The organism is Vibrio sp. 704, assembly GCF_033339295.1.
This window is the reverse complement of record NZ_JAWOUH010000006.1, coordinates 57,672-113,095: the sequence shown is the minus strand read 5'-3', so window position 1 is coordinate 113,095 and position 55,424 is coordinate 57,672. Positions and strand designations below refer to the sequence as shown.

Here is a 55,424-nt window from a genome sequence, read left to right as displayed (position 1 = left end):
TTAAACGTTTGCTAGCTGAGATCTTGTGGTTCTATGTCTAAATTCCAGCGTACTTTCTTAGCGTTTGGCAACAACTCAATAGCAGGTTTGGCACTGGTTAATAACTTTTGCATCAATGAACGATGCTGAGTTTGCAGTAATAGTTGCCAACGGTATTTACCAGCCCGCTTGGCCAAAGGTGAAGGAGTAGGGCCTAACACCATGCAGGAATCATCGAACAGAGGGTGTGACTCTAACGTAAAGCGAACTTGACGCAGGAAGTCTTCAACTATCTCACTTTGGTTCGCCTCTGCTTTAAACAGAGTCAAGAAACTATAAGGCGGAAGCTGAGCCAGTTTGCGTTCTTCCAGAGCTGTCATAGCAAAGTGGCGATAGTCTTTTTGAAGCAGGGCCTGCAGCAAGCTGTGCTCAGGATGGTGGGTTTGTAGGATAACCTCGCCAGGTTTACTTGCGCGGCCGGCACGACCTGCGACTTGAATAAACAACTGCGCTAGTCGCTCGGAAGCGCGGAAGTCACTACTATAAAGAGAGCCATCAACATCCAAAAGAGCAACGAGCGTTACATTTGGAAAATGGTGCCCCTTAGCCAGCATTTGGGTGCCAATCAGAATTTGATGTTCACCTTTACGAATCGATTCAAGGGCATCTTCCAAACTACCTTTGCGACGTGTGCTGTCTCTGTCGATGCGAATGGCTTTGTATTCTGGAAATAACTGAGCCAATTGTTGTTCGAGTTGTTCCGTTCCTACGCCGACGGTAACCAATTGAGTTGAACCACACCCCTGACATTGATGAATTACCGGTTGTTGTGAGCCGCAGTGATGGCAGCGTATTTCGTTGCTGTAATGGTGGAACGTATAGTACGCATCACAGCGTTTACATTCTGCAATCCAACCGCATTCATGGCACATCAAAGCGGGCGAAAAGCCTCGGCGGTTAAGAAACAACATTACTTGATTGCCAGCTTTTAAATGCTTGCGCATTTCGGCAATCAGTTGGGCAGATAAGCCACTTTCTAAATACTGACCTTTTACATCTAACACTTTATTGGTGGTTGGTACGGCAGAGCCAGCTCGTTGGGTTAGTGTTAAATGGTGATACTTGCCTGACAAGGCATTGTGCAATGTCTCCAGTGCAGGTGTGGCTGAGCCCAGAACAATCGGAACTTGTTCTTTATGAGCGCGCATTACAGCAACATCGCGTGCATGATAACGCAAGCTATCTTGCTGTTTGTAAGAGGTGTCATGTTCCTCGTCCACAATGATAATCCCGAGATCAGCAAAAGGCGCGAGTAGGGCTGAGCGTGTGCCGATAATGATTCCGGCCGCTTTGTCGCGTGCAGAAAGCCACGCATTCAGACGCTCCGTCTCGTTTAACCCGGAGTGGATGACGTCAACTGGCACATTAAAACGGCGTTTAAAGCGGTTGATGGTTTGGGGCGTTAAGCCAATCTCTGGTACTAAAACCAAGGCTTGTTTCCCTTGCTCTAAAACTGGCTTGATAAGGTTGAGGTACACTTCTGTCTTACCTGAGCCCGTGACGCCTTCTAATAAATAGGAGGCAAAACCTGTTTGGCTATTTACACTCGCAATAGCCAGCGCTTGTTCGTGGTTGAGCTTTGGCTTTTCGACGTCGCATTCAACGTGCTGTCCCCACGGGGTGATTACAGGCTTCTTCTCGATACGTTCAATCCAGCCTTTCTCTTCTAAAGACTTTAGTACTGTTGAGGCTATCTCTTGGTCGACAAATTCCTGGTGAGGCAAAGCGCCGTTAACCAACATTTGCAAGACCTTCTGTTGTTTGACCGCTCGACGATCAAGCCCTTGCATCAGCTTGTCTTTACCGGATTCGGTAATTTGCCACTCTTGTAGCGTCGCAAAATCTGCAGGCTTTCCTTTACGTAGAGCTGCTGGCATCGCATTGTGTAGCGTATCTCCAAGTGGGTATTGGTAGAACTGGCTGCACCAAGTCAGCAACGAATAAAGCTTTTCAGACCATATCGGCTGAGAATCAAGAACTGCTTTGATTGGCTTGAGTTGATCTTTGGGAAAGTCCGAGTGATTAACCATTGCGGTGACGATGCCGACTAAGGTTTGGCGTCCAAAAGGCACGGAAACGCGTCCACCAATGATCGGAAACAGGTGCCCCGGAATGGCGTAATCAAATTGTTTGTCGAGCGGAACGGGTAATGCCACTCTAGCAATGGTTGGACGCATAAATTCTTAGCTATTAAAAAGAGGGAAAGGAAATGAGAGTCTATTAAAATCGGTATGGAAATTCGAGTAAAGCTATGCGATTCAGCGTGAATCGTGCCTCTATGATTAGTCTGGCTAAAAAAGTGGCGAAAAAGTTGCCAAATGTGTTGATCCGAGCAATGTGATTCTTTACTATATCGCGCCTTGAGATATGGCTTCGGCAATTAGTTGATGCGGTATCCCATTTTATTATTAATTGCGTGTGGTGTGCGGCTTAGATTCGTATAGCGACACGGCCTACTATTGAGGTTATCCCATGAAAGCTGGTATCCACCCAGAATACAAAGCAGTAAAAGCGACTTGTTCTTGCGGCAACTCTTTTGAGTTCAACTCTACTCTAGGTAAAGAGTCTATCCACCTAGACGTATGTGACAAGTGTCACCCATTCTACACTGGTAAGCAACGTATCGTTGATACAGGCGGCCGTGTTGATCGCTTCAACAAGCGTTTCGGTGCACTATCAAGCGGTAAGAAATAATAGCAGCCGCTATTACGATTACAGTTTAGAAAAGGACGCTTCGGCGTCCTTTTTGTTTTAATGGCTACCAAGCGAAGAGGAATGTATGGGGTTTGGAATATTCCCGATTATTTTTCACTCAGCGCTTGCAACCTAAAGTGTGATCTGTATAATGCAGCGCACTGGTTAAGCCAGTTGTGAACCAATGAGCAGTGAGGAGCGAGCAAATCTAAGGATTTGCGAGGTAATGTATACTCAGCTTATGTTCGCGGTTAATACAATTAGCTATCTTTTCTTCGGAAAAACTATCCTCAAAGGTGACTTTGGCATATAGGGATAGTTAATCGAAAATTAACTGACAATGCGTCCTAATCTTGGATGCTACGGTTTCACATAAATCAATCGGCATTCTCTCGTCTTGACGAGTTTGGGTGGCGATATTGTTTGTGTAATTTATTAAATTTGGAGCTCTGTCTCATGCAGAACCAACGTATCCGTATCCGCCTAAAAGCTTTCGATTACAAACTAATCGATGCTTCTACAGCGGAAATCGTTGAAACAGCTAAGCGCACTGGCGCACAGGTTCGTGGTCCAATCCCACTGCCAACTCGTAAAGAGCGTTTCACAGTTCTTATCTCTCCACACGTTAACAAGAAAGCACGTGACCAGTACGAAATCCGTACTCACAAGCGTCTAATCGACATCGTTGAGCCAACAGACAAGACTGTTGATGCTCTAATGCGTCTAGACCTTGCTGCGGGCGTTGACGTTCAAATTAGCCTAGGTTAAGGGAGATTAGAAGTATGATTGGTCTAATCGGTCGTAAAGTGGGCATGACCCGCGTATTTACTGAAGAAGGCGTTTCTATCCCAGTAACAGTTGTTGAGGTTGAAGCTAACCGTGTTTCTCAAGTGAAAACTCTTGAAACTGACGGCTACGCAGCAATCCAGGTTACAGCTGGTTCTAAGAAAGCTAACCGTGTAAACAAAGCTGAAGCAGGTCACTTTGCTAAAGCTGGCGTTGAAGCTGGTCGCGGTCTTTGGGAATTCCGTTTAGAAAACGGCGAAGAGTTCGAAGTTGGTTCAGAACTAACTGTTGAACTATTCAACGAAACTAAGAAAGTAGACGTTACTGGTACATCTAAGGGTAAAGGTTTCCAAGGCGCTGTTAAGCGTTGGAACTTCCGTACTCAAGATATGACTCACGGTAACTCATTGTCTCACCGTGCTCCTGGTTCTATCGGTCAATGTCAGACTCCAGGTCGCGTATTTAAAGGCAAGAAAATGGCAGGTCACATGGGTGCTGAGCGTGTAACGACTCAAAACCTAGAGATCGTACGTGTTGACGCTGAGCGCAACCTGCTTCTTATTAAAGGTGCAGTCCCAGGCGCAACTGGCGGCAACGTGATCGTTAAACCAGCTGTTAAAGCATAACGTCTCAGGAGTAAGTAATGGAACTAATGGTTAAAGGTGCCGATGCACTAACTGTTTCCGAAACTACTTTCGGACGTGAGTTTAACGAAGCTCTTGTACACCAAGTAGTTGTTGCGTACGCAGCAGGTGCTCGTCAAGGTACTCGTGCTCAAAAAACACGTTCAGAAGTTTCTGGCGGTGGCGCTAAGCCATGGCGTCAAAAAGGTACTGGCCGTGCGCGTGCTGGTACAATCCGTAGCCCAATCTGGCGTACAGGTGGTGTTACTTTTGCTGCGAAACCACAAGATCACAGCCAAAAAGTAAACAAAAAAATGTACCGTGGTGCTATGAAGAGCATTCTTTCTGAGCTTGTTCGTCAAGAGCGTCTAATCGTTGTTGATAACTTCTCAGTTGAAGCACCAAAGACTAAAGAGCTAGTTGCTAAGCTCAAAGAGCTTGAGCTAACTGACGCTCTAATCGTGACTAGCGAAGTAGATGAGAATCTATTCCTAGCTGCTCGTAACCTATACAAAGTTGACGCACGTGATGTTGCTGGTATCGATCCAGTATCTCTAATCGCGTTTGACAAAGTTGTAATGACTGCAGAAGCAGTTAAGCAAGTAGAGGAAATGCTAGCATGATCACTGAAGAGCGTATCCTAAAAGTTCTACGTGCACCGCACATCTCTGAAAAAGCAACTATGGCAGCTGAGAAAGCGAACACTATCGTTTTCAAAGTAGCTAAAGATGCGACTAAAAAAGAGATCAAAGCAGCTGTAGAAAAGCTATTTGAAGTTGAAGTTAAGTCTGTAAATACTCTTATCACTAAGGGTAAGACCAAACGTCAAGGTCTACGCCAAGGTCGCCGCAGCGACGTTAAGAAAGCGTACGTTACTTTGAAAGAAGGTCAAGATCTTGACTTCGTTGGCGGCGCGGAATAACAGGAGTAGTTAAAAATGGCTATTGTTAAATGTAAGCCGACTTCCCCTGGTCGTCGTCACGTTGTTAAAGTTGTTAACGCTGACCTACACAAGGGCAAGCCATACGCACCTCTTCTAGAGAAAAACTCTAAGAACGGTGGTCGTAACAACAAGGGTCGTATCACAGTACGTCACATCGGCGGTGGTCACAAGCACCACTACCGTGTAGTTGACTTCAAACGTACTAAAGATGGTATTCCAGCGACAGTTGAGCGTCTTGAATACGATCCAAACCGTAGCGCAAACATTGCTCTAGTTCTTTACAAAGACGGTGAGCGTCGCTACATCCTAGCACCTAAAGGTGTTGTAGCTGGTGATGTTATTCAGTCTGGTGTTGATGCACCAATCAAAGCTGGTAACACTCTACCAATGCGTAATATCCCAGTAGGTTCAACAGTACATAACGTTGAACTTAAGCCTGGTAAAGGTGGTCAGCTAGCTCGTTCGGCTGGTGCTTACGCTCAAATCGTTGCTCGCGACGGTGCGTACGTAACTATCCGTCTACGTTCTGGCGAGATGCGCAAAGTTCTTTCTGAAGGCCGTGCAACAATCGGTGAAGTTGGTAACTCTGAGCACATGCTACGTGAACTTGGTAAAGCAGGTGCATCACGTCATCGCGGTATCCGTCCAACGGTTCGTGGTGTTGTAATGAACCCGATTGACCACCCACATGGTGGTGGTGAAGGTCGTACTTCTGGTGGTCGTCACCCAGTATCTCCTTGGGGTATGCCTACTAAAGGCTTCAAGACTCGTAAGAACAAACGCACTGACAAGTACATCGTACGTCGTCGTAACAAGTAATCTATATAAAGAGGAATCGCCATGCCACGTTCTCTCAAGAAAGGTCCTTTTATTGACCTACACTTGCTGAAGAAGGTAGAGAAAGCGGTGGAAAGCGGAGACAAAAAGCCTATTAAGACTTGGTCCCGTCGTTCAATGATCATCCCTACGATGATCGGTTTGACCATCGCTGTCCATAATGGTCGTCAGCACGTACCAGTATTTGTAACTGATGAAATGATCGGTCACAAACTGGGTGAATTCGCACCAACACGTACTTACCGCGGTCACGCTGCGGATAAGAAAGCTAAGAAGCGCTAAGGAGTAGATAATGGAAGCAATTGCTAAACATAACTTTGCTCGCATTTCGCCTCAGAAAGCTCGCTTAGTTGCGGATCTAATCCGTGGTAAATCTGTTGACCAAGCTCTAGAAATCCTAACGTTCAGCAACAAAAAAGCTGCTGCACTAGTTAAGAAAGTTCTAGAGTCTGCTATCGCTAACGCGGAGCACAACGAAGGTGCAGATATTGACGATCTGAATGTCGCAAAAATCTTTGTAGATGAAGGCCCAACCATGAAGCGTATTATGCCTCGTGCTAAAGGTCGTGCGGATCGTATCTTGAAGCGTTCAAGCCACATCACTGTTGTTGTAGCAGATCGCTAGAGACTAGGAGAGTAAGCAATGGGTCAAAAAGTACATCCAAATGGTATTCGTCTAGGCATCGTTAAGCCTTGGAATGCTACATGGTTTGCTAACACCAAAGATTTCGCTGACAACCTAGACGGCGACTTCAAGGTACGTCAGTTCCTTACAAGTGAACTGAAAAAAGCGTCTCTATCACGTATCGTTATCGAGCGTCCTGCTAAGAGCATCCGTGTGACTATTCACACTGCTCGTCCAGGCGTTGTTATCGGTAAGAAAGGTGAAGACGTTGAGAAGCTACGCGCAGCTGTAGCTAAAATTGCAGGTGTACCAGCGCAAATTAACATCGCTGAAGTACGTAAGCCTGAACTAGATGCGCAACTTGTTGGTGACAGCATCGCGTCTCAGCTAGAGCGTCGTGTTATGTTCCGTCGTGCTATGAAGCGCGCAGTACAAAACGCTATGCGCCTAGGCGCTAAAGGTATCAAAGTGGAAGTAAGCGGTCGTCTAGGCGGCGCTGAAATCGCACGTTCAGAGTGGTACCGTGAAGGCCGTGTGCCTCTACACACTCTACGTGCTGACATTGATTACGCAACTTCTTCGGCTCACACTCAATACGGTGTGATCGGCATTAAAACTTGGATCTTCAAAGGTGAAATCCTAGGTGGTATGCCAGCAGCTAACGCTGTAGAGCCTAAAGGCGACAAGCCTAAGAAGCAGCGTAAAGGCCGTAAGTAAGGAGTCGACAGATGCTACAACCTAAACGTACTAAGTTCCGTAAGGTTCAGACTGGTCGTAACCGTGGTCTAGCTAAAGGTACTGATGTAAGCTTCGGCGAATTCGGTCTTAAAGCTGTTGGCCGTGGTCGTCTAACTGCTCGTCAAATCGAAGCGGCACGTCGTGCAATGACACGTCACGTTAAGCGTCAAGGTAAAATCTGGATCCGTGTGTTCCCAGACAAACCAATCACAGAAAAACCACTTGAAGTTCGTCAAGGTAAGGGTAAAGGTAACGTTGAGTACTGGGTAGCCCAAATCCAACCTGGTAAGGTTATGTACGAAATGGGTGGTGTACCTGAAGAATTGGCACGTGAAGCGTTCCGTCTTGCGGCACGTAAACTGCCTTTCAAAACTACATTTGTAACTAAGCAGGTGATGTGATGAAAGCACAAGATCTACGCGAGAAAAGCGTTGAAGAGCTTAACGCTGAGCTAATGAATTTGCTACGCGAACAGTTCAACTTGCGCATGCAAGCTGCGACTGGTCAACTACAGCAAACTCATACTCTGAAAGCTGTACGCCGTGATATCGCACGTGTGAAAACTGTTTTGACTGAGAAGGCAGGCGCATAATGAGCGAAGTAAAACGTACTCAACAAGGTCGTGTTGTTAGCGACAAGATGGACAAGTCTATCACTGTTGCTATCGAACGTTTCGTAAAACACCCAATCTACGGTAAATACGTAAAACGTACGACTAAAGTACACGCACATGACGAGAACAACGAGTGTGGCCTAGGCGACACAGTTGAAATCGCAGAGTGTCGTCCACTGTCTAAGACTAAGTCTTGGACTTTGGTAAAAGTTCTAGAAAAGGCGAAGATTTAATCTCGTTAATTCTATGAAACTAAAGCGGCTCCAAAATATTTTTGGAGCCGTTTATTTTTTGACTACCCAATCACAAAAAAGGGTGGTACAATTCGCGTCCCTTTTAAAGAGGCAGCCCGACCCGTGATGGGTCTAGTTATTAATATTTAGCGGAGCACTAACATGATCCAAATGCAAAGTATGCTGGACGCAGCTGATAACTCAGGCGCACGCAGCGTAATGTGTATTAAGGTTCTGGGTGGCTCTCACCGCCGTTATGCACATATCGGTGACGTCATCAAAGTTACTGTGAAGGAAGCAATCCCTCGCGGTAAAGTTAAAAAAGGTGATGTTCTGAAGGCGGTGGTAGTGCGCACCCGTAAAGGCGTACGTCGTCCTGACGGTTCTGTCATTCGCTTCGACCGAAATGCTTGCGTATTGCTAAACGACAATACTGAGCAACCAATCGGTACACGTATCTTTGGTCCTGTGACACGCGAACTTCGTGGCGATAAGTTCATGAAGATCGTTTCACTGGCTCCAGAAGTTCTGTAAGGAGCACGTAGAAATGGCAGCTAAAATCCGTCGTAATGACGAAGTAATCGTTCTTGCTGGTAAAGACAAAGGCAAGAAAGGTAAAGTAACTAAGGTTCTAGCAACTGGTAAAGTTATCGTTGAAGGTATCAACCTAGTTAAGAAACATCAGAAACCTGTTCCAGCTATGGGTATCCAAGGCGGTATCGTAGAGCAAGAAGCAGCTATCGACGTTTCTAACGTGGCTATCTTTAACGCAGCTACTGGTAAAGCTGACCGTATCGGTTTCCGTTTTGAAGACGGCAAAAAAGTTCGTTTCTTCAAGTCTAACGGCGAAACCGTTTCTAACTAATAGAAGTAATTTGGAGTTCTACTATGGCGAAACTGCATGATTACTACAAGTCGTCTGTAGTCGCTGAACTGACCAAACAGTTCGGTTACACAAGCGTCATGCAAGTCCCTAGAATCGAGAAAATCACCCTAAACATGGGTGTTGGTGAAGCAATCAACGATAAGAAACTGCTAGAAAATGCAGCGTCTGATATGGCAACGATCTCTGGTCAAAAGCCACTTATCACAAAAGCGCGCAAATCTGTTGCAGGTTTCAAAATCCGTGAAGGCTACCCTATCGGTTGTAAAGTAACCTTGCGTGGCGAACGTATGTGGGATTTTCTTGAGCGTTTAATTAACATCGCTCTTCCACGTGTACGTGACTTCCGTGGTGTTAGCGCTAAGTCTTTTGACGGTCGCGGTAACTACAGCATGGGCGTTCGCGAGCAAATCATCTTCCCGGAAATCGACTTTGATAAAGTTGATCGAGTACGCGGTCTAGACATCACTATTACGACGTCTGCTGGTACTGATGAGGAAGGCCGTGCTCTGCTGGCTGCCTTTAACTTCCCATTCCGTAAGTAAGGTGAAGGGTTACTGTTATGGCTAAAAATTCAATGAAAGCACGTGAAGCAAAACGTGCGAAGCTAGTAGCTAAGTTCGCTGAAAAGCGTGCAGCGCTAAAAGCTATCATCAGCGATGTAAACGCATCTGAAGAAGATCGTTGGAACGCGGTTCTTACACTGCAATCTCTTCCACGTGATTCAAGTGCATCACGTCAGCGCAACCGTTGCAACCAAACTGGTCGTCCACACGGTTACCTACGTAAGTTCGGTCTAAGCCGTATTAAGGTTCGTGAAGCTTGCATGAAAGGCGAGATTCCGGGTCTTCGTAAGGCTAGCTGGTAATTGCCACTTAATCATTTGGAGTAAATCATATGAGCATGCAAGATCCGATTTCGGATATGCTGACCCGCGTTCGTAACGGTCAGGCAGCAAACAAAGTTGCTGTAAAAATGCCTTCTTCAAAGCTTAAAGTTGCAATTGCTGCACTACTAAAAGCTGAAGGTTACATCGTTGACTTCGCTGTTGAAGGCGAAGCAAAACCTGAGCTAGAAGTTACACTTAAGTACTTCCAAGCTAAACCAGTAATCGAGCAACTTAAACGTGTTTCTCGTCCAGGTCTACGTGTTTACAAGAAGAAAGATGAACTTCCTTCTGTAATGGGTGGTCTTGGTATTGCTATCGTTTCTACTTCCAAGGGTCTTATGTCAGACCGCGCTGCACGTAAAGCAGGTCTTGGTGGTGAAATCATCGCTTACGTAGCTTAATAAGGAGTAGACTATGTCTCGTGTTGCAAAAGCACCTGTCGCTATTCCAGCTGGCGTAGAGGTGAAACTAAACGGCCAAGAAATCACTGTAAAAGGTGCGAAAGGCGAACTAACTCGCGTTCTTAACAACGCAGTTGTAATCGCTCAGGAAGAAAATAACCTGACTTTCGGTCCTAAAGAAGGTGTTGCTAACGCATGGGCTCAAGCAGGTACTGCTCGCGCTCTAGTTAACAACATGGTTGTTGGTGTTACTGAAGGCTTTACTAAGAAGCTAACTCTTAAAGGTGTAGGTTACCGTGCTGCTATCAAAGGCAACGCTGTAGGTCTAACACTAGGCTTCTCACACCCAGTTGAGCACGAGTTGCCAGCGGGTATTAAAGCTGAATGTCCAAGCCAAACTGAAATCGTGATCACTGGTGCTGACAAGCAACTAGTTGGTCAAGTTGCGGCTGACATTCGTTCTTACCGTGAGCCTGAGCCATACAAAGGCAAAGGTGTTCGTTACGCAGATGAAAATGTGCGTACTAAAGAAGCTAAGAAGAAGTAAGGTAACACTATGGATAAGAAAGCATCTCGCATCCGTCGTGCTACACGTGCACGTCGTAAGATTGCAGAACTGGGTGCGACTCGCCTAGTTGTACACCGTACTCCTCGTCACGTGTACGCACAGGTTATCGCGGCTAACGGCTCTGAGGTTATCGCAGCAGCTTCTACTGTAGAAAAAGCGATCCGTGAGCAAGTGAAATACACTGGTAACGTTGATGCAGCTAAAGCAGTGGGTAAAGCTATTGCTGAGCGCGCTCTAGAGAAGGGCGTAACTGCAGTTGCATTTGATCGTTCTGGTTTCCAATACCACGGTCGAGTAGCGGCGCTAGCAGAATCTGCTCGCGAAGCTGGTCTGAAATTCTAAGGTAGGGTTGGAAGATGGCTAAAGAACAACAAGTTCAAGCGAATGATTTGCAAGAAAAGCTAATCGCAGTTAACCGTGTTTCTAAAACGGTTAAAGGTGGTCGAATCATGAGCTTCACTGCACTAACAGTAGTTGGTGACGGTAACGGTCGTGTAGGTTTCGGTTACGGCAAAGCTCGTGAAGTACCTGCAGCGATTCAAAAAGCAATGGAAAAAGCGCGTCGTAACATGACTACGATCGCTCTAAACGAAGGCACTCTTCACCACCCAGTGAAAGGTCGCCATTCGGGCTCTAAAGTTTACATGCAGCCTGCTGCAGAAGGTACTGGTGTTATCGCAGGTGGTGCGATGCGTGCAGTACTAGAAGTTGCTGGTGTACACAACGTACTATCTAAAGCGTACGGTTCTACGAACCCTATCAACATCGTTCGTGCAACGATCGATGCACTAGGTAGCATGAAGTCACCAGAAATGGTTGCTGCTAAACGTGGTCTAACTGTTGAATCTATTTCGGAGTAAGAACACCATGGCAACTATTAAAGTAACTCAAACTAAAAGCTCAATTGGTCGTCTGCCAAAGCACAAAGCTACTTTGCGCGGTCTAGGTCTTCGTAAAATCAACCACACAGTAGAACTTGAAGATACTCCGTGTATTCGCGGTATGATCAACAAGGTTTACTACATGGTTAAAGTTGAGGAGTAATCAGAATGCGTTTGAATACTCTAGCACCGGCTGCTGGCGCGAAAACTTCTGCGAAGCGAGTAGGTCGTGGTATCGGTTCAGGCCTAGGTAAAACTGGTGGCCGTGGTCACAAAGGTCAAAAATCACGTTCTGGCGGCAGTGTTCGTCCAGGTTTCGAAGGCGGTCAGATGCCTCTGAAACAACGTCTACCAAAATTCGGTTTCACTTCTCGTAAGAGCCTAGTGTCTGCTGAAGTTCGTCTAGCTGAGCTAGCGAAAGTTTCTGGTGACGTAGTTGATCTAAACAGTCTTAAAGCTGCTAACATCATCACTAAGAACATCGAATTTGTAAAAGTTGTTCTTTCTGGTGAAATCAACAAAGCAGTGACTGTTAAAGGTCTACGTGTGACTAAAGGCGCTAAAGCTGCAATCGAAGCTGCAGGCGGTAAAATCGAGGAATAATCTCGAGGAACGAGGTACAGATGGCTAAGAAACCAGGACAAGATTTTCGTAGTGCTCAGAGCGGCTTAAGTGAACTAAAGTCGCGCTTGTTATTCGTAATTGGTGCACTTTTAGTATTCCGAGCCGGCTCTTTTGTGCCGATTCCTGGTATTGACGCTGCTGTACTTGCCGATTTGTTCGAACAGCAAAAAGGTACCATCGTTGAAATGTTTAACATGTTCTCCGGTGGTGCTCTTGAGCGTGCATCTATATTAGCATTGGGCATCATGCCGTATATTTCGGCATCTATTGTTGTCCAATTGCTAACTGTAGTTCATCCAGCGTTAGCTGAACTCAAAAAAGAGGGTGAAGCAGGCCGTCGTAAGATAAGCCAATACACACGCTACGGCACGCTTGTACTTGCAACCTTCCAAGCTATAGGTATTGCAACTGGCCTACCAAACATGGTCGACAATCTGGTTGTTATCAACCAAACCATGTTTACGCTAATTGCTACCGTAAGTTTAGTAACCGGTACCATGTTCTTGATGTGGTTAGGTGAACAAATTACAGAGCGCGGAATTGGTAACGGTATTTCGATACTGATTTTTGCAGGTATTGTTGCTGGATTGCCTTCTGCAATCGGTCAAACAATCGAGCAAGCGCGTCAAGGTGAATTGCATGTACTTCTTCTGTTGCTAATCGCGGTATTAGCTTTTGCAGTAATTTACTTCGTTGTTTTCATGGAACGTGGTCAACGCCGAATCGTCGTTAACTATGCGAAACGTCAACAAGGTCGTAAAGTATTTGCTGCGCAAAGCTCGCACTTGCCTCTTAAAATTAACATGGCAGGTGTAATTCCAGCGATTTTTGCATCAAGTATTATCTTGTTCCCAGGAACATTGGCTCAGTGGTTTGGTCAAAACGGTGAGAGCAGCGCGTTCGGTTGGTTAACTGACGTGTCTTTGGCTCTTAGCCCAGGTCAACCGTTGTATGTAATGCTTTATGCAGCAGCAATTATCTTCTTCTGTTTCTTCTACACGGCGTTGGTTTTCAACCCGCGTGAAACAGCAGATAACTTGAAGAAGTCTGGTGCATTCGTACCCGGTATCCGCCCAGGTGAGCAGACAGCGAAATACATTGATAAAGTAATGACACGTTTAACCCTTGCTGGTGCACTGTACATTACCTTTATCTGTCTGATTCCCGAGTTCATGATGGTCGCGTGGAACGTACGTTTCTACTTCGGCGGTACATCGCTACTAATCGTAGTTGTTGTAATTATGGACTTTATGGCACAGGTACAGACTCATCTGATGTCTCAACAGTATGATTCTGTGTTGAAGAAAGCGAATCTGAAAGGCTACGGCCGTTAATCCGGCGGTAGACTCAGTTTCATTTACGGAGTTTAGCAATGAAAGTTCGTGCTTCCGTTAAAAAAATCTGCCGTAACTGTAAAGTAATCAAGCGTAACGGTGTCGTTCGCGTGATTTGCAGTGAGCCAAAGCACAAACAGCGCCAAGGCTAATTAGCAGAAATTTTTACTTGAAAATGAAGGTTGGGTCGAGTATATTCCTCGGCCTACCTTTTGCGTGCAAAAGAAGTAGTATTCCGCAGCGTATCCATAACGGGCTTTGCTGCGGCTAATTCTTTTATAGAAACACTTAGGAGTGAATAATGGCCCGTATAGCAGGCATTAACATTCCTGATCAGAAACATGCAGTAATCGCTCTAACAGCGATCTACGGCATCGGTAAAACTCGCTCTCAAGCTATCCTAGCTGAAGTGGGTATTGCTGAAAATGTTAAGATCAGTGAACTAACTGAAGAGCAGATCGATCAACTGCGTGATGGTGTAGCTAAGTACACTGTAGAAGGTGATCTACGTCGTGAAGTATCTATGAACATCAAGCGTCTTATGGACCTTGGCTGTTACCGTGGTCTTCGTCATCGTCGCAGTCTACCACTACGTGGACAGCGTACTAAAACCAACGCTCGCACCCGTAAGGGTCCGCGTAAGCCGATCAAGAAATAATCGGGAAGGTAGAGTACAATGGCTAAACAACCAACTCGCGCTCGTAAGCGCGTACGCAAGCAAGTTGCAGATGGCGTTGCGCACATCCATGCTTCTTTCAATAACACAATCGTAACCATTACTGACCGTCAAGGTAACGCTCTTGCATGGGCTACTGCAGGTGGTTCTGGTTTCCGTGGTTCTCGTAAGTCTACTCCGTTCGCTGCACAGGTTGCTGCTGAGCGTTGTGCTGAAATGGCTAAAGAATACGGCCTAAAGAACTTGGAAGTTATGGTTAAGGGTCCTGGTCCAGGTCGCGAATCTACTGTTCGTGCACTAAACGCCGCTGGTTTCCGCATCACAAACATCGTTGATGCTACACCAATCCCTCATAACGGTTGTCGTCCACCTAAGAAACGTCGCGTATAACGTTTCTAGGACAATTGGAGAAGAATCATGGCAAGATATTTGGGTCCTAAGCTGAAGCTTAGCCGTCGTGAAGGCACTGACTTATTCCTTAAGTCTGGTGTTCGCGCGATCGATACCAAGTGTAAAATTGATAACGCACCAGGTGTACACGGCGCTCGTCGCGGTCGTCTATCTGAGTATGGCGTTCAGCTTCGTGAGAAGCAAAAAGTACGTCGTATGTACGGCGTTCTAGAAAAACAATTCCGTAACTACTACAAAGAAGCTGCTCGCCTAAAAGGCAACACTGGTGAAAACCTACTTCAGCTTCTTGAAGGTCGTCTTGATAACGTAGTTTACCGCATGGGCTTTGGCGCAACTCGCGCAGAAGCACGTCAGCTAGTTAGCCACAAAGCTATCCTAGTAAACGGTAAAGTTGTAAACGTTCCTTCTTTCAAAGTAGCGGCTAATGACGTTGTTTCTATTCGCGAGAAAGCTAAACAGCAAGCTCGTATCAAAGCAGCTCTAGAAGTTGCTGAACAACGTGAAAAACCAACTTGGATTGAAGTAGATGGTGGCAAGATGGAAGGTACATTCAAGCGTATGCCTGAACGTTCTGATCTATCAGCTGACATCAACGAACAATTGATCGTCGAGCTTTACTCTAAGTAAGGTTTAAACTAAAGAGAGGACACAATGCAGGGTTCTGTAACAGAATTTCTTAAGCCACGTCTAGTTGACATCGAACAAATCAGCTCGACTCACGCAAAAGTAACTCTTGAGCCATTAGAGCGTGGCTTTGGTCATACTCTGGGTAATGCACTTCGCCGCATCCTTCTATCTTCTATGCCAGGTTGTGCTGTAACAGAAGTAGAAATTGAAGGCGTACTTCATGAGTACAGCACGAAAGAAGGCGTTCAAGAAGATATTCTTGAAATTCTTCTAAACCTTAAAGGTTTGGCTGTGCGCGTTGCCGAAGGCAAAGATGAAGTGTTCATTACTTTGAACAAATCAGGCTCGGGCCCTGTGGTTGCAGGTGACATCACCCATGATGGTGATGTAGAGATCGCTAACCCTGAACACGTAATTTGTCACCTGACGGATGACAACGCTGAGATCGCAATGCGTATCAAAGTTGAACGTGGTCGTGGTTATGTTCCAGCTTCTGCGCGTATCCATAACGAAGAAGACGAGCGTCCTATCGGTCGCCTACTAGTAGATGCTACTTACAGCCCAGTAGACAAAATTGCCTACGCTGTAGAAGCAGCTCGTGTAGAACAGCGTACTGATCTAGACAAGCTTGTTATCGATATGGAAACAAACGGTACTCTAGAACCTGAGGAAGCAATCCGTCGTGCAGCTACAATCCTAGCTGAACAATTGGATGCATTCGTAGATCTTCGTGATGTACGAGTTCCTGAGGAGAAGGAAGAGAAGCCAGAATTCGATCCGATCCTACTGCGTCCTGTAGACGATCTTGAACTAACAGTTCGCTCTGCTAACTGTTTGAAAGCAGAAGCGATTCACTACATCGGTGATCTAGTACAACGTACTGAGGTTGAGCTACTTAAAACGCCTAACCTTGGTAAAAAATCTCTTACTGAGATTAAAGACGTACTTGCGTCACGTGGTCTGTCTCTGGGCATGCGCCTAGAAAACTGGCCACCTGCATCAATCGCTGAAGATTAATCGATACTAGTTAGAAGGATTAGGTCATGCGCCATCGTAAGAGTGGTCGTCAACTCAACCGCAACAGCTCACATCGCAAAGCGATGTTCAGCAACATGGCTAGCTCTCTAGTACGTCATGAAGTTATCAAGACTACTTTGCCAAAAGCAAAAGAGCTACGTCGCGTAGTTGAGCCTTTGATTACACTAGCTAAGACTGACAGTGTTGCTAACCGTCGTCTAGCATTTGCACGTACTCGTGACAACGAAGTAGTTGCAAAACTATTTAACGAACTAGGTCCACGTTTTGCTGCTCGTCAGGGCGGTTACACTCGTATCCTAAAAGCTGGCTTCCGTGCTGGTGATAAAGCTCCAATGGCTTACATTGAGCTTGTAGATCGCCCAGCTGCTGAAGAAGCTGCTGAGTAATCAGTTCGTAAGAACGAGAAAGCCGAGCATTAGCTCGGCTTTTTTGTATCTGTAATTCAGTAAACCTTTATATCCAGCCTGCATTTATTTCAACCCATGCAGACTGGCAATTTAAAAAGTGACTATCACTTGCGCTTATTTACTAGTATTCCACAACCCGCCCAACGAACTTAGAAGCCCTTCGCTAGCGCCTTGCTTGTTCAAGTAATCCAAGATTACTGGAGCAAACTGACTGATCATAGATGGGTCTAAACCTAACGTATCGAATGCACTTTTTACTGCACTGATATTCTCAATATTTCCTAGTAAGCTTTGTGCTCCTTGCAAGTTTGAAAGTCCAGGAATCAAAGACTGTAACTCACTACTATTTTCTTGCGAAAGCTGGCTTTGAGCCAAAGCGAGTAGTGCACCACTGCCTCCGGCTGCTTGCTCAGTGGATACTGGTAATTGGCTAGTTAGCATGTCTGTTAATGGAGACGACTCGGTGTTCAAGCTGCTGCCGACCATGTCCATCAGGCCACTTTCTTTACTTTTTTGAGTGACTGAATCTAAGAATGCGTGCGCACTACCAATGTTGATTGATAGGAGTGCTAGAGTTAGGAGTGTTTTACGCATAGTACCTCCAAAGGTTGAGCGTTTTTTAAAAGTGATTTTATTTTTAAAGGCTATCAGAGTGAAAGGTTCAGAGGTGAGAAAGTCTATTCAGTTTAGACAAAAAAACGGCGCTAGTGCGCCGTTTTATTTAATCATAATTGAAAATGGTTTCAATTAGATAATATCTAATAGTTCTACTTCGAAAACTAAAGCTGCAAATGGAGGGATAGCCGCACCAGCGCCACGCTCACCGTACGCAAGATCTTGTGGTACGTATAGCTTCCACTTAGAGCCAACAGGCATTAGTTGTAGTGCCTCTACCCAACCTTTGATTACACCTGTAACAGGGAATTCAGCAGGTTGACCGCGAGATACAGAGCTATCGAATACAGTACCGTCAGTTAGCTCACCGTGGTAGTGAACGCGAACTGAGCTTTCTGCTGTAGGAACTGCACCAGTACCTTCAGAAATGATTTCGTACTGAAGACCAGAGTCTAGAACGTTAACTTCAGGTCGTAGAGCGTTGTCTTTTAGGAACGCTTCGCCTTCTGCTGCCGCAATTTTTGCTGCTTCTTGGCGAGCTGTTTCTGCACGAGTGTGAAGTTCTTGTAGTGCTTTGTTGATTTCATCAATTTCGATTGATGGCATGTCACCAGTTAGTGCTGTTGCAATACCTGCTGCGATAGCATCAACGCTAAGACCTTCAAGACCAGAGCCTGCAAGTTGCTGACCCATTTGCAGACCAATGCCGTAGCTTGCTTTTTGTTCTGCAGTTTCAAATTTAATTTCAGACATGAATGTCGCTCTTATTAGGAGTGATAAAGGTAACAGGATATCAGTTTCGAGCTTAGGTTTAAATGATTGCGACTGAATGCTTAATTGAGGCGGCCAGGTTGTGACTTATCTCTTACTCCAAGTGAAATTTCTGCTAATTTAATCCCAATTCCATTTTAGTTTGGTGAAAAACATATACTCTCCGCGTCGGTATTTTTATACTGACCGTAGAAGTATTAAGGGACTCATTACAATGAATCGTCGCAGAAAGAAAAAGCAGCAAGTCGACTATGTCGAATTGGTTAAACAAAAATTCGCTGCTATCGACTGGAAGCAGCCGTTCAACAAAGAGCAATGGTTGGAGCGTATACAGCCTGTTAAGCAGTTTTGGTTGCGTCTGCCTAAATTTCATCAGCGTGCTTTGATGGTCTTAGTGCCATTGATTCTGGTACTCCTTGTTATTCCTTTGCCAAATAAAACAGATCAACCAGTTGAGCAGACTGAGGTCGATCATCAACGCGTAGCGATTGAGCTGAACGCGCAGAGTTTAAGCCAGCAGAGAACCTCTCAGAACTCTGGACCGAAATCTGAAGATTGGAAAGAGTACACGGTTAAAAATGGTGATACATTAGCGCAGGTTTTCAGAAGTAATCAGCTCTCTATGGCGGATCTTAGCGCTCTGGTCAAAATAGAAGGCAGTGATAAGCCGCTAAGCCAAATAAAGCAGGGACAGTTGATTCGCTTTAAGCTTAGTGACGAAGGCGAGTTAGATATGCTACAGCTGGAAAAAAGCGGGCGGTCCGTTATGTTTTTCCGTTTGTCGGATGGGACCTTTGGGCGTAACAAGTAAACGCTTCAAATGAAAAGACGCGAATATATCGCGTCTTTTTAGTTAGTTTTTTAATTCGATTAGTTTTCATAGTAACCAATCGAATTGAAACTTATAGCGCTACGGACTCTTTCCGCATATCCACATGAGGGATACCATCTTCAAGATAGCACTCTGAGATAACCTTGAATCCATGACTAGCATAAAACTGGATGAGGTGTTCTTGAGCACCTATATCTATTGTCTGTCCTGGCCATAATGTTTCGCATTGTGCCAAGGCCTTGTCCAATAACTTATGACCTAAGCCACCGCCTCGCGCGGTCTGCTTTGTCACCACTCGACCAATACTCACATTGTCATACGTAGTGCCTGCGGGCAGTAATCTTGCGCAAGCAACCAGTTCATCACCGTGATAGCCTATTAGATGATAAACGCCTTCCAGTGTGTCCTTACCATCAAGTTCAGGGTAAGGGCAGGTTTGTTCAACAACGAATACATCCACACGCAATTTCATCATTTCATACAGCTGTGTGGTTGTTAGCTGAGCAAAGGGCAAAGTAATCCAAGTGAGCATGTTGTTATCCGTAATGAGAATAGAGTGACTGACTTTACTTTGTTTTGAGCTCATACTCATTAACAAAGGTTAATTAGCACTGGTTTTCCCACCAAATCTGGTGATAATGTGCCCTCTTTCCATCTCACCTGAGGATATCCCCGTGAGCAAACAAACATTCGATCAAGTTGGGCTGAACCCAGCGTTACTCGCCACACTTGATTCCCTGAACTATACCCACATGACGCCAATTCAAGCTTTGAGCTTGCCTGCAATCCTAAAACATCGTGATGTCATCGGGCAGGGTAAAACGGGCTCAGGTAAAACCGCTGCATTTGGTTTAGGGGTTTTATCGAACCTCAACGTCAAACGCTTTCGTGTCCAGTCATTAGTATTGTGTCCAACACGTGAGCTTGCAGATCAAGTAGCGAAGGAAATTCGTACTTTAGGTCGCGGCATTCATAATATTAAAGTGCTTACTCTCTGCGGTGGGATGCCAATGGGGCCACAAATTGGTTCGTTAGAGCATGGTGCGCATATCCTAGTTGGTACTCCTGGTCGTATTTTGGATCACCTTGAGAAAGGCCGAATTGATCTTAGCGAACTGAATACCTTGGTGCTAGATGAAGCTGATCGCATGTTGGACATGGGTTTCCAAGACGCATTAGATGCGATTATTGATGCAGCGCCAAAGCAGCGTCAAACTCTACTTTTCAGTGCTACTTTTCCAGAAAAAATTGAGCAAATTGCGCAGCGTATAATGCAGACACCGGAAGTGATTAAGGTGGAATCGACGCATGATACCTCAAGCATTGCGCAGTACTTCTATAAAGTTGAAGGCTCGGAAGCACGTGATGAAGCGTTGGCGAATTTGCTGCTGACTCACCAGCCAGAGTCCGCGGTGGTTTTTTGTAATACCAAAAAAGAAGTTCAAAGTGTCGCAGATGAGTTGCATCACAAAGGATTCAGCGTTATCGATATCCATGGGGACTTAGAGCAGCGTGAACGCGACCAAGCATTGGTGCAGTTTGCTAACAAGAGTGTGTCTATCCTTGTTGCAACAGACGTTGCGGCGCGTGGTTTGGACGTTGATAATCTTGATGCTGTGTTTAACTTTGAGCTATCGCGCGATCCTGAGGTTCATGTGCACCGTATTGGTCGTACAGGTCGTGCGGGTAGTAAAGGTTTAGCGTTCAGCTTTTTTGGTGAGAAAGACGGTTTACGTGTAGCTCGTATTGAAGAATACCTAGAGATGGACGTGGTACCAGCAACATTGCCTGCCAAATCAAATCAGCAGCCATACCAAGCGAAGATGGTGACGATTAACATTGATGGCGGTAAGAAACAGAAAGTACGACCGGGTGATATCTTAGGTTGTTTGACAGGAAAAAATGGTATTCCAGGCTCTCAAGTCGGAAAGATCCACCTATTCCCTGTACGCGCTTATGTTGCCGTCGAAAAGTCTGTGGCTAAAAAGGCTCTACAGACCATTAGTAACGGCAAGATGAAAGGGCGCCAATTCCGGGCGCGAATTCTTAACTAGCTCAAATAGCAGAGAAAAAGCTCTTCGTTTGAAGAGCTTTTTCTTTTTTGAGTTTATTTGAGAGTGTGATCTTTGGTTAAGCGTGCTTTGATTCGACTCAAACTGATTGGCGTAATGCCCAGGTAGGCCGCAACTTGACTATCGGTAATACGTTGCTTTAAATCTGGGTAATGAGCGCAAAATAATTGATATCGTTCTTCTGGAGAGTGGAGCAACATAAAGCGTTCTTTATTCTCTTTATTAACCAGTTGGTTTTCGAGTAGCTTTAAGTAAATGGCGTGCTTTTCTGCTCGCCAGTGATGCAACGTTTCAATTGGCAAGCAAAATAGCTGACAAGCGCTCAGCGTTTCCAATAAGTAAGGCGAAGGTTGGTCCTTTATTATGCTCTCAAACCCGATAACCCAGTCCTTCTCCCAATAAAATTCTTTACTGAATTCTTTGCCGTGCTCCGTGAGATAGCTTGCGTGGCATAACCCCTCAATGATGAAGTAAAGGTGTGAGCTAAACTCCCCTTGGTGATTAAGAATGTGGCGTGTAGGCAGTTCGAGTAACTCACCATTTTCAATAAGTTGGTTTGCTTCTGTCTCTAAAAAGCCATGTTTGACTAAGTCTGAAAAAAGATCGCTGTGCATGTGATAACTCGGAAACGGTTTTCTTTATTTTAACGGGTTTTATTGATAACAAAAAAGCGGCTCATGAGAGCCGCTTAGTGTTGTTGTCAAATCAACCTTATTTATTCAGATCGATTTGATAAATTGCGAAACCAATGTCGTCTGTTGACACGCGTTTCATTGGGTATTGTCCTTTCTCTTTGATGAACTGCGCCGCTTTATCGCTAGGGGATGTTTCGAAACGAATATCTAGCTTGTTATCGGACTTAATCGGTGCGAAAGACCAGTTGTTGTCAGCGCTTGGTGTCACTTCTCCTTTTTCTTCACTCACGCGAGAAATATAAGTGGCGACGACAGAGCGGTTTTCATCTGGTGCGTCAAATGCAATGAAATCTGGGCCTGTACCAGGGAAAGTATTGCTATAAGCACGGTAGTTATTGGTTGCGATGATGAAATCTTGCTTCGGATTGACAGGCTTACCATTGAACGTCAGATTCACAATGCGCTGAGAAGCTGGATTAATCACTTTACAATCCGCATCGTACTTCGGCGGTTGGGTAACGTCGATTTGGTAGTTAACCCCATCAATAACATCGAAGTTGTAAGTACGGAAATTATCCCAATCAATCAAAGATTGCGGTTTAGGATTGTTGATGTCGATGTGGTTGAATTGACCCGCACTGCACTCTAGCCATTCGCGAACTTCTTTACCTTTCACTTTCATCGCAACCAAGGTGTTTGGGTATAAGTAAAGATCGGCCGCATTACGGAAGGTGAGCTGACCGGATTCTACTTCTGTAAAGTTATTCGGATCGTTCTTACGACCGCCGACTTTAAATGGTGCTGCCGCACTCAGTACTGGAATGTCAGAAAGGTCTGGGTCGCCTTGAATAAAGCGTTCTACGTAGTCTTTCTGAGCAAGGTTAACGATTTGAATGGTGGGGTCGTCCTGCACTAATGCCAAGAAGCTGTACATGACATCATTTGCTTTGCCGATTGGTTGGTTTACAAATTCACGAGTGCCTTTGTGATCTTCTTCTAACGCTTTCACAATATCTTCATCGGCTTTAGCTAATGACTTCTTATTTACTTTATCGAAGATAGGGCGTGCTTCTGCTTGGCCTTCGACGACTTGCCATCTGCCGTCTTTCTCTTTCAGCATCAAATCCATCACACCTACGTGACTTCCCCAGCGACCCGGCATCACGGACGTTACACCATTGATGGTCCCTTTATCTATATCAACACCAGGTAGGTTTGCGAAGTCTTTCCCTGGGAAGACTGCGTGAGAGTGGCCAAAAGCAATTGCATCAATACCTTCAACTTCTGTGAGGTAGTAAACAGAGTTTTCAGCGCCTAGCTTGTATGGATCAGTAGAAATGCCCGAGTGTGGAATCGCCACAATCACGTCTGCGCCTTCTTTCTTCATTTGAGGAATCAGTTTCTCTGCTGTTTCCTTAATGTCTTTAGCAAAGACTTTGCCTTCTAAGTTCTTCTTATCCCACACCATAATTTGTGGTGGTACAAAGCCGATGTAACCCACTTTTATTTGATGCGCTTCGCCGTTTGTGTCTTTAAAAGTATGAGTTTTGATGAGGTAAGGCTTGAAGTAATGCTCACCGGTTTGTTTATCAAATACGTTTGCGTTGATGTAAGGGAAGTTTGCCCCCTTCAACGTCTTTTGTAGAAAATCTAAGCCATAGTTGAACTCATGATTGCCAATATTGCCCACATCGTAGTCTAGCTGGTTCATCGCTTTGTAGACTGGGTGCACGTCGCCGGGATTAATCCCCTTTGCCGCCATGTAATCGCCCATTGGGCTGCCCTGAATTAAATCACCGTTATCTACTAGTACCGTGTTTTCTGCCTCGGACTTAGCTTGTTTCACTATTGTTGCTGCGCGACTTAAACCGATTTGCTGTGATGGTTGGTCTTTGTAGTAATCGTAATCCATCACGTTGGTGTGAATGTCGGTGGTTTCGATAATACGAAGCTTGATGGTATCGGCCATTGCTGGGCCAGCAAGCGTTAGCATGCCACTTAATACTGCGAGGGAAATAGGATGAACTGCCACTTTCATTTGGTGCTCCAATTCAATGATAAGGGGAAATCGTACTGCGTAATGTATCAAACACAGATGCAACTCGATGATAAAGATACAGAAAACTGTGAACATTAATCAGTTTACTGAACCTTATTCATATTAACCGCCGACTTTTTCACGCTTTTGAATGAGACCAAACAAAAACTTCTTAGCAGATTTTTGAATAAAAAATGAAATTTTAGAATTTCAGGTAATATAAACGCCCCGCCATAATGCTTGCATAACGATATCAATGGACGATGAGCAAGCACATGGCAACGAACGATTCAGTCACTTCTTTTCCTAAACCAAAGCCCCGGTTAGTTTCTGACAACCCAGTCGCTGGTGTTACTCGTTTTGCAAAGCAATCGCTACAGCCTGGTGAAGTCGCCTTAGTAGGTGCAGGACCAGGCGATCCTGAACTTCTGACGGTGAAAGCACTGAACTGCTTGCAGCAAGCTGATGTGGTTTTGTACGACTACTTGGTGTCTGAAGAAATCATGGCATTGATTCCAAGCGATACGATTTTGGTGTGCGTTGGGAAGCGAGCTGGGCATCACAGTGTGCCGCAGGAGAAGACGAATCAGCTTTTGGTGGATTTTGCCAAGCAGGGCTACAAAGTAGTGCGCATTAAAGGTGGGGATCCGTTTGTATTCGGTCGTGGTGGTGAAGAGTTAGAAGTGCTTGCTGATGCCGGCGTTCGTTTTCAAGTTGTCCCTGGCATTACCGCAGCAGCTGGCGCAACCGCTTATGCTGGTATTCCACTGACTCATCGTGATTATGCGCAATCGGCCATCTTTGTGACTGGCCACTTGAAAGAAGAAAGTGATGAGATGGATTGGTCCACTTTGGCGCGTGGGAATCAGACTTTAGTGATCTACATGGGGCTGATGAAATCACACTATATTCAGAATCAACTCATTAAGCATGGTCGTTCAGCGTCGACTCCGATTGCCATTATTGAGCGTGGCACGCAGATTCAACAAAAAGTATTTACGGGAGAACTCTCCCAACTCTCTGATTTATCGAAGGAAGCACAGTCGCCATCTTTGATTGTTGTCGGAGAGGTAGTGCGACTGTCTCAAAAGTTAGACTGGTTTTTGTCTAGTACTGAATTCAACAAAAGTGCTATTGCCAACTCCATATAATTTCAGACCAAAGATTAGAGACGTAATGCGCCTTCAAGCTTAAAAAGGAAATACAAAACATGGACCAACAACGTTTAACTCACCTTAAACAACTCGAAGCGGAGAGTATCCACATCATCCGTGAAGTTGCGGCTGAGTTTGATAACCCAGTCATGATGTATTCGATTGGTAAAGACTCATCAGTGATGCTGCACCTTGCGCGTAAAGCTTTTTACCCAGGTAAGATTCCATTTCCATTGCTGCATGTTGACACCGATTGGAAGTTCCGCGAGATGATTGAATTTCGTGATCGCACCGCGGCCAAATACGGTTTTGAGCTTTTGGTACATAAGAATCCAGAAGGTCTAGCCATGGGCTGTAGTCCGTTTGTTCATGGTTCTTCTAAGCACACTGACATCATGAAGACTCAAGGCTTAAAACAAGCGCTGAACAAGTACGGTTTTGATGCGGCCTTTGGTGGTGCGCGCCGCGACGAAGAGAAATCACGGGCGAAAGAGCGCGTGTATTCATTCCGCGATAAGAACCATACATGGGACCCTAAAAACCAACGTCCTGAGCTATGGAAGACGTACAACGGTCAGGTTAATAAGGGTGAGAGCATTCGTGTATTCCCGCTGTCTAACTGGACTGAGCTTGATATCTGGCAATACATCTATTTAGAAAACATCGAGATCGTGCCGCTTTACCTCGCGGACAAACGCCCAGTTGTTGAACGCGATGGCATGCTGATCATGGTTGATGATGATCGTATGGAGCTTCAACCGGGTGAAGTGATTGAAGAGAAGAGTGTGCGCTTCCGTACCCTTGGTTGTTATCCATTGACCGGGGCCATCGAGTCTGAAGCAAACACTTTAACTGGCATTATCGAAGAGATGCTGGTGGCAACGTCGAGTGAGCGCCAAGGCCGAGCGATCGACCACGATCAGTCAGGATCGATGGAGCTTAAGAAACGTCAAGGTTACTTCTAAAGGATCTAAGGAAAGATAATGAACAGTGCAGTTGAAGCTCAATTAGCCGAGCTTGGTATCGAAGGCTATTTAACACAACACCAGTACAAGTCGTTACTTAGATTCTTGACTTGTGGCTCGGTGGATGACGGTAAAAGTACATTAATCGGTCGCTTACTCCATGACTCAAAACAAATTTATGAAGATCAGCTAGCAGCAGTGCACTCAGACAGCCAACGTGTGGGTACCACGGGTGAAAAGCCCGACCTTGCGTTGTTGGTCGATGGCTTACAAGCTGAGCGTGAGCAGGGGATCACGATTGATGTGGCTTACCGCTATTTCTCGACGCAGAAACGTAAATTCATCATTGCAGATACCCCTGGACACGAGCAGTACACACGTAACATGGCTACAGGTGCATCGACATGTGACTTAGCTGTGATTCTGGTTGATGCACGTAAGGGCATTCTCGATCAAACTCGTCGTCATTCTTTCATTTCCAACCTGTTGGGTTTGAAGCACTTTGTTGTGGCGATCAACAAGATGGACTTAGTGGATTACTCCCAAGAGCGCTTTGAAGAGATCCGCGACGAGTATTTGAAGTTCTCTGAGAATCTGACAGGGGATATTGATATTCAAATCATCCCGATCTCAGCGCTTGAAGGGGACAATGTGGTGGATAAAGGCCAAAACCTGACTTGGTTTAAAGGCCCATCATTGCTTGAGCTTCTTGAAACGGTCGATGTGGATCAAGAAAAAGGCGCGGGTGAATTCCGCTTCCCTGTGCAATACGTTAATCGTCCTAACCTCGATTTCCGTGGTTTTGCGGGGACCATTTCTTCTGGTTCGATCAAAGTCGGTGATGCCATTAAAGCATTGCCATCGGGTAAAACGTCAACTGTGGCTCGTATTGTGACCTTTGATGGTGATATCGAAGAAGCTCGTGCCGGATTAGCTGTCACTCTGACGCTAAGCGATGAGATCGATATTAGCCGTGGCGATTTGATTGTTCTAGATAATGCTCAAGTGGAAACCACAAACCATTTGCTTGCCGATGTGGTATGGATGACAGAGCACCCCCTGCAACCGGGTCGTGACTATGACATCAAAATCGCAGGTAAGAAAACCGTAGGTCATGTTGAAGCGATTCGTCATCAATATGACATTAATAATCTCTCGACTCATAGCTCGGCAGAGCTGCCATTGAATGGTATTGGTTTGTGTGAATGGTCTCTTAATGAGTCAGTCGCGCTGGACAATTATCAAGACTGTGCAGATACCGGTGGCTTTATCATTATCGATCGTCTGACAAACGTGACGGTTGGTGCTGGCATGGTTAAAGAGAGCCTCGCCGTGGTTGAGCGCGATTTGACGGGCATCTCTGCGTTTGAAGTTGAGCTTAATGCGCTTGTCCGTAAACACTTCCCACACTGGGAAGCAAAAGACGTCAGCCAGTTTCTGAAAAAGTAACTGGCTTACCCAAGTACGATAATTTCAGGCTCTGTCTGCTGTTGTACTTGGGGCGTCGCTACCTAACTGAATTGCGAAATGTCGTTAGGTATTCTCCTAATACCAGAATGCTTCGGTGGAGCCCAAGAAAACCGAGCATTCTGATGTTCTTTTCGCTTGCGCTGATTTTTGTCTGTTTACTCGTTTGTCGGTGTTTCATGGATAAATGAGTCGTTGTTGTGCCCTTTGGGGCTATTTGGTAAGGAAAGGCTATGTGGGAACAAGGGTTTGTGTTAGCGATTTTGCTTGGCATTATCACTTGCTTGCTTGTCACGAAAATTAAGCCTAGTTACGTCTTTGCGGGTGCCGCTTTTATTGCATTCATGGCTGGGATGATGGATTCAGCCACTATCGCATCCAATTTTACCAACTCTTCATTGTTAACCCTGGTTCTATTGATTCTTGCATCCTGTGCTCTAGAAAAAACACTGCTGATCAGTTGGGTGAGCCGAAGTATCTCTGAGGGTCAGTTAGGCAGCGTGATTGCTAAGCTCGGTGTGTCGACCGCCTTGCTTTCTTCATTTACGAATAATACCGCTGTGGTTGTCTCATTGATTGGGGCGATTAAGCGTAATCAGCAGCATGCACCTTCGAAATTACTTATTCCCTTGTCTTATGCCGCCATTTTTGGTGGCACGTTAACTTTGATTGGTACGTCGACTAACTTAATCATCAACAGCTTTGTCGAAGACGCAGGCTTACCGAGCCTGAGCTTTTTTACACCTACGATGATAGGTTTGGCTGTGCTGGTGGGAGGGATGCTGATTCTTATCCCACTGAGCTACTTGCTACCGAATTATGATGATCAAAGTCAAGAAGATTTACCTTACTTTCTTGAGTCTCGCGTTGAGCCAGGCTCACCGCTAGTTGGGCGTACGATCAGCGAGAATAATTTACGTGCGCTGCGCAAACTGTTTCTTGCAGAAGTGGTGCGCGATGGTGTTACTGTTTCTTCTGTGGGACCGGATTTTGTGCTCAATGCAAAAGACCGCCTGTTATTTTGTGGCGATGTTGAGAGCGTCGCGACCCTGCAAGAAATTCCGGGCCTCAAGTTGTTTGGTCAGCAGCACTTAAATGGGCAAAACTTTATCGAAGTTGTGGTGAGCTCGTCGGCGACATTTTGCTACAAAACCCTCAAAGAGAGCCGATTCCGCGACCGATTCGATGCCGTTGTTGTGGCGATTCGCCGAGGCCACGAACGCCTAGAAGGTGGCTTGGGTAGTATTACCTTAGCGCCTGGGGACACGTTAGTTCTGGTTCCAGGAAAGCGTTTTGAGTCTGAACGCCGAGCTCATCGTAAAGAGTTTGTTTTAGTGCATGACTTGGACTCTAGCGCTCGGCTTGATACGAATAAGTCTTCCATTGTATTACTGGGCTTTGCAGCCGTAATTGGATGCGCTCTATTAGAGTTAGTACCGATTATTAAAGGTCTAGCTGCGTACCTTATCGCGCTTATTGCGTTTGGTATTGTGCAGATTTCAGAACTGCGCCGCCGTTTTCCGATCGATATCGTCGTGATTGTCGGTTCCGCTTTGTCTATTGCTCAACTGATGATCTCTTCTGGATTGTCAGAAAGAATGGGAGTGATGTTTATTGAAGCGTTTAATGGCTGGGGAGTATTTGGTGCCTTGGTGGCGACTTATATCATGACATTGGTACTCACTGAATTGGTGACAAACAATGCCGCGGCTGCGCTTTCTTTTCCTATCGGCTATAGCATGGCGGTGGGTTATGGCGTGGATCCGATGCCATTCATCATGGCGGTTTTGTTCGGCGCGAGTGCGAGCTTTATCTCTCCCTACGGTTACCAAACTAACCTGCTGGTGTACAGCGTAGGAAATTACAAATTGACCGACTACGTGAGAATTGGAGTGCCAATTTCGATTGTGTACTCTGTATTAGTACTTACTTTGATCCCGGTCTTTTTCCCGTTTTAATTCCGATATTTACAAGGATACGTTATGACTGCCGAAACGACGGTAAAAGATGAAAACATTGTTTGGCACCAGCATTCGGTTGATAAACAGTTTCGTGCTGAATTAAAGAAGCAAAAACCTGCCGTATTGTGGTTCACTGGCTTATCTGGAGCGGGTAAATCAACCGTAGCGGGGGCGTTGGAAAATCGCCTTGCAGCATTGGGTTACCACACCTATTTATTGGATGGTGACAATGTACGACATGGTTTGTGTAGCGATTTAGGTTTTTCTGAACAGGACCGTCGCGAGAACATTCGTCGTATTGGTGAACTGGCGAAGTTGATGGCAGATGCGGGTTTAATTGTTCTGTCGGCGTTTATTTCACCGCATCGTGCAGAGCGGAAGTTAGTGCGCGATTTATTGCCAGAAGGCGAGTTTATCGAAGTGTATGTCAATGCATCTCTAGAGGTTTGCGAAGGTCGAGATCCTAAGGGTTTATACCGTAAAGCCCGTGCGGGAGAGATTCCTAATTTCACTGGTATTGATTCGGAATATCAAGCGCCAGAGAACCCTGAAATCGATTTGCCCGCGGGAGAAAAGAGTGTCGATGAGCTGGTGGATTTGTGCTTAATCGATCTTAAACAACGCGGTGTGATCCGATAAAAAAGCATTTAGATCATAGGTGACCTAAAGCTCTTTGAGCAGCTGGAGAAGTATTTGGATCATAGGTGATCAAATGCTTCTCAAGCTGGCTAGACGGTATGATGAACCGTACTTTTAGCTTCACTATGGACACTAAATCTATGATTTAACAGTGCAAGCATTTGATCGTAGTATTCGGCATGTGGTTTGTTTCCGAGCAAGGTACAGAGCTCATTGCCTGTGGGTGTGAAGCGGTAATATAAAAGGCGGACACCTTTACTGTTTACGTTCAGTGACAAGTTTTTACCTTGGTAGGTGAGGACCAACGGTGTTTCGATACTAATTTCGCCAGATTCAAGTTCGGCACTGTGCAGCAGCCCTAATTCAATTAAGAGCAACAAGCTTGAATACGGCAGTTGAAAACTTCCCATATTTAGGCTGTTAGCGACGTCTCGCTTGCCGAAGCTAAATATGCCTCCTTGGGCTTTGTAACCAATCAGCAGTTTTCTGCTGTGATCCCCTCCAAAACTGCACGCTAAAGAGGCGGCTCTTTGCAGAGTTTGTGCTTCCTTTGGTGACATATCCTTGAGGGTTTTCAACGCTTTCATGGACGTTGAACCCGGATTGGTCACTTCACGCTTCATCACTTGAGCCCATAGCTTTTGCATCGCGCTGTTATGGATGTCTTGAGCCATCTCAAAAAATCGATGCAACCAATCTTGGTCTGGCTCTCCCGCTGTCTCATCTCGGCATGAACTGTGCGCTAATTTTAAAATCTGTTCTAAGTTTTTTTGTCGCTGTTCTTGGCGTCGTTGCTCTCGCAATTGGGCTCTTTCAAACGCAGATTTGGCTGGCGGTTCGGTTTGCAGTAAGGCGTCAAGACCGTGTATTTGGGCTATGGTTTTTACCTTACTAGCACTGTCTTTTATGTAGCCTTGTTTCTTTTCTTGTTGCGTATTTTTTTTTGTGTCTGACTGATGTTCGATGACAACAGGTTGCTTTGTCGGGTCTGCCATTCGTTTTCCTACCAAGAACTGCGCGGTTCGCACGTTTAAATTTACACCTTATCTGACCAAGCGACCAGACAGGAGTTCTCAGTTTTTGAACGAATAGGGCTATTCAAAATGATAATGAGTTGTTAAAATTGTTATCGTTATTTTGGAGGGGCTATGAAGTTCTCAGAAGCAGGTAAACTCAAAAAGCACCTGTCGATAGCGTTTCTTTTGGTTATTTATGTGGGCGTGTTAGCGTATTTATCTCGTTATATCGTGTAGCACAAAGCTAAAAAAGGCGCCAGTGTGACGCCTTAGGTGTAGCGAGGCTTATCGACGACTTAAATTACATATCGTCGTAGGCTTCTATTTCTGATCCCTCAATAACGTAAGCCGTTTCTGCCAGTTCGTGGTTTATCGTCTCGGTTTTCAACGTTCCAACCACATATATAACATCCCACAACTCTTGAACAGGCGCGCCTTTCGGAAACTTCACGTAAATGATCTGGTTTGGAGGCGGTGGTGGCACGTGAATACAAGCTCCAAAATATGGCACCAATAAAAATTCGGTGACGGTATCGGCATCACCTTCAAGTGGGATAACAAACCCCGGAATTTTAACTTGGCTTCCGTTCAGTTCTGGTCGAACGTTACCAATCTTGGACTGCTGGGCTGCGCCACCACTGTGATCAGATGCGGGCATGCCTATACTGTCGAACAATTTACGCTCTTTTTCTGGAACAAGGTCAATCCAGTCAAGCTTTAATGGTTCTTCGCTGGCCATAACAGGCGCTGTGAATGCGACGACCAGCAAGCAACTTGCGAGTATTTTTTTCCACATTTTATTAAATCCTTATTGTCATTCCGTCACTCAGTGACTGTCGGTAGGCGCGGAGTGCGGGAATGAAACCAATCACAATACCAGCGCATTGTACGAAACCTAATAGCATCCACTCATAAGTAGATAAGATGCTTAAGGTGAGATGTATTCCATAGTGCTGTTGGATGATCGGCTGCGCGATAGCAAGAATGGCATACAGCCCAGTAACGCCAGTAATAATACCAGCAGCAGTAAGCAAGCTGGCTTCACTAATTAAGAGTGAGAAAACATGACGAGGCCTTGCTCCCATGGCACGCAAAATCGCCATTTCACGGCGGCGTTCCTGTAGGCTAGTTAATAGACTGCTTAACATACCTAACAACCCTGCGATCACGACAAAACCAGATACTGCCATTAGGGCTTGCTCTGCAACCGACATCATTCCCCATAACTCATGCAACGCAACGCCGGGCATAATGGCGCTGAGCGGCTCTTTGGGGTAGGTGTTAATTTGTCTTTGCAGGGCGAAAGTTTGAATACGAGATTTCAAACCAACGAGCATAGCGGTAATTTGTTTGGGCTGAAAGTCTCTGTTTTTGAGATCTTGTGCCTTGGGTGTCGGGCCCAAACGCGCACCACTTTCCCATCCGACGTGAATGGCTTCGATGGCTTCCAATGATACATGGACAGTTTTGTCGACTGGTGTTCCTGTAGGTGCAAGGATACCGACAACTTTAAATGGCAGATTGTCATGACGGCTAAAGCCAACGTCGCTAATGCCGTGGGCAATGATGATTTCGCTACCGATATCATAACCAAGTTGTTTAGCGACATCAGAACCTAGCACGGTTTCAAATAAACCATTGAATTCTCTACCCTTGCCAAATGTTAGTGGTTGCTTACTTCCAAACTTGTAATGCTCAAAGTAACTGTGATTGGTTCCCATAACTCGGAAGCCTTTATGCGAGTCGCCAAGCGAGATTGGAATAGCCCAATCGACTGAACGATGATTGGCAAACTCTTGGTAGCTTTTCCAATCGATGTTGTTGGTCGCATTACCAATACGAAACACAGAATAGAGCAATAGGTTCACTTGCCCAGAGCGTCCACCAATAATGAGGTCTGTGCCTGAAATTGTATTGGCGAAGCTATCCTTGGCTTGAGTTCGGATACGCTCGACGCCCAAGAGGAGTACCACAGAAATCGCAACGGTCATGATGGTTAGAATTGCCGTCGCTTTGCGGTTCATCAAGCTTTTCCAGGCGAGCTTTACAACAGCACTCATGATATGGCTCCTAGGCTAGATACTTGATTAATGTCGGGTAGATTGAGCGTGCGATCGAATAAGGGTTCGAGTGTTGGGTCGTGGCTAACGAATACCAGTGTGGCATTGGCTTGATTCGCTTGCTCCATAAGGAGCTCAATAAATGCTTTACGATTGTCATAGTCTAAAGCTGAGGTTGGTTCGTCAGCGATCACTAACTCTGGATGTCCTATCAGAGCTCGAGCCGCAGCCACACGTTGTTGTTGACCAATACTCAATTCAGAGACAGGGCGTGTATGAAGCTCGTTTGGCAAGTGCAGTCGTTCTAGTAGGGCCTGAGCCTGTTCATCTAACGTTTGAGATGAGGCACCTAAATGGGCACGGTCACGTCGTATTTTACTGAACTGACATGGCAATAGTACGTTTTCAAGTACGTTAAGGTACGGCAATAAATTGAACTGTTGAAAGATGTAGCCAATATGATTGGCGCGAAAGCGGTCTCTCTGACTGGCACTTAAACTAGCAAGGTCAGTATCGAGTACAGATAGAGAGCCTGAAGTTAATGTGTTAATCCCCGTCAACAAAGCGAGCAAGGTCGATTTACCGCAGCCACTTGGACCTTTGATAAACACATGCTCGCCTTGTGTAATGTGTAATTTGGGGATGTGGATGGTTGGGTTGGTTGAACCGGGCCAGAAAAATTGGGCATCCTCTAGCTCGACAACATTTGGTGTGGTTTCAGTCATATTAAATCACCAAAGCTGTGGCGTGTAAGTGGGTACTTACACGCCACTCGTGTTATTTGATTACGATTTGGGTGTTATCTTTGCTTAATTTAATTGCTGATTGCATGGTATCAGTGAATATATTGACGCTGATGGACTCTGTAGTTGGGAATTGGTTAAACCAATCGGTTTGGATTTGGCTAAGCTGATTAACTTGTTCGCAATTGAAGCGATATTGCACCGAAAATTCACCGTGACCGCCATGATCGTGCGCCTCATCATGATCGTCATGGTGGTCATGTTTATCATGATGTTCATTATGATCATGGTGTTCGTGTCCTTCATGATCGTGATGTGCATGGTCATCATGGTCGTGCTCACTATGATCATGTTCCTCATGAGTTTCGCTTAGGTTGTGGCTCACGTAAGCTTCTTCAACATTACAATCAGCTTGTGAGTTAATAGCGAACAATGCGTTGCTGTCTTCGAGTGTAGCGACGGCTTGTTTAAGCGCTTGCTCTTGTTGTGCGTTTTCTGGAGCATGTTCGAAACCCACAACATCAGCTCCAGGAGCTGTGATCTCTACTAACAGATCTTTGCCATCTTGGGCGATATTAAACTCGACGTGACCATGCACATGAGCACCATGCTGGCGGTATTCGTTTGCATTCGCTGCTGTCGATAAAGTGAGGCCAATAGCAAGGGCTAAAACGTGTTTTGATGACATTGTATTTTTCCTAATTTTACTGGCATTAACCAAAGGCGGTATTGCTCAGATTCGAGTTTCACTAAGTTATTGTTCCCTGACACACTAGGTGCGGAAATGAACTCAATAATTTTGAGTGTGGAATAGTTTGGAAATTAAGCAAAATAAGGAGGGGCACGAGCAGCGCCAAGAACTTCTTCGCCGTACACGAGATGCAAAAAAACATGATGATGCTGGGCGCGCGTAAAAGTCGGTGTAGAGAGGGTAGGTTGTACCTTTGCTATACCGTGCTGAACACCAGAAAATAATTGGCAATGATGATGGGTATGATGGTCGGGCGTCAGATCGACTTGATGAAGTACAACCGCAAAGTTCCAAGCGATCAGCAACGCAACACTGAAAAATAAAGCAGTGCGATACCAATATCTTAGTGTTTTTTGCTGGTGGTGGTACATCTGAGCTCCTCTTACCGACTGTTATAATATAACACCCATAATGAATAAAAGTTCACTCTTTTGTTGGCTAGCAGAAAAATTTAACTCCACACATACGTGCCGAAAAATATTGGTAATACTCTCTGATGGAAGTGTCGCACTTATAAAGAGCAGAGTTATCACTGCCCATGCTTCTAATCAAATTCATATAGCTCCTTACAACAAGAGCAAGGAGCCATTCAATGAAGCTAGATGTTCTGTTTAATAAGCTCAATGACTTTTGTTATCTCATCTTGCTCAAGTGCGCCCTCTTTGACGAACAGAATTTTGCCCGTTTTGTCTTGAACAATAATGGCCGAACTTTCTTCTTTCAGGTCCCAAGTATTAGCAACTACGCCATTTTCATCAAGAACCATGGATGACCAAGGAAACTCTTTTTTACTGTCTTGAGCTGAAGACTTCACGAAAGAGCCTGTCCCCCAAATTGCATCATCTTGGTTGATGATAGTCGTCGTCTGGTAGCTTTCTTGTGGAAAATTTGCCGCTGTTATTGCTGACATTAAAGGGGCATTCATCTCTTTTGAACTGCTACGGCCTGCAATGGCTTGAATGACACGAACTTTGCCTTGCATATGTTGAGTTGCCCAGGGTTGGTATGCAACGCCTTCGCCTTGTAAAACAATCTCGCCGTAAGCGGCAACATTGACAGGAGGAACGCTTTTTCCCACGGACAAGTTGTGTGCAAAGGTCAAGCTTGGCGTTAAGGCCAGTAATAGAGGTAGGAGAGTCTTAGTTTTCATATTGTTATATTCCGTACGAGGTTTGGAAGCTTCCAGTATATATCCAGATCCTAGAAATTTGTAGGACCGTTGATAACATTTATTTAACGTATGGAGTGGTGTAATCTTGCGTTATATTTAGAATTTGCTAAAATGAGTTCCGTCGCAAATTGCGCATTAAGATTGCAGAGGAAAAATAAGCAATCCGTGTTTTCTCAAAGGAATTGAGGTGAGTTATGCTACGTGAGTTTGCTGTATATCGACCATTACAAGTGGCCCGTTTTGTTAAAACGTTGTTCAAAGGTCAATTTTTTATTGTTGGGGTTGGCTGTTTTCAGTTCGACAATGGCAAAGTGTTACTACCTGACGTCAACGATCATAAAAGGCTCACCATCTTTAAAGAAGTCAACCAAGTGATAGCATCATTATCGGCTTAGTTAGCTTGGTACCCACTTAGATTTAGAAAAGAGCGACCATATCGGTCGCTCTTTTTGTTGCTGGTTAGGTTTATCCTTGGAGGCTTGGTGGGAAGCAAACTCCCGTTCCTCCGATGCCACAGTAACCATCAGGGTTTTTCGCCAAATATTGCTGGTGGTAGGTTTCCGCAAAGTAATACGGACCTGCTGGTTGTATTTCGGTGGTGATGTTCGCGCGTTGCTCTTCTTGCAGTGCTTGTTGATACAAGAGTTTCGATTTCTCTGCGCTCTCGAGCTGCTCCGTCGAATAAGTGTAAATTGCTGAACGATATTGAGTACCTAAGTCGTTACCTTGACGCATTCCCTGAGTTGGGTCGTGTTTTTCCCAAAAAACAGCCAGTAGCTTTTCTAATGAGATGACGCGTTCATCGAAAACGACTCGTACGACTTCTGTATGACCCGTTTTACCTGTACAGACCTCTTCATAGGTGGGATTGGGTGTGTACCCCCCAGCGTAACCGACCGAAGTAGATACAACGCCGTCGAGTTGCCAAAATACGCGCTCAGCGCCCCAAAAACAGCCCATTCCGAGCAAAATCTGCTGTTGGTGTGACGCCAGAGGCGCCTTTAGGTTAGATTTATTTACAAAATGATGATCGTCAATCTGCATTGGTTGATCTCTACCTGGCAAGGCATCTTCTATACTGATCAATGTTTGTTTGTTGAGCATGGTATTTGTCCTTCAATACGTGTCTTAAATTTGCGAACTTTTTCATTTCGTCTGTATCTGATGCTGTGATGACATAGACCGCGTTAAACCTATTAATATTACAGACTTAGAATCTAATTGGCGTTATCATTATTTACGTTTACTTAACCTCATTCAGCCATAAAAGCATGATAAAAAAAGCTCTCCCCACCATTGTTGGCCTGTTTGCCTTTTCTCATGGTGCCTATGCCGATGTTTCTTTGACTTTGAAAGGCATTGATGGCGCTTTAGAAGAGAATGTCAGTGCGTATCTATCATCTATTCCAGAGAAGGATTACTCCACTTCTCTGCGTTTTCAAGCGAGATTAGATCAAAGTATCACTGAAGCGCTTAACGCGCTTGGGTATTATCATGCAAAAATTTCATACTCTATTCCTGAAGCGAATGATGAGTTAATTGTGCTCATCAAGCCGGGCTTGCCAGTGAAAGTGAAAGTCATGGATGTGGTCATCACTGGAGAGGCCAAGGACGATGAAGAGTTTGCAAAACTTATTGAGCGCTCTCCGCTCAAAGTTGGCCAAGTTTTGAATCAAGGCCAATACGACACCCTTAAGTCAGGCATTCGTAACTTGGCGCTTCAGCGTGGTTACTTCAATGGTGAGTTTACGCTAAGTCGATTAGAGGTTATCCCTGATCTGAACGAAGCTAATGTCCGTTTGCACTACAGCAGTAGAATACGTTTCAATTTTGGCGACGTTTCTTTTATTGGCAACCACATCTGGGAAGACCGTGTCGCATCACTACAACCTTTTAAAGAAGGGGACCCATACAACGTTTCGAAGCTGGGCGAGTTTAACCAGAAGCTATCAAATACGGAGTGGTTTTCCTCAGTTTTTGTTGAGCCTGAATTGGATAGGCTTGATGATGGCCGAGACTTGCCAATTAAAGTGTCTTTATCTCCTGCTTCGAAGAATCAGATCGAGACGGGTATTGGTTACTCAACGGATGTCGGCGTTCGAGGAACGTTGAAGTGGAAGAAACCTTGGGTGAGCTCCCGAGGACACAGTTTCAACACCGCTTTATCCCTATCTAAGCCAGAGCAAACCGTGACTGCTTCTTACAAAATTCCTTTAGAAGATGTCGCTAACGATTATTATCAAGTTCAATATGGGCTTAAAAACCTAGACAACCGTGACACGCAGAGTATCGAGTCTAACCTTGCAGTGGAGCGTCATTGGTTAGCAGACGGTGGTTGGCATAATACCGTTTATGTTCGTCATTTGTACGAGAGCTTTACGCAAGGTTTACAAGATGATGAATTCAACTTCGTACTTCCAGGTGCGACATTTTCTCGGACTAGGGTTCGAGGGGGCAATATGCCAATGTGGGGAGACAAGCAAAGCATCACTATTGAGTATGGTGATACCGCTATGCTTTCTGAAACTAGAGTGCTCCGCTTAATTGGCTCGACTTCTTGGATTCGTGGTATTGGAGAGAATCATCGTGGTTTGTTCCGCTTAGAAGGTGGTGCGAATATTACCGATGAACTTGAAAAACTATCACCGTCGCTGCGTTTCTTCGCTGGTGGTGACAATAATATTCGTGGTTACGGCTATGAATCTATTTCACCTGTGGATGAGAGTGGCGCCCTGACGGGGGGTAAATACATTGTTAGCAGTACATTAGAATACCAATATCGTGTTTATGGAAACTGGTGGGCTGCAACGTTTTACGATATTGGTGATGCGTTTAATGAAACACCAGATTGGAAATCAGGTGCTGGTGTTGGTATCCGCTGGGCGTCTCCGGTGGGCCCTGTTAGTTTTGATTTTGCATGGGGGTTGGATGCAAAACCAGAACGAGAGTTTCGTATCCACTTCTCATTGGGGCCTGAGCTATGATCAAAATGATGTTTAAGTGGACCAAATGGCTGTCGCTCAGTTTGATTGGTCTATTGCTGTTGCTCATCATTATTGTCGCGACAGTTTTATTTACCCACCCAGGCCTCAAATTTGCCTTGTGGGGAGCCGAAAAAGCACTACCACAATTGCAGATTGAAAAAGTGCAGGGTTCATTGTTTCCTCGCTTCGAACTGCATAACGTCAGTTTTTTCGATGAGTCTTTGAATATCGACGCCAAAGTCGAGCGTTTAGCATTGGCAGTGAACTTCCGCTGTTTCTTTGACCCTAAGGTCTGTGTCGATGAGTTAAGACTGCAGGGGCTTGACTTTAAGATGCCAGAGCTACCGCCAGCAAGCGAGGAGCAAGAGGAAACACCACCACTGCGTTCTATCAGTACGCCAGTGCCAATTTTTGTTAATAAAGTCAGCTTTAATGACATCAATGTCAATGTGCTGGGCAATCAAATTGATTGGCAAACATTCTCGACAGCTTTGTCGATGCAGGGTGATCGTTTGGTGATCGCACCTACCGCGTTGAAAGACATTAATGTGGCTTTAGCACCAAGTGAGGCTGAACCTGAAGCGGCTGCCGAGGAGCCGAAAGAAACTGACGTTACGCCGCAAGATATTGTGTTACCCGAAGTATGGATTCCACTGACGGTTGAAGCGCGTCGTCTTGATATTCACAATTTCAAACTGGCAGGTGGAACGCCAGTGATCGTCAATCATCTTGGTTTGGTTGCAAGAGCAGGCGGTGAGCGTGTTGATGTCAAAACATTAGAGCTCGACATGCCAGAAGTGGAAGGCAAGTTGAGCACACAAGTGACGCTTTCTTCTGATTACCCTATCAAAGCGCAACTGGACGCGTTAGTGAAGCAAGCGGATGCGAAGGGACAAAAACTGTCGCTTTCGGTCTCGGGTTCGGTTGGTGATTTGTCACTAAATGCTACGCTTTCTGAGCTTGTACAAGCGGAGATCAAAGGTGATATTCAACCGCTTAAAACGCAGTTACCGTTTGATGTCGCGATTAAAAATGTACAGGCGCAATGGCCGCTATTTGGACAAAGCGATTACCAGGTTTCTGTACCAAGCTTGGCGGCAAAAGGCTCACTTGATGGCTACGAAGTCGCATTAGAAACCAAAGCGTCAGGCAAAGATATTCCCGCCGTTGATGTCGCACTAAACGGCAAAGGTACGTTAGAGCAAATTGACCTCGAAAGCCTTGTAGTGAAAACCCTGGGAGGCGAACTCTCTGGGAAAGTCATGGCCAATTGGGCCGCGCCAATCAACTGGCAAGCTGACTTAAACCTGAAAAACATTCAACCAGGATTGCAGTGGAAAGAAGCCGAAGGGGATATCAGCGGTAATCTTTCGACTTCGGGGTCGTTAACAGAACAAGGCGGTTGGCAAGTCAGTTTGCCTAAGTTAGACATTGACGGCATTTTGCGAGGGTATCCGCTGAATGTTGAAGGGCAACTTGAAGCGTCTGATAAAAACGGCAAAGGCGAAGACATCCAACTTACCACTCAGGGTTTGGCGCTTTCTCATGGTCCAAACCAACTCAGTGCAAAGGGTAAGATAGATAAGCAAATTCTGATGGATGTTGAGGTTAACTTCCCTGATTTTGCGAAAAGTGTTCCGGACCTTGCAGGTAAGATGCAAGGTAAAGTCGCACTACGTGGTAGCTTGAAAGAACCAGACATCAATCTTGATCTCGCTTTAAATCAGATTAACTGGCAGCAACAGGCGAACGTAGAAACGATCACCTTAAAGGGTGATGTGAAGCCTCTGCCAGCACCAAAAGCGAACATAAGCCTTATTGCGAACAACATTACCTATGACGACATAAAAGTTGATAGTGCTGACCTTGAAGTCTCTGGGGATGAAAAACTGCATCAACTGACGCTCGATGTAGTGTCTGACCTGGTGTCGACCAGTTTAGAAATTGAAGGGACATTCCAGCAGAAACCAGAAATGATTTGGGATGGGGCGCTGCGCCGCTTGACGCTGAGCTCGCAACAAGGCCCGTGGGCGTTGCAAAAATCGACCGCGGTGAAGGTCAATATCGACAAACAGATCGCGAACGTTCAAGCGCATTGTTGGTTGCAAGCGGAGTCGAGCGTATGTCTAACCGAAGACATTAGTGTCGGTAAGAGTGGCCAGGCGAAGTTAGCCATCAATGATTTTGATTTTGACCAAATCAAACAATTCCTGCCGCCAGAAACCAAGCTGCAAGGCTCGGTTAATGCACAGGCTTTTGCTAAATGGGCACCAGAGAAAAAGCCTGAAGTAACCTTAAGTGTCAATATGCCAAAAGGCCAAGTTGAACAAGCGCTTGAACAGCCAATTAAAGTCGGTTGGGAAAGCTTCAACTTTAAAGCAGCATTAGCGAAAGACAAGCTTGATGCCGAGTGGCTATTTGATGTGAAAGATAACGGCGACTTGTCTGGTAAGGTTTCTTTACTGAATGTCTCGACTGAAAAGCCCACTATTGATGGTAAGGTTTCACTCTCTACGTTCCACTTGGATTTCTTGGCACCGTTGATTGGTGAGTACAGCTTGTTTAAAGCAAACATGAATACTGACCTAGCGATATCAGGTGACGTCATGCATCCGAAGGTTAATGGTCAGTTCTTGATTGACCAAATGAAGCTACAGGGTGAAGTCACACCGATAGATATAAACTCAGGGCAGGTCGTCATCAACTTTAAAGGCCATCAAGCGGACTTGGATGCCGGAATTTTAACCCCGGATGGTGAGTTGAACGTTACCGGTGATGCCGACTGGCAGGACTTACAGAACTGGCGCACTAAAGCGCGTGTATTTGCTAAAGAGCTCAATGTTGATTTGCCTCCAATGGTAAAAATCAAAGTTGAGCCTGACATGACAATAGATGTGACTCCTCAGCTTGCGAAAATTGAGGGTGATATTAATTTGCCATGGGGCAGAATTGTCGTCGAAGAGCTTCCACCAAGTGCGGTAGGTGTATCGAGTGATACCGTTATTCTCGATAAAAACTTGCAGCCAGTGGACGATGTCGCTGCGATGCCGTTTGATGTGGAAACGAACATCAACATTAAAATTGGTGATGACTTCCAACTTGCCGCTTTTGGTTTAAAAGGTGGGTTGAAAGGGAACCTAAACGTGACACAAAAAGACAAAGGTCCTTTCATCGTTGGTGAAGTGAATGTTGTCGACGGTTCTTATCGTTCGTTTGGTCAGGACTTATTGATTAAAGAAGGTAAGATTCTGATGAATGGTCCACCAGATCAACCTTACTTGTCTATCAAAGCGATTCGTAATCCAGACAATACCCAAGATGATGTCATTGCGGGGGTACAAGTGTCGGGCCCAGCATCTGATCCGAGTATAGAAATTTTCTCAGAGCCCGCGATGAACCAAGCCAATGCACTTTCTTATCTACTTCGTGGTCAAGATATTGATGGTGAAGCCGGTGGTAATGCAATGACGACTACCTTAATTGGTTTAAGCTTGGCGAAGAGTGGTCGTGTGGTTGGTGAAATCGGTGAAGCCTTTGGCGTACAGGATTTACAGCTGGACACTGCTGGGTCGGGCGATGATTCGCAAGTGACGGTGAGTGGTTATATTCTGCCTGGTTTGCAGGTGAAATATGGTGTCGGCATCTTTAACTCCCTAGGTGAGTTCACTGTGCGTTACCGATTGATGCAAGACTTGTATTTAGAAGCGGTATCTGGTGTAGATAGCGCCGTTGACCTACTCTATCAGTTTGAGTTCGATTAAAGTGCTTTAACCTAAGCATACACAGTCATGACTAAGGAGTGGTTATGCAGCATTTGATTTTTGTCTACGGCACGTTACGCAAGGGAGAGTACAACCATCAGTATTTGCGCTCGGCGCAGTTTCTTGGTTTACATGAAACGGATGCTCAATTTGCAATGTATGACTTAGGCCCTTATCCAGCGTTGTCTGTTGGGCAACGCTCGATTCAAGGTGAAGTGTATCTGATTGATGATGAAACCTTATCTGAGCTAGATAGGTTAGAAGATGTGCCAGTGGAATATCGCCGAGAGAGCATCGTTACGCCTTTTGGCCAAGCTTGGATCTACTTATATCAAGATACTGAGCAGTTAACCGAAGAAATCGCTTCCGGAGATTGGTGTCAAAAGGTGTGAGCTATACTGACATTATCAATAGCAACGAGCTAAACACTAAGGAGTCACGATGAAAACATTCGTAATTGGAGTAATGGCGTTGCTTCTTGCTGCATGTGCACAAACAACACTACCGACTTCGAATAATGTGACCGATTGGCAAGTGTTTGGTAAGCAGTCAGCTTTAGATGGATTACGGGAGTTATCTGAGGAGCGAATTGCGAAGCTGGATGATGTTAACCATGCGACGCCAGAACTGATAATGGCTTATCAAGCGGGTTACCAGCAAGGTAAACAAGAGTATTGCGAGCAAAGTGCTTATATGCTCGGTGTTATCGGGCGTCCGTATTTTGGCATTTGTGATGATGTTGACCCCTTCTTTCAACATGACTACGACGCTGGACGAATGTCTTCAGCAGGCGCACCTATCTAGTTGACACAGGTAAGATGAAAGCAAAAGAGCTGCCCTAGAGCAGCTCTTTTTAATTTTGTATCAGCAGTGATGCTTATTTTTTCTGAGCGCGCTCGTAAGATTCTAGGATCTCAGCTTTAGCGGCAGCAACATCTGCCCAACCATCCACTTTCACCCATTTGCCTGCTTCAAGCTCTTTGTAACGCTCAAAGAATTGCGTGATCTGCGCTTTCAGTAGTTCTGGAATATCGTCCACATCTTGGATGTGCTCGTACTCTTTCGAGATTTTTGAGTGGGGAACCGCAAACACTTTTGCATCTTCACCCGATTCATCTGTCATCTTCAAAACGCCAACAGGACGGCAGCGAATGACTGAACCTGGCATGAGTGGGTATGGTGTTGGTACCAATACGTCGACTGGGTCGCCATCAAGAGACAGGGTATTGTTCACATAGCCATAGTTGCATGGGTAGAACATTGGTGCAGACATGAAACGGTCGACAAATACAGCACCAGAGTCTTTATCTACTTCGTACTTGATTGGATCTGCATTTGCAGGAATTTCGATAACGACATAGATATCTTCAGGCAGCGACTTGCCTGCTGGTACATGGTTTAAGCTCATTAGAATATTCCTTTTCATTAACGATGAGTCACACAAAAGCGGCTTCATCTGATGATAAATTCGCGTTTCACTTTAGCGACAAAAACGCGGCAGGTAAACACCTGCCGCGTTGGACAAAGGTCTGAAATTATTCTTCGTCGCGGTGCAGTTCAAGGAACTCTTCAACTTTGCGAACCATGTTCTTCGAACCCACAAAGAAAGGTACACGCTGGTGCAACTCAGTAGGCTTGATGTCCATAATGCGATTCACGCCGTCCGATGCAATGCCGCCAGCTTGCTCAATGAGGAATGCCATAGGGTTACATTCGTAAAGCAGGCGTAGCTTGCCTTGTGGGTGGCTTTGTGTGCTTGGGTAAAGGTAGATACCACCTTTCAGTAGGTTGCGGTGGAAATCAGCAACCAGCGAGCCAATGTAGCGAGAAGTGTATGGGCGACCGTCTTCTGGCACGTTTTCTTGGCAGTACTTGATGTACTTCTTCACCCCTTGAGGGAAACGAATGTAATTACCTTCGTTGATGGAGTAGATCTTACCATCATCAGGAATCATCATGTTTTCATGAGAAAGACAGAAGCTGCCGATAGATGGGTCGTAAGTAAAGCCGTTTACGCCGTTACCAGTTGTGTATACCAACATGGTGGAGGAGCCGTAAATCACGTAGCCCGCAGCCACTTGCTTGTGACCAGGTTGTAGGAAGTCTTCTTCAGTTGGTGGAGTACCGATTGGAGAAACACGACGGTAAATCGAGAAGATAGTACCAACAGAGACGTTCACATCGATGTTAGAAGAACCATCAAGTGGGTCCATCAGTACTACATATTTGGCGTTTTGGTTGAGTTCTTTATTGAACGCAACTGCTTCGTCTTCTTCTTCACTGGCAACGCCACACACTTGATCACGAGCTTCAAGCGCGGCTTTGAACTTATCGTTCGCGTAAACATCGAGCTTTTGCTGATCTTCACCTTGGACATTTTCCGTGCCTACAGCACCAGTGATATCACCGAGACCCGCTGCGTTGATTTCGCGGTTAACGATTTTTGCAGCTAAACGAATGGAGGCTAAAAGGGATGATAGATCACCGCTAGCGTGGGGGAAATCCGCTTGTTTTTCGACAATGAACTCGCCTAGGGTGCGCAGTCCTGACATGGTTAATCCTTACATTTTCATTTCATTGGGGGTAGTGCGCAAGTGAGCATCTCTTTATGGATGTTAAACGATTGCGCTGGATGTAAGTTTAAGTCGCAGATCTTTTTAATGGTAATGAAGTAACTGTTTGAGATCTCAATTTATTTGTAGACTTGTTTGAGGGATTCATCAGTAAGCAAGAGGTTGTACAGTCTGTGTTCAACCTTGTCATATTTGTGAAAGGGACTGCAAGAAGAAGGCTAAAGTCACTCGCTTTTCAGGCGGTAATCGCGATAATGAAAGCATTAAAAAACGCATTACAAGGTTTAGTTTATGCACATTCATATCTTGGGTATCTGTGGCACATTTATGGGCGGCGCAGCGATTCTAGCGCGCCAATTAGGACATAAAGTCACTGGTTCTGATGCCAACGTTTATCCGCCAATGAGCACACTGCTTGAGTCTCAAGGTATTGAAATTATTGAAGGCTTTGACCCGTCTCAACTCGACCCTCAACCAGATCTTGTGGTGATTGGTAATGCGATGAGCCGTGGCAACCCTTGTGTCGAGCATGTGCTCAACACTAACATGCGTTACACCTCTGGCCCGCAGTGGCTCAACGAGTTTTTGCTGCATGATCGTTGGGTATTGGCGGTATCGGGTACACATGGGAAAACGACCACGTCGAGCATGCTTGCTTGGATACTTGAAGATTGTGGTTATCAACCGGGTTTCTTAGTCGGTGGGGTACTCGGTAACTTCGGAGTGTCTGCTCGTTTGGGTGAAAGTATGTTTTTTGTCGTTGAAGCGGACGAATATGACAGTGCTTTTTTCGATAAGCGTTCTAAGTTTGTGCATTACCATCCTCGCACTTTAATCATGAACAATCTTGAGTTTGATCATGCTGATATCTTCGATGATCTAGAAGCGATCAAGCACCAATTCCATCATTTAGTGCGAACTGTACCGGGCAATGGATTGATCTTAGCGCCGAGAAAAGATCAGGCGTTAGCGGATGTATTAGAGCGTGGCTGCTGGACTGAAAAACAGTTCTCTGGTGAGAATGGTGGCTGGCAAGCGCACAAATTAGTGCTTGATGGCTCAAAATTTGACGTTGCGTTGCAAGGCGAGAAGGTTGGTACCGTCGAATGGAATTTGGTGGGTGACCACAATGTGGATAATGCGCTGATGGCAATCGCTGCTGCACGACATGTTGGAGTCACTCCGGATCTTGCTTGCCAAGCATTAGGGCGTTTCATCAATACCAAGCGCCGTTTAGAGCTGAAAGGTGAAGAACAAGGTGTGACGGTTTACGATGATTTTGCGCATCACCCAACGGCAATTGAACTTACTGTCGGTGGTTTGCGTAACAAGGTAGGTGAAAAACGCATCCTAGCTGTGTTAGAGCCGCGTTCTGCCACCATGAAGCGTGGCGTACACAAAAACACACTTGCAGAGTCACTACACAGTGCAGATGAAGTCTTCTTGTTCCAGCCAGATAATATCGAGTGGTCTGTGCAAGACATTGCCGACCAATGCAAACAGCCAGCGTTTGTCGATGTGGATATAGATAACTTTGTAGCCAAGATCGTCGAACGTGCGCGAGCAGGTGACCAAATTCTAGTCATGAGTAATGGTGGCTTCGGTGGTATTCACGGAAAACTTCTTGAGCAGTTAAAACAAAAAGCCTGATTGATATGCAAAACAAAACACAACCCTCTCACAAAAAAGCCATCACGTTGGCATTAACGGGGGCTTCTGGTGCTCCCTACGGCCTTCGTCTTTTAGAATGCTTGGTTGCGGCGGATTATCATGTCTACGTTCTGATTTCTTCGGCAGCTCGTGTTGTGATGGCAACCGAGCATAATCTTAAGCTGCCAAGTGGCCCAGAAGCAGCACAGCAAGCATTAGTAGAGCACCTGAACTGCAATCCAAATAACATCACCGTTTGCGGTAAAGACGATTGGTTCTCGCCGGTTGCGTCTGGTTCTGCTGCACCCAAGCAAATGGTGGTTTGCCCATGCTCTGCGGGAAGCGTTGCGGCCATAGCACACGGTATGTCGGACAACTTGATCGAACGGGCCGCTGATGTAGTAATGAAAGAGCGCGGGCAGCTGTTGCTCGTGGTTCGTGAAACGCCATTTTCAACGCTACATCTGGAGAACATGCACAAGCTATCGCAAATGGGCGTCACCATCATGCCAGCGGCCCCGGGCTTCTACCATCAGCCAAAGAGCATTGAAGACTTAGTGGATTTTATGGTGGCGAGAATTCTCGACCACTTAGGTATTGAGCAAGGTTTGGTGCCTCGTTGGGGCTATGACCAGCGCTCGTGAGCTGATTGTGTAACCACTCAAATACCTTTACAATCCATCCAACTCATCGGGGAGCAAACCCATTTTGCATTGAGTCAATCAATGCATTTGGGCGCTGAGACCTAAGTGCTTTACTAGGGACCCGTATTACCTGAACCAGATAATGCTGGCGTAGGAATTGAGTCTGGATATTGGAAATCCTTAATAGCCGCCTCAAACCCTGTGCCGCTCAACTTATTTCTCTGAAATACTCATGGAGAGCGAGCAGTGAAAACCACTCTAAATCTGATTGCCTTAGCTGCAATCACCTCTACTTCAGCGTTTGCCGCTGAAAACACATTAACCATCTATACCTACGACTCTTTTGCCGCAGATTGGGGGCCGGGTCCTAAAATCGAGCAAGCTTTTGAAGCAAAATGTGGCTGTGACGTTAACTTCGTGGCATTAGACGATGGTGTGTCGATCCTGAATCGTCTTCGTCTTGAAGGCGGTAATAGCAAAGCCGACATCGTGTTAGGTTTGGATAACAATCTGATGGCAGAAGCGAAGAAAACCGGTCTGCTTGCCGAGCACAATGTGGATACGGCTAACACAGTGTTACCAAACGGTTGGAGTGACACGACGTTTGTACCGTACGATTACGGCTACTTCGCGTTTGTGTACAACAAAGAGAAACTGGCTAATCCGCCGAAAAGCATGAAAGAGCTGGTGGAAACGCGCGACGATCTGAAAGTGATTTACCAAGATCCGCGGACTTCAACGCCGGGCCAAGGCTTAATGCTATGGATGAAATCTATTTATGGCGACGATGTGACGCAAGCGTGGCAGAAGCTAGCGAGCAAAACCGTAACGGTCACGAAAGGTTGGTCTGAGGCGTATTCTATGTTCCTCAATGGTGAGTCCGATTTAGTGCTTTCTTACACCACTTCACCTGCGTACCACTTAATTGCGGAAAACGATTCGAAGTTTGCTACGGCGAGTTTTGCTGAAGGCCACTACATGCAAGTTGAAGTCGCCGCCAAAGTGAAAGGGGCAAAAAATTCAGAACTTGCTGATCAATTTATGAGTTTCATTTTAAGTGATGAGTTCCAATCGGCGATGCCAACGGGTAACTGGATGTACCCAGTCACTGACGTTGAGTTACCTAAAGGTTTTGAAACTTTGAGTGTTCCAAGCAAGTCGTTGAGCTTTAGTGCTGATGAAGTGGCAAAAATGCGTAAGTCTTGGATTCGCGAATGGCAAAGCGCATTGACGTTTTAGCTGACGTTTCCACCCTCATCTGAATGAGATAGGTTTTACCTTTGAATTCTGTTCCAAAAATAGGTTTAGGGGTCGCGATGATCATCGCGACCTTTGTTATTTCTGCCCTAGGTGCTTTGATTGTTCAAGCCCCTTCACTTGATGTGTCTGTGGTATGGGGCGACCCGTACTATCAACATGTCACCAAGTTCAGCTTTTACCAAGCTTTTCTTTCCACATTGCTCAGTGTTGGCTTTGCCATTCCAGTAGCGCACGCACTTTCGCGTCGCCAATTTATTGGTAAATCATTACTGCTTAAGCTATTTGCATCGACACTGGTTTTGCCGGTTTTGGTTGGTGTTTTTGGGCTGTTAGCGATTTATGGCAACAGTGGTTTGTTGGCGCAGTGGTTGCAAAGTTTCGACACTAAACTGCCATTCTCTATTTACGGTTTGAACGGCATTTTACTCGCCCATGTGTTCTTTAATTTACCTTACGCGGCGCGATTGCTTCTGCAAGCCTTGGAGTCTATTCCTGCCGAGCAGCATAAGCTTTGCGCGCATCTTGGGATGAGCCATTGGAATAAGTTTCGCTGGGTAGAATGGCCGCGTTTAATGCAGCAGCTTCCCCACGTTTGTGGGTTGGTGTTTATGTTGTGCTTTACCAGCTTTGCTACTGTAATGGCGTTGGGGGGCGGGCCAAAATCCACCACTATTGAGCTAGCCATCTATCAAGCGATTAAGTTTGATTTTGATTTACAAGCTGGTGCGTTATTAGCGTTGTGGCAGATGCTGTTATGTGGACTGCTTGCTATTGGTGTGCAGAAGTTAACAAAGCCTGTTGCTATCAGTGCTGGCAGCACATCGGTACAGCAATTTTTAACGAAGGATCATGGGTGGTCAAAAGCTTGGGATAGCTTTTGGATCATAGGTGCCTTTTTACTGGTAATACCGCCGTTATTGATGGTGTTACTGAGTGGCATCAACCAACAAGTTTGGACAGTATTAACCGATGAGCGTTTTTGGTTTGCGCTATTGAACTCCCTCAAAGTCGCCTGTGTCGCTAGCGCGCTTGCGGTCGCTGCAGGGGTGTCCATACTATTGACCAGTCGCCGTTGGCGGTTGCAGTACAAAAACACGCGAGCCGATCAAATAGAGTTAATCGGCACCATTATTTTGGTGACTCCAGGTCTGGTGATTAGCACCGGTTTATTCTTACTACTGCGCGCATTTACCGATGTTTTTAGCTTGGCATTTTTTGTCGTGATTTTGGTGAACGGTTTGATGGCTTTGCCTTACGTGATCAAAACGCTAGCGCAGCCAATGTTGCACATTGAACAACAGTATCAGTATGTATGTGCCAGCTTAGGCATGCGTGGCTGGCAACGGTTTAAAGTGGTGGAGTGGCAGGCGCTACGCAAGCCGTTTGCACATGCGTTTGCGATCAGCTTTATGTTTGCGATTGGCGATTTAAGTGCTATTGCGTTGTTTGGCGGACAAGAGTTCCGCACTTTACCTCTGTATTTATTCCAGCTGCTTGGCAGCTATCAGATGGACGCGGCTGCGGTGGTATCGGTGACCTTATTGTTGTTGAGTGTGGGCTGTTTTGCCTTGATTGAGAAAGTATTGAAAACGAAGGAGAGAGCGTAATGTTAGTGTTGGATGATGTGCAGTACACCTACCAACGTGAACTGTTTCGTTTTGACTTAACGATTGAGCAAGGACAGATTGTGTCGCTGATGGGACCAAGTGGGGCAGGGAAGTCAACCTTGCTGGCGTTGGTGGCAGGATTCATCCATCCTGACCGTGGTGATATTTGTGTTGATGGTGAGTCCATTGTGCGTAAAGAGCCTTATCTGCGTCCGTTCTCTATGTTGTTCCAAGAGCACAATTTGTTTGCTCACTTATCGGTGCGTGACAACATCGGTTTGGGCTTACACCCAGGGCTAAAGCTTACGGTGGACCAAAATCGTCAGATTGAACAAGCCGCGCAGCAAGTTGGTGTTGCAGAGTACCTCGACCGTTTGCCAGAGCATCTTTCTGGTGGCCAGCGTCAACGTGTTGCCTTAGCGCGTTGTTTTGTTCAGCCTCATCCCATGTGGCTATTGGATGAGCCGTTCTCGGCGCTTGATCCGGTGTTGCGTGAAGAGATGCTGAGCTTGGTAAAAAAACTCGCAGCAGAGCGGGGAATAACCGTATTGATGGTCACGCACCATTTAAGCGATGCCAAAGCGATTGCCAGCCACTTTGTGTTTGTGGCAGATGGTAAAGTGGAAGCCGCGGGTGATATGTCTGCATTGAGTGAACAGCATGCTAGTGAGAAGCTTGCGGCATTTATCCGAGCCGCATGCTAGTGCCTGATAGTTGCTAGGTTATGCTTCTCCGCAACACAAACCATGCCGAGGTCCAAATTCAAATTGAGATCTTAAGCTCATGATATGGTCAATCATTGCTTGTACACGCCGTGGGCGGTTTGCTCCAGGACGATAGACTAAATAAATAGGCATTGGTACCGTGTGCCATTGCGGTAACACTCTGACTAAGGTGCCACTTTCTAGCTCTTGCGTCATGTTCTGCACAGGTAAGTTAGCGATGCCTAGTCCTTTAAGTGCGCCTTTCAATATTGCTTCTACAGTTGTACTTGAGAAGTTACTGGTTATTGAAACATTGACGGTATTATCGTGTGAGATCAGCGTCCAAGGCCCTATTTCTGAAACATATTGATACCTCAAACAGTTGTGTTTTGTCAGATCTTCTGGCGTTTCAGGTACGCCGAACTCAGCTAAATACTCAGGGCTAGCAGCCAGGACTCGAGTGGTATAGCCTAATTTTTTTGCGATCAATCGATCATCAACTATCTGACCGACTCGAATTGCCATATCAAAGCCGTGTGAAAACAGATCAACAAAATCGTTCGATGCTTCTAACGCAATTTGTACTTTTGGCCATTGTTTTAAAAATGGCAAAAAGATGTGCTCCGCCATATACGCATCCAACGCTGGTGGCGCGGAAATCCGCAGCCGGCCTTGGATCTGTTGTTCCATCTCCTGAACGTCATGGCCAATTGAGTGGAATTCCTCAACTAAGCTTGCAGCACGCTCTAAAACCATTTGGCCAGCTTCGGTGATCACTAACTTTCGGGTTGTGCGCTCTAGGAGTTTGGCTTCAAAGTGTTGTTCGAGTTTGGTTATGGCTTTGCTAACAGTAGATTTTGGTAGGTTTAACTCCAGCGCGCACTTGGTTAAGCTCAGTAGTCGACAGCTTGTGACAAAGATAGAAAGCGTTCTAAAGTCAATTGTTTCTAAATTGCGAACAATCACTTTCAATTATCCATATTGTTTCAATATTAATCTGATTATAGTCTGGCATCTCATCCTTAGCCATCAAGTTATTGTCATTTGAGGTAAACAACATGTCCAACTCTGTAGACTTATTTTCTCCTATCGAACTCGGTCAATTAGCATTAGATAACCGTGCCATTATGGCGCCTTTAACGCGAGCTCGTGCTGGTGCGGACCATATTCCTAATGACCTTATGGTTGAATACTACGCTCAACGTGCGAGTGCCGGACTTATCATTGCTGAATGCACCATGGTGATGGAAGGTACGTCTGCTTTCATGGCAGAGCCGGGCATTTACAGCGAAGAGCAAATCGCAGCTTGGAAAAAGGTAACGGATGCGGTTCATGAGAGAGGCGGTAAGATTGTACTGCAAATTTGGCATGCGGGACGAGCTTGTCATCCTGATCTGAATGAAGGAAAAACACCTGTAGCGGCGAGCGCATTGGCCATTCGTGATGAATTAGTCCATACCCCTTCGGGTAAGCAAGCATATACGGTACCACGAGCACTCGAAGTGGATGAGATAGCTTCCATTGTTGCGGCGTTTAAACAAGGTGCAGAAAACGCCAAGAAAGCCGGCTTTGATGGGGTCGAGATACATGGCGCCAATGGTTATCTTATTGATAACTTCCTTCGTGACGGTTCAAATTTACGTACCGATGAATACGGTGGCTCGGTTGAAAATCGTGCTCGATTTTTACTTGAGATAGTGAAAGAAGTCGTTGAAGTATGGGGACCTGGAAGAGTCGGTCTGCGCACATCTCCGCTAAATGGATTTAATGACATGAAAGACAGTGATCCAGTTGGCTTGGTGCGTTACTTAGCAGAGCAACTTAATTCTTTCGATCTTGCTTATTGGCACGTGATGCGTGCGGATCTGAAAGGCGTACAAAAAGCAGATGTTCTCAAGCCAGCACGCGAAAACTATCAAGGTCACTTAATGGCGAACGTGGGCTACAGTGCACAAGAAGCGGCAACAGCAATTGCAGAAAACAAAGTTGATGTGGTCGCATTTGGCGTTCCCTTTATCGCAAACCCAGATTTAGTTGAGCGATTTAAGAAAAATGCACCTCTTAATGAGGCGAAACCAGAACACTTTTATTTGGGTGGAGCAGAAGGTTATACCGATTACCCAATGATGGCATAACCCTTACTTGTTTAATATAAAAAGGACGCTAATGTTAGCGTCCTTTTTCGTTTCTGTATTTACTTAGCCTTGCGGTTTTACGACCATCACATTGATTGGAGAATATTCCACAACCTTACTCGCGACAGAGCCAAGCATTACTTTATTGATTTTAGAGCGCTTGTGACTTGGCATAATGATGAGATCAGCGCCTAAACGTTCTGCATAATCAAGAATGGTCGCGTAGGCCTTGCCTTCAGCAACATGCACTTGGTAAACCACATCTTCAGCAATATGCTCATTAGCGAAAGTTTTTAGTTGCTGCTTCACGTCTTGCTTCATTTTGGCCGCAGCATCTTTCGGAAAGTATGTGGCAACCATCGACATGTGAATACCAGGTAGTACCGTCAGAAGATGGATTTGAGCATTTGCTTGCTTTGCCTGCCAAACCGCTAGTTCAACCGCTCGGTCTGAAAAGCCTTGGTCATTTAGATCAACCGGAACAAGAATTTGTTTGTACATTCAATGTCTCTCATTAAGGCCCCTTTATCCTCGGGGCCAAATCGGTTATGCGCTCAATTGTTCCTTACGAGCACGACGTTTTTGGTTCATTGCAAGCACCAGCAAAATCATTAAGCATGGTACAAACACCCACTCTTTCATCGGACGGTCTGCATCCTGGATAACCCACTTGATTTCCCAATCAAAGTCGATACCTGCGGACTCTGCTGGACTACCAAATTCAACCATATCGACAATCATTTTGTTGTCACTTTCGGTCAGCATCAGACCCATAGATGAAATACGTGCGTCTGCTGTTGTCGCACTGTCTTCGAATGGAAGACGAACCGTTTTCTCAATGTAGTCGCCCTCAAGGTTTTCACCGGCAACACGTAACTCCAATGATTCTCCTACATTTAGTGTTTCCGTGATTTGAGCTACCTCAACGCCAGGAGAAAGAACTTTCGCTGGGTACAGCATGTCCCACCAAAAACCTGGACGGAAAAACGAAAACGTCAGTACTAATAATAGGACTGTTTCCCACCACTTGTTACGCGTGAACCACCACCCTTGAGTTGCCGCAGAGAAAATCAGCATTGCAATGATCGATGAGATGACCGTGAGTGCCAAATGCCACCAAGAGTCGATCCCCATTAACAATAGCTGGGTATTGAACACAAACATGAACGGCAAAATAGCGGTTCGAATATCGTAAGTAAAACCTTGGATACCGGTACGAATTGGATCTGATTTCGCAATTGCTGCTGCTGCAAAAGCCGCAAGGCCTACAGGTGGGGTATCGTCGGCCAAAATACCAAAGTAGAAAACGAACAAGTGCACCGCTATCAACGGAATAATTAAGCCATGCGCTGCGCCGAGCGTAACAATAACCGGCGCCATTAGCGTAGAGACCACGATGTAGTTCGCCGTTGTTGGCAGACCCATCCCCAGAACCAAGCTAATGATGGCGGTAAAGAGCAGCATAAGAATGATGCTGCCACCAGAGATAAACTCGACGAAGTCGGTCATCACTAGGCCGATACCCGTTAGTGTAACAACACCAACAACGGTGCCCGCTGCCGCGGTTGCAACGCCGATACCAATCATATTGCGCGCACCAGAAACTAAGCTCTCGGCAAGATCGACAAAGCCATCTTTGGTTTGCTGAAGCATGTCACCTTGCTTTGACAGCAGTGCAATCAACGGACGTTGAGTCAGCAAAATGAAAATCATGAACACCGTTGCCCAGAATGCCGAAAGGCCAGGTGAGAAACGTTCGACAGTCAAACACCAAACCAATACGACGATAGGGAGTAGGTAGTGCAAGCCTGACTTAACGGTTGGACCAGGATCAGGTACTTCTGTTAATTCTGCATCAATCTCAATTGCGCCATCTTGCACGTGATTTGCTGAGACTTTCACCAACCCAACGTACGCGATTAATAGTGCGACGGTAACAATTGGTGTCGCGGCATCACCAAAGACGTCCTTTGTCCAACCCACTCCGTAGTAAACCAATGCGCTGATCACACACAATCCTAAGATTGTGCCAGTAAAGGACAGCAGACTTTGTACTAGTGTTGGGTTGTGGCGACGAGGAAGGCCCGTCATGCCTGCTTTACATGCTTCAAGGTGAACAATGTAAATTAAAGCAATATAAGAGATTAGCGCTGGAAGTAGGGCAGCTTTAATCACCTCAACGTAGGAGATACCGACGTATTCCACCATCAAAAATGCTGCTGCACCCATGATTGGCGGTGTTAACTGACCATTGGTTGAAGCCGCTACCTCTACCGCACCCGCTTTTGTGCCGGGAAAGCCAACACGCTTCATCAGTGGAATCGTAAAGGTGCCAGTTGTTACTAC

66 protein-coding genes and 1 riboswitch (1 of these 67 only partly in view) are annotated in these 55,424 nt (G+C 45.7%); of the genes, 47 read left to right on the top strand and 19 right to left on the bottom strand.

Features of this window, described 5'->3' with window-relative positions; genetic code table 11:
* Positions 1-11: 11 nt before the first annotated feature.
* Positions 12-2,216 carry a primosomal protein N' gene (gene priA / locus R7R24_RS11220; protein WP_054579274.1) on the bottom strand — a complete coding sequence of 735 codons (2,205 nt, stop codon included), beginning with the start codon at positions 2,214-2,216 and terminating at the stop codon, positions 12-14.
* A gap of 295 nt (positions 2,217-2,511) precedes the next feature.
* Here priA and rpmE point away from each other — a divergent pair, with 295 nt between their 5' ends.
* From rpmE to rplQ, 29 genes are all read left to right on the top strand, one after another.
* Positions 2,512-2,733, top strand: coding sequence for a 50S ribosomal protein L31 (gene rpmE, locus R7R24_RS11215; protein ID WP_005379546.1), 222 nt, complete (start codon positions 2,512-2,514; stop codon positions 2,731-2,733).
* 456 nt (positions 2,734-3,189) lie between these two features.
* A complete protein-coding gene (rpsJ, locus tag R7R24_RS11210) occupies positions 3,190-3,501 on the top strand; it encodes a 30S ribosomal protein S10 (protein ID WP_004410492.1) in 312 nt (103 codons plus the stop codon).
* 14 nt (positions 3,502-3,515) lie between these two features.
* Positions 3,516-4,145, top strand: coding sequence for a 50S ribosomal protein L3 (gene rplC, locus R7R24_RS11205; RefSeq protein ID WP_005379555.1), 630 nt, complete (start codon positions 3,516-3,518; stop codon positions 4,143-4,145).
* 17 nt (positions 4,146-4,162) lie between these two features.
* Positions 4,163-4,765, top strand: coding sequence for a 50S ribosomal protein L4 (rplD, locus tag R7R24_RS11200; RefSeq protein ID WP_005379556.1), 603 nt, complete (start codon positions 4,163-4,165; stop codon positions 4,763-4,765).
* Entirely contained in the window at positions 4,762-5,064 is a 303-nt protein-coding gene (gene rplW / locus R7R24_RS11195; protein WP_004398471.1) for a 50S ribosomal protein L23, read from the top strand. Before rplD ends, rplW begins: the two co-directional genes overlap by 4 nt.
* 15 nt (positions 5,065-5,079) lie before the next feature.
* Entirely contained in the window at positions 5,080-5,904 is an 825-nt protein-coding gene (gene rplB, locus R7R24_RS11190; RefSeq protein WP_005383168.1) for a 50S ribosomal protein L2, read from the top strand.
* Between the two features lie 21 nt (positions 5,905-5,925).
* Positions 5,926-6,204: a 30S ribosomal protein S19 gene (gene rpsS / locus R7R24_RS11185; protein WP_004394525.1), complete on the top strand. Its 279-nt coding sequence runs from the start codon at positions 5,926-5,928 to the stop codon at positions 6,202-6,204.
* 10 nt (positions 6,205-6,214) lie between these two features.
* Positions 6,215-6,547 carry a 50S ribosomal protein L22 gene (gene rplV / locus R7R24_RS11180; protein WP_005383164.1) on the top strand — a complete coding sequence of 111 codons (333 nt, stop codon included), beginning with the start codon at positions 6,215-6,217 and terminating at the stop codon, positions 6,545-6,547.
* An 18-nt stretch (positions 6,548-6,565) separates the two neighbouring features.
* Positions 6,566-7,264, top strand: a complete 699-nt coding sequence (gene rpsC / locus R7R24_RS11175; RefSeq protein WP_005383161.1) for a 30S ribosomal protein S3 — start codon at positions 6,566-6,568, stop codon at positions 7,262-7,264.
* A gap of 11 nt (positions 7,265-7,275) precedes the next feature.
* On the top strand, positions 7,276-7,686 hold the full coding sequence (gene rplP, locus R7R24_RS11170; RefSeq protein ID WP_005379577.1) for a 50S ribosomal protein L16: 411 nt from the start codon (positions 7,276-7,278) through the stop codon (positions 7,684-7,686).
* On the top strand, positions 7,686-7,877 hold the full coding sequence (rpmC, locus tag R7R24_RS11165) for a 50S ribosomal protein L29 (protein ID WP_005379576.1): 192 nt from the start codon (positions 7,686-7,688) through the stop codon (positions 7,875-7,877). The genes rplP and rpmC overlap by 1 nt, the downstream gene beginning before the upstream one ends.
* Positions 7,877-8,131 (top strand): 30S ribosomal protein S17, encoded by a 255-nt coding sequence (gene rpsQ, locus R7R24_RS11160; protein WP_005379575.1) that lies wholly within the window; start codon positions 7,877-7,879, stop codon positions 8,129-8,131. Before rpmC ends, rpsQ begins: the two co-directional genes overlap by 1 nt.
* Before the next feature lie 162 nt (positions 8,132-8,293).
* On the top strand, positions 8,294-8,665 hold the full coding sequence (rplN, locus tag R7R24_RS11155; protein WP_004410450.1) for a 50S ribosomal protein L14: 372 nt from the start codon (positions 8,294-8,296) through the stop codon (positions 8,663-8,665).
* A gap of 13 nt (positions 8,666-8,678) precedes the next feature.
* Complete coding sequence (gene rplX, locus R7R24_RS11150) at positions 8,679-8,996, top strand: 50S ribosomal protein L24 (RefSeq protein WP_005379574.1); 318 nt, start codon at positions 8,679-8,681, stop codon at positions 8,994-8,996.
* Positions 8,997-9,019: 23 nt separating this feature from the next.
* Complete coding sequence (rplE, locus tag R7R24_RS11145) at positions 9,020-9,559, top strand: 50S ribosomal protein L5 (protein WP_005379573.1); 540 nt, start codon at positions 9,020-9,022, stop codon at positions 9,557-9,559.
* Positions 9,560-9,576: 17 nt separating this feature from the next.
* On the top strand, positions 9,577-9,882 hold the full coding sequence (rpsN, locus tag R7R24_RS11140; protein ID WP_004410442.1) for a 30S ribosomal protein S14: 306 nt from the start codon (positions 9,577-9,579) through the stop codon (positions 9,880-9,882).
* A gap of 29 nt (positions 9,883-9,911) precedes the next feature.
* Positions 9,912-10,304: a 30S ribosomal protein S8 gene (gene rpsH / locus R7R24_RS11135; RefSeq protein ID WP_005379572.1), complete on the top strand. Its 393-nt coding sequence runs from the start codon at positions 9,912-9,914 to the stop codon at positions 10,302-10,304.
* A gap of 13 nt (positions 10,305-10,317) precedes the next feature.
* A complete protein-coding gene (gene rplF, locus R7R24_RS11130) occupies positions 10,318-10,851 on the top strand; it encodes a 50S ribosomal protein L6 (protein WP_005379570.1) in 534 nt (177 codons plus the stop codon).
* Between the two features lie 9 nt (positions 10,852-10,860).
* The gene (gene rplR / locus R7R24_RS11125; RefSeq protein WP_005379568.1) at positions 10,861-11,214 is read left to right on the top strand and encodes a 50S ribosomal protein L18; all 354 of its coding nucleotides are present in this window, start codon (positions 10,861-10,863) and stop codon (positions 11,212-11,214) included.
* A 14-nt stretch (positions 11,215-11,228) separates the two neighbouring features.
* On the top strand, positions 11,229-11,732 hold the full coding sequence (gene rpsE, locus R7R24_RS11120; protein WP_004745894.1) for a 30S ribosomal protein S5: 504 nt from the start codon (positions 11,229-11,231) through the stop codon (positions 11,730-11,732).
* 7 nt (positions 11,733-11,739) lie between these two features.
* Positions 11,740-11,916: a 50S ribosomal protein L30 gene (rpmD, locus tag R7R24_RS11115; protein WP_005379565.1), complete on the top strand. Its 177-nt coding sequence runs from the start codon at positions 11,740-11,742 to the stop codon at positions 11,914-11,916.
* Between the two features lie 5 nt (positions 11,917-11,921).
* On the top strand, positions 11,922-12,356 hold the full coding sequence (rplO, locus tag R7R24_RS11110) for a 50S ribosomal protein L15 (RefSeq protein ID WP_005383155.1): 435 nt from the start codon (positions 11,922-11,924) through the stop codon (positions 12,354-12,356).
* 20 nt (positions 12,357-12,376) lie between these two features.
* Positions 12,377-13,711 (top strand): preprotein translocase subunit SecY, encoded by a 1,335-nt coding sequence (gene secY / locus R7R24_RS11105; RefSeq protein ID WP_005379562.1) that lies wholly within the window; start codon positions 12,377-12,379, stop codon positions 13,709-13,711.
* A 38-nt stretch (positions 13,712-13,749) separates the two neighbouring features.
* The gene (gene rpmJ, locus R7R24_RS11100) at positions 13,750-13,863 is read left to right on the top strand and encodes a 50S ribosomal protein L36 (RefSeq protein ID WP_000868186.1); all 114 of its coding nucleotides are present in this window, start codon (positions 13,750-13,752) and stop codon (positions 13,861-13,863) included.
* 149 nt (positions 13,864-14,012) lie between these two features.
* Positions 14,013-14,369: a 30S ribosomal protein S13 gene (rpsM, locus tag R7R24_RS11095; protein ID WP_005383154.1), complete on the top strand. Its 357-nt coding sequence runs from the start codon at positions 14,013-14,015 to the stop codon at positions 14,367-14,369.
* Positions 14,370-14,387: 18 nt separating this feature from the next.
* On the top strand, positions 14,388-14,777 hold the full coding sequence (rpsK, locus tag R7R24_RS11090; RefSeq protein WP_001118870.1) for a 30S ribosomal protein S11: 390 nt from the start codon (positions 14,388-14,390) through the stop codon (positions 14,775-14,777).
* A gap of 27 nt (positions 14,778-14,804) precedes the next feature.
* Complete coding sequence (gene rpsD, locus R7R24_RS11085; protein ID WP_005383146.1) at positions 14,805-15,425, top strand: 30S ribosomal protein S4; 621 nt, start codon at positions 14,805-14,807, stop codon at positions 15,423-15,425.
* A gap of 24 nt (positions 15,426-15,449) precedes the next feature.
* Positions 15,450-16,442: a DNA-directed RNA polymerase subunit alpha gene (locus R7R24_RS11080; protein ID WP_005383143.1), complete on the top strand. Its 993-nt coding sequence runs from the start codon at positions 15,450-15,452 to the stop codon at positions 16,440-16,442.
* 26 nt (positions 16,443-16,468) lie between these two features.
* Positions 16,469-16,849, top strand: coding sequence for a 50S ribosomal protein L17 (rplQ, locus tag R7R24_RS11075; RefSeq protein ID WP_005383141.1), 381 nt, complete (start codon positions 16,469-16,471; stop codon positions 16,847-16,849).
* Positions 16,850-16,984: 135 nt separating this feature from the next.
* On the opposite strand, the gene R7R24_RS11070 is transcribed toward rplQ, so the two are convergent.
* Both R7R24_RS11070 and R7R24_RS11065 read right to left on the bottom strand, forming a co-directional pair.
* Entirely contained in the window at positions 16,985-17,464 is a 480-nt protein-coding gene (locus R7R24_RS11070) for a DUF2780 domain-containing protein (RefSeq protein ID WP_017820297.1), read from the bottom strand.
* A 153-nt stretch (positions 17,465-17,617) separates the two neighbouring features.
* Positions 17,618-18,238: an FKBP-type peptidyl-prolyl cis-trans isomerase gene (locus tag R7R24_RS11065; RefSeq protein ID WP_005383137.1), complete on the bottom strand. Its 621-nt coding sequence runs from the start codon at positions 18,236-18,238 to the stop codon at positions 17,618-17,620.
* Positions 18,239-18,470: 232 nt separating this feature from the next.
* On the opposite strand from R7R24_RS11065, the gene R7R24_RS11060 reads away from it, so the two are divergent.
* Positions 18,471-19,067 carry a LysM-like peptidoglycan-binding domain-containing protein gene (locus R7R24_RS11060; RefSeq protein WP_017820296.1) on the top strand — a complete coding sequence of 199 codons (597 nt, stop codon included), beginning with the start codon at positions 18,471-18,473 and terminating at the stop codon, positions 19,065-19,067.
* A 91-nt stretch (positions 19,068-19,158) separates the two neighbouring features.
* Here the strand turns inward: R7R24_RS11060 and R7R24_RS11055 are convergent, their stop codons facing one another.
* Positions 19,159-19,620: a GNAT family N-acetyltransferase gene (locus tag R7R24_RS11055; RefSeq protein ID WP_017820295.1), complete on the bottom strand. Its 462-nt coding sequence runs from the start codon at positions 19,618-19,620 to the stop codon at positions 19,159-19,161.
* A gap of 142 nt (positions 19,621-19,762) precedes the next feature.
* Here R7R24_RS11055 and dbpA point away from each other — a divergent pair, with 142 nt between their 5' ends.
* Positions 19,763-21,142 (top strand): ATP-dependent RNA helicase DbpA, encoded by a 1,380-nt coding sequence (gene dbpA, locus R7R24_RS11050; protein WP_054579273.1) that lies wholly within the window; start codon positions 19,763-19,765, stop codon positions 21,140-21,142.
* Between the two features lie 53 nt (positions 21,143-21,195).
* Here dbpA and R7R24_RS11045 read toward each other — a convergent pair whose 3' ends face one another.
* Together R7R24_RS11045 and cpdB are read right to left on the bottom strand one after the other, a co-directional pair.
* The gene (locus R7R24_RS11045; protein ID WP_054579272.1) at positions 21,196-21,774 is read right to left on the bottom strand and encodes a Crp/Fnr family transcriptional regulator; all 579 of its coding nucleotides are present in this window, start codon (positions 21,772-21,774) and stop codon (positions 21,196-21,198) included.
* A 97-nt stretch (positions 21,775-21,871) separates the two neighbouring features.
* Positions 21,872-23,833 (bottom strand): 2',3'-cyclic-nucleotide 2'-phosphodiesterase, encoded by a 1,962-nt coding sequence (cpdB, locus tag R7R24_RS11040; RefSeq protein WP_054579271.1) that lies wholly within the window; start codon positions 23,831-23,833, stop codon positions 21,872-21,874.
* 275 nt (positions 23,834-24,108) lie between these two features.
* On the opposite strand from cpdB, the gene cobA reads away from it, so the two are divergent.
* From cobA to cysC, 5 genes are all read left to right on the top strand, one after another.
* On the top strand, positions 24,109-24,984 hold the full coding sequence (gene cobA / locus R7R24_RS11035; protein ID WP_031780800.1) for a uroporphyrinogen-III C-methyltransferase: 876 nt from the start codon (positions 24,109-24,111) through the stop codon (positions 24,982-24,984).
* A gap of 59 nt (positions 24,985-25,043) precedes the next feature.
* Positions 25,044-25,952, top strand: coding sequence for a sulfate adenylyltransferase subunit CysD (cysD, locus tag R7R24_RS11030; protein ID WP_005379592.1), 909 nt, complete (start codon positions 25,044-25,046; stop codon positions 25,950-25,952).
* Positions 25,953-25,970: 18 nt separating this feature from the next.
* On the top strand, positions 25,971-27,401 hold the full coding sequence (gene cysN / locus R7R24_RS11025) for a sulfate adenylyltransferase subunit CysN (RefSeq protein WP_047101905.1): 1,431 nt from the start codon (positions 25,971-25,973) through the stop codon (positions 27,399-27,401).
* A 251-nt stretch (positions 27,402-27,652) separates the two neighbouring features.
* On the top strand, positions 27,653-29,377 hold the full coding sequence (locus R7R24_RS11020) for an SLC13 family permease (RefSeq protein ID WP_047101907.1): 1,725 nt from the start codon (positions 27,653-27,655) through the stop codon (positions 29,375-29,377).
* Positions 29,378-29,401: 24 nt separating this feature from the next.
* Positions 29,402-30,019, top strand: a complete 618-nt coding sequence (gene cysC, locus R7R24_RS11015; RefSeq protein WP_005379598.1) for an adenylyl-sulfate kinase — start codon at positions 29,402-29,404, stop codon at positions 30,017-30,019.
* Between the two features lie 89 nt (positions 30,020-30,108).
* Here cysC and R7R24_RS11010 read toward each other — a convergent pair whose 3' ends face one another.
* The 7 genes from R7R24_RS11010 to R7R24_RS10980 all read right to left on the bottom strand — a co-directional run bounded on the left by R7R24_RS11010 (position 30,109) and on the right by R7R24_RS10980 (position 35,739).
* Complete coding sequence (locus R7R24_RS11010) at positions 30,109-31,014, bottom strand: TIGR03899 family protein (protein ID WP_005379599.1); 906 nt, start codon at positions 31,012-31,014, stop codon at positions 30,109-30,111.
* Positions 31,015-31,336: 322 nt separating this feature from the next.
* On the bottom strand, positions 31,337-31,831 hold the full coding sequence (locus R7R24_RS11005; protein ID WP_005379600.1) for a DUF3299 domain-containing protein: 495 nt from the start codon (positions 31,829-31,831) through the stop codon (positions 31,337-31,339).
* 4 nt (positions 31,832-31,835) lie between these two features.
* The gene (locus R7R24_RS11000; protein WP_053306844.1) at positions 31,836-33,095 is read right to left on the bottom strand and encodes an ABC transporter permease; all 1,260 of its coding nucleotides are present in this window, start codon (positions 33,093-33,095) and stop codon (positions 31,836-31,838) included.
* On the bottom strand, positions 33,092-33,820 hold the full coding sequence (locus tag R7R24_RS10995; protein ID WP_025768356.1) for an ABC transporter ATP-binding protein: 729 nt from the start codon (positions 33,818-33,820) through the stop codon (positions 33,092-33,094). The genes R7R24_RS11000 and R7R24_RS10995 overlap by 4 nt, the downstream gene beginning before the upstream one ends.
* A gap of 52 nt (positions 33,821-33,872) precedes the next feature.
* Positions 33,873-34,526, bottom strand: a complete 654-nt coding sequence (gene zrgA / locus R7R24_RS10990) for a zinc uptake protein ZrgA (RefSeq protein ID WP_025768357.1) — start codon at positions 34,524-34,526, stop codon at positions 33,873-33,875.
* A gap of 134 nt (positions 34,527-34,660) precedes the next feature.
* Positions 34,661-34,960 (bottom strand): DUF2607 family protein, encoded by a 300-nt coding sequence (locus R7R24_RS10985; protein ID WP_005379608.1) that lies wholly within the window; start codon positions 34,958-34,960, stop codon positions 34,661-34,663.
* A 227-nt stretch (positions 34,961-35,187) separates the two neighbouring features.
* Positions 35,188-35,739, bottom strand: coding sequence for a YtfJ family protein (locus R7R24_RS10980; RefSeq protein WP_005379610.1), 552 nt, complete (start codon positions 35,737-35,739; stop codon positions 35,188-35,190).
* Between the two features lie 215 nt (positions 35,740-35,954).
* Between R7R24_RS10980 and R7R24_RS10975 the strand changes: the two genes are divergently transcribed.
* Positions 35,955-36,155: a DUF1107 domain-containing protein gene (locus R7R24_RS10975; protein ID WP_005379612.1), complete on the top strand. Its 201-nt coding sequence runs from the start codon at positions 35,955-35,957 to the stop codon at positions 36,153-36,155.
* Positions 36,156-36,225: 70 nt separating this feature from the next.
* Here the strand turns inward: R7R24_RS10975 and msrA are convergent, their stop codons facing one another.
* The gene (gene msrA, locus R7R24_RS10970) at positions 36,226-36,864 is read right to left on the bottom strand and encodes a peptide-methionine (S)-S-oxide reductase MsrA (RefSeq protein WP_005379620.1); all 639 of its coding nucleotides are present in this window, start codon (positions 36,862-36,864) and stop codon (positions 36,226-36,228) included.
* 167 nt (positions 36,865-37,031) lie between these two features.
* On the opposite strand from msrA, the gene R7R24_RS10965 reads away from it, so the two are divergent.
* Genes R7R24_RS10965 through R7R24_RS10950 form a run of 4 tightly spaced genes read left to right on the top strand, consistent with a single transcriptional unit; the run spans position 37,032 to position 43,309 of the window.
* Positions 37,032-38,744 (top strand): autotransporter assembly complex family protein, encoded by a 1,713-nt coding sequence (locus R7R24_RS10965; RefSeq protein WP_318119494.1) that lies wholly within the window; start codon positions 37,032-37,034, stop codon positions 38,742-38,744.
* Positions 38,741-42,505 (top strand): translocation/assembly module TamB domain-containing protein, encoded by a 3,765-nt coding sequence (locus R7R24_RS10960; RefSeq protein ID WP_054579270.1) that lies wholly within the window; start codon positions 38,741-38,743, stop codon positions 42,503-42,505. Before R7R24_RS10965 ends, R7R24_RS10960 begins: the two co-directional genes overlap by 4 nt.
* 44 nt (positions 42,506-42,549) lie before the next feature.
* Positions 42,550-42,897 carry a gamma-glutamylcyclotransferase gene (locus tag R7R24_RS10955; protein WP_025768359.1) on the top strand — a complete coding sequence of 116 codons (348 nt, stop codon included), beginning with the start codon at positions 42,550-42,552 and terminating at the stop codon, positions 42,895-42,897.
* A gap of 49 nt (positions 42,898-42,946) precedes the next feature.
* On the top strand, positions 42,947-43,309 hold the full coding sequence (locus tag R7R24_RS10950; RefSeq protein WP_025768360.1) for a DUF2799 domain-containing protein: 363 nt from the start codon (positions 42,947-42,949) through the stop codon (positions 43,307-43,309).
* A gap of 73 nt (positions 43,310-43,382) precedes the next feature.
* Here R7R24_RS10950 and ppa read toward each other — a convergent pair whose 3' ends face one another.
* Complete coding sequence (gene ppa / locus R7R24_RS10945; protein WP_005379635.1) at positions 43,383-43,913, bottom strand: inorganic diphosphatase; 531 nt, start codon at positions 43,911-43,913, stop codon at positions 43,383-43,385.
* 127 nt (positions 43,914-44,040) lie between these two features.
* Positions 44,041-45,057: a class 1 fructose-bisphosphatase gene (fbp, locus tag R7R24_RS10940; protein ID WP_005383114.1), complete on the bottom strand. Its 1,017-nt coding sequence runs from the start codon at positions 45,055-45,057 to the stop codon at positions 44,041-44,043.
* A gap of 312 nt (positions 45,058-45,369) precedes the next feature.
* Between fbp and mpl the strand changes: the two genes are divergently transcribed.
* From mpl to thiQ, 5 genes are all read left to right on the top strand, one after another.
* Positions 45,370-46,728, top strand: coding sequence for a UDP-N-acetylmuramate:L-alanyl-gamma-D-glutamyl-meso-diaminopimelate ligase (gene mpl, locus R7R24_RS10935; protein ID WP_025768361.1), 1,359 nt, complete (start codon positions 45,370-45,372; stop codon positions 46,726-46,728).
* Positions 46,729-46,733: 5 nt separating this feature from the next.
* Positions 46,734-47,372: a flavin prenyltransferase UbiX gene (locus R7R24_RS10930; protein ID WP_025768362.1), complete on the top strand. Its 639-nt coding sequence runs from the start codon at positions 46,734-46,736 to the stop codon at positions 47,370-47,372.
* 37 nt (positions 47,373-47,409) lie between these two features.
* A riboswitch (TPP riboswitch) is annotated at positions 47,410-47,546 on the top strand.
* A gap of 72 nt (positions 47,547-47,618) precedes the next feature.
* Entirely contained in the window at positions 47,619-48,611 is a 993-nt protein-coding gene (thiB, locus tag R7R24_RS10925) for a thiamine ABC transporter substrate binding subunit (protein ID WP_025768363.1), read from the top strand.
* A gap of 77 nt (positions 48,612-48,688) precedes the next feature.
* Positions 48,689-50,239 (top strand): thiamine/thiamine pyrophosphate ABC transporter permease ThiP, encoded by a 1,551-nt coding sequence (gene thiP, locus R7R24_RS10920; protein ID WP_025768364.1) that lies wholly within the window; start codon positions 48,689-48,691, stop codon positions 50,237-50,239.
* Positions 50,239-50,943, top strand: coding sequence for a thiamine ABC transporter ATP-binding protein (thiQ, locus tag R7R24_RS10915; protein ID WP_005379648.1), 705 nt, complete (start codon positions 50,239-50,241; stop codon positions 50,941-50,943). Before thiP ends, thiQ begins: the two co-directional genes overlap by 1 nt.
* Positions 50,944-50,961: 18 nt before the next feature.
* Here the strand turns inward: thiQ and R7R24_RS10910 are convergent, their stop codons facing one another.
* A complete protein-coding gene (locus R7R24_RS10910; protein WP_005379650.1) occupies positions 50,962-51,909 on the bottom strand; it encodes a LysR family transcriptional regulator in 948 nt (315 codons plus the stop codon).
* A gap of 92 nt (positions 51,910-52,001) precedes the next feature.
* On the opposite strand from R7R24_RS10910, the gene R7R24_RS10905 reads away from it, so the two are divergent.
* Positions 52,002-53,078: an alkene reductase gene (locus R7R24_RS10905; RefSeq protein ID WP_186584484.1), complete on the top strand. Its 1,077-nt coding sequence runs from the start codon at positions 52,002-52,004 to the stop codon at positions 53,076-53,078.
* Between the two features lie 63 nt (positions 53,079-53,141).
* On the opposite strand, the gene R7R24_RS10900 is transcribed toward R7R24_RS10905, so the two are convergent.
* Positions 53,142-53,579, bottom strand: coding sequence for a universal stress protein (locus tag R7R24_RS10900; protein ID WP_005379654.1), 438 nt, complete (start codon positions 53,577-53,579; stop codon positions 53,142-53,144).
* A 45-nt stretch (positions 53,580-53,624) separates the two neighbouring features.
* Positions 53,625-55,424 carry the 3' portion of a TRAP transporter permease gene (locus R7R24_RS10895; protein WP_005383099.1) on the bottom strand. 780 nt of this gene lie beyond the right edge of the window, so the window shows 1,800 of its 2,580 coding nt (coding positions 781-2,580); its start codon lies beyond the right edge, outside the window; its stop codon occupies positions 53,625-53,627.

Coding starts and splice junctions, on each gene's coding strand:
- rpsK (WP_001118870.1), top strand. CDS start 14,388: ATGGCTAAACAACCAACTCGCGCTCGTAAGCGCGTACGCAAGCAAGTT.
- R7R24_RS11065 (WP_005383137.1), bottom strand. CDS start 18,238: ATGTCTGAAATTAAATTTGAAACTGCAGAACAAAAAGCAAGCTACGGC.
- rplW (WP_004398471.1), top strand. CDS start 4,762: ATGATCACTGAAGAGCGTATCCTAAAAGTTCTACGTGCACCGCACATC.
- rplD (WP_005379556.1), top strand. CDS start 4,163: ATGGAACTAATGGTTAAAGGTGCCGATGCACTAACTGTTTCCGAAACT.
- R7R24_RS11000 (WP_053306844.1), bottom strand. CDS start 33,095: ATGAGTGCTGTTGTAAAGCTCGCCTGGAAAAGCTTGATGAACCGCAAA.
- cpdB (WP_054579271.1), bottom strand. CDS start 23,833: ATGAAAGTGGCAGTTCATCCTATTTCCCTCGCAGTATTAAGTGGCATG.
- R7R24_RS11045 (WP_054579272.1), bottom strand. CDS start 21,774: ATGCACAGCGATCTTTTTTCAGACTTAGTCAAACATGGCTTTTTAGAG.
- rpsM (WP_005383154.1), top strand. CDS start 14,013: ATGGCCCGTATAGCAGGCATTAACATTCCTGATCAGAAACATGCAGTA.
- R7R24_RS10905 (WP_186584484.1), top strand. CDS start 52,002: ATGTCCAACTCTGTAGACTTATTTTCTCCTATCGAACTCGGTCAATTA.
- R7R24_RS10975 (WP_005379612.1), top strand. CDS start 35,955: ATGCTACGTGAGTTTGCTGTATATCGACCATTACAAGTGGCCCGTTTT.
- cobA (WP_031780800.1), top strand. CDS start 24,109: ATGGCAACGAACGATTCAGTCACTTCTTTTCCTAAACCAAAGCCCCGG.
- cysN (WP_047101905.1), top strand. CDS start 25,971: ATGAACAGTGCAGTTGAAGCTCAATTAGCCGAGCTTGGTATCGAAGGC.
- R7R24_RS10950 (WP_025768360.1), top strand. CDS start 42,947: ATGAAAACATTCGTAATTGGAGTAATGGCGTTGCTTCTTGCTGCATGT.
- rpsD (WP_005383146.1), top strand. CDS start 14,805: ATGGCAAGATATTTGGGTCCTAAGCTGAAGCTTAGCCGTCGTGAAGGC.
- rpmC (WP_005379576.1), top strand. CDS start 7,686: ATGAAAGCACAAGATCTACGCGAGAAAAGCGTTGAAGAGCTTAACGCT.
- msrA (WP_005379620.1), bottom strand. CDS start 36,864: ATGCTCAACAAACAAACATTGATCAGTATAGAAGATGCCTTGCCAGGT.
- rpsJ (WP_004410492.1), top strand. CDS start 3,190: ATGCAGAACCAACGTATCCGTATCCGCCTAAAAGCTTTCGATTACAAA.
- R7R24_RS11055 (WP_017820295.1), bottom strand. CDS start 19,620: ATGCTCACTTGGATTACTTTGCCCTTTGCTCAGCTAACAACCACACAG.
- zrgA (WP_025768357.1), bottom strand. CDS start 34,526: ATGTCATCAAAACACGTTTTAGCCCTTGCTATTGGCCTCACTTTATCG.
- R7R24_RS10955 (WP_025768359.1), top strand. CDS start 42,550: ATGCAGCATTTGATTTTTGTCTACGGCACGTTACGCAAGGGAGAGTAC.
- rplF (WP_005379570.1), top strand. CDS start 10,318: ATGTCTCGTGTTGCAAAAGCACCTGTCGCTATTCCAGCTGGCGTAGAG.
- rpsN (WP_004410442.1), top strand. CDS start 9,577: ATGGCTAAAAATTCAATGAAAGCACGTGAAGCAAAACGTGCGAAGCTA.
- R7R24_RS10995 (WP_025768356.1), bottom strand. CDS start 33,820: ATGACTGAAACCACACCAAATGTTGTCGAGCTAGAGGATGCCCAATTT.
- rplQ (WP_005383141.1), top strand. CDS start 16,469: ATGCGCCATCGTAAGAGTGGTCGTCAACTCAACCGCAACAGCTCACAT.
- priA (WP_054579274.1), bottom strand. CDS start 2,216: ATGCGTCCAACCATTGCTAGAGTGGCATTACCCGTTCCGCTCGACAAA.
- cysD (WP_005379592.1), top strand. CDS start 25,044: ATGGACCAACAACGTTTAACTCACCTTAAACAACTCGAAGCGGAGAGT.
- rpsH (WP_005379572.1), top strand. CDS start 9,912: ATGAGCATGCAAGATCCGATTTCGGATATGCTGACCCGCGTTCGTAAC.
- rplR (WP_005379568.1), top strand. CDS start 10,861: ATGGATAAGAAAGCATCTCGCATCCGTCGTGCTACACGTGCACGTCGT.
- rpmE (WP_005379546.1), top strand. CDS start 2,512: ATGAAAGCTGGTATCCACCCAGAATACAAAGCAGTAAAAGCGACTTGT.
- rpsS (WP_004394525.1), top strand. CDS start 5,926: ATGCCACGTTCTCTCAAGAAAGGTCCTTTTATTGACCTACACTTGCTG.
- rpmD (WP_005379565.1), top strand. CDS start 11,740: ATGGCAACTATTAAAGTAACTCAAACTAAAAGCTCAATTGGTCGTCTG.
- R7R24_RS11080 (WP_005383143.1), top strand. CDS start 15,450: ATGCAGGGTTCTGTAACAGAATTTCTTAAGCCACGTCTAGTTGACATC.
- rpsQ (WP_005379575.1), top strand. CDS start 7,877: ATGAGCGAAGTAAAACGTACTCAACAAGGTCGTGTTGTTAGCGACAAG.
- R7R24_RS11005 (WP_005379600.1), bottom strand. CDS start 31,831: ATGTGGAAAAAAATACTCGCAAGTTGCTTGCTGGTCGTCGCATTCACA.
- thiQ (WP_005379648.1), top strand. CDS start 50,239: ATGTTAGTGTTGGATGATGTGCAGTACACCTACCAACGTGAACTGTTT.
- rplP (WP_005379577.1), top strand. CDS start 7,276: ATGCTACAACCTAAACGTACTAAGTTCCGTAAGGTTCAGACTGGTCGT.
- R7R24_RS11020 (WP_047101907.1), top strand. CDS start 27,653: ATGTGGGAACAAGGGTTTGTGTTAGCGATTTTGCTTGGCATTATCACT.
- R7R24_RS11010 (WP_005379599.1), bottom strand. CDS start 31,014: ATGGCAGACCCGACAAAGCAACCTGTTGTCATCGAACATCAGTCAGAC.
- rplB (WP_005383168.1), top strand. CDS start 5,080: ATGGCTATTGTTAAATGTAAGCCGACTTCCCCTGGTCGTCGTCACGTT.
- rplV (WP_005383164.1), top strand. CDS start 6,215: ATGGAAGCAATTGCTAAACATAACTTTGCTCGCATTTCGCCTCAGAAA.
- R7R24_RS10965 (WP_318119494.1), top strand. CDS start 37,032: ATGATAAAAAAAGCTCTCCCCACCATTGTTGGCCTGTTTGCCTTTTCT.
- secY (WP_005379562.1), top strand. CDS start 12,377: ATGGCTAAGAAACCAGGACAAGATTTTCGTAGTGCTCAGAGCGGCTTA.
- R7R24_RS10985 (WP_005379608.1), bottom strand. CDS start 34,960: ATGTACCACCACCAGCAAAAAACACTAAGATATTGGTATCGCACTGCT.
- R7R24_RS10980 (WP_005379610.1), bottom strand. CDS start 35,739: ATGAAAACTAAGACTCTCCTACCTCTATTACTGGCCTTAACGCCAAGC.
- R7R24_RS10930 (WP_025768362.1), top strand. CDS start 46,734: ATGCAAAACAAAACACAACCCTCTCACAAAAAAGCCATCACGTTGGCA.
- R7R24_RS11070 (WP_017820297.1), bottom strand. CDS start 17,464: ATGCGTAAAACACTCCTAACTCTAGCACTCCTATCAATCAACATTGGT.
- rplN (WP_004410450.1), top strand. CDS start 8,294: ATGATCCAAATGCAAAGTATGCTGGACGCAGCTGATAACTCAGGCGCA.
- cysC (WP_005379598.1), top strand. CDS start 29,402: ATGACTGCCGAAACGACGGTAAAAGATGAAAACATTGTTTGGCACCAG.
- rplE (WP_005379573.1), top strand. CDS start 9,020: ATGGCGAAACTGCATGATTACTACAAGTCGTCTGTAGTCGCTGAACTG.
- thiP (WP_025768364.1), top strand. CDS start 48,689: ATGATCATCGCGACCTTTGTTATTTCTGCCCTAGGTGCTTTGATTGTT.
- rpmJ (WP_000868186.1), top strand. CDS start 13,750: ATGAAAGTTCGTGCTTCCGTTAAAAAAATCTGCCGTAACTGTAAAGTA.
- rplC (WP_005379555.1), top strand. CDS start 3,516: ATGATTGGTCTAATCGGTCGTAAAGTGGGCATGACCCGCGTATTTACT.
- R7R24_RS11060 (WP_017820296.1), top strand. CDS start 18,471: ATGAATCGTCGCAGAAAGAAAAAGCAGCAAGTCGACTATGTCGAATTG.
- R7R24_RS10960 (WP_054579270.1), top strand. CDS start 38,741: ATGATCAAAATGATGTTTAAGTGGACCAAATGGCTGTCGCTCAGTTTG.
- ppa (WP_005379635.1), bottom strand. CDS start 43,913: ATGAGCTTAAACCATGTACCAGCAGGCAAGTCGCTGCCTGAAGATATC.
- mpl (WP_025768361.1), top strand. CDS start 45,370: ATGCACATTCATATCTTGGGTATCTGTGGCACATTTATGGGCGGCGCA.
- R7R24_RS10900 (WP_005379654.1), bottom strand. CDS start 53,579: ATGTACAAACAAATTCTTGTTCCGGTTGATCTAAATGACCAAGGCTTT.
- rpsE (WP_004745894.1), top strand. CDS start 11,229: ATGGCTAAAGAACAACAAGTTCAAGCGAATGATTTGCAAGAAAAGCTA.
- rplX (WP_005379574.1), top strand. CDS start 8,679: ATGGCAGCTAAAATCCGTCGTAATGACGAAGTAATCGTTCTTGCTGGT.
- rplO (WP_005383155.1), top strand. CDS start 11,922: ATGCGTTTGAATACTCTAGCACCGGCTGCTGGCGCGAAAACTTCTGCG.
- rpsC (WP_005383161.1), top strand. CDS start 6,566: ATGGGTCAAAAAGTACATCCAAATGGTATTCGTCTAGGCATCGTTAAG.
- fbp (WP_005383114.1), bottom strand. CDS start 45,057: ATGTCAGGACTGCGCACCCTAGGCGAGTTCATTGTCGAAAAACAAGCG.